Annotated in this window: 48 protein-coding genes and 3 pseudogenes (2 of these 51 only partly in view); 23 read left to right on the top strand and 28 right to left on the bottom strand. The window is 71.2% G+C overall.

Annotated features, from left to right (window positions below; translation table 11 throughout):
- Positions 1-493 carry the 5' portion of an MFS transporter gene (locus ABZ725_RS48190; RefSeq protein ID WP_358808717.1) on the bottom strand. Its footprint begins 683 nt before the window's first position, so only the first 493 of its 1176 coding nucleotides appear in the window; it begins with the start codon at positions 491-493; the stop codon falls past the left edge of the window.
- Between the two features lie 836 nt (positions 494-1329).
- Between ABZ725_RS48190 and ABZ725_RS48185 the strand changes: the two genes are divergently transcribed.
- Genes ABZ725_RS48185 through ABZ725_RS48175 form a run of 3 tightly spaced genes read left to right on the top strand, consistent with a single transcriptional unit; the run spans position 1330 to position 3935 of the window.
- A complete protein-coding gene (locus ABZ725_RS48185) occupies positions 1330-2334 on the top strand; it encodes a C-terminal binding protein (RefSeq protein WP_358808716.1) in 1005 nt (334 codons plus the stop codon).
- A complete protein-coding gene (locus tag ABZ725_RS48180; protein WP_358808715.1) occupies positions 2331-3383 on the top strand; it encodes an aminoglycoside phosphotransferase family protein in 1053 nt (350 codons plus the stop codon). The genes ABZ725_RS48185 and ABZ725_RS48180 overlap by 4 nt, the downstream gene beginning before the upstream one ends.
- A gap of 21 nt (positions 3384-3404) precedes the next feature.
- Positions 3405-3935: a cupin domain-containing protein gene (locus ABZ725_RS48175; protein ID WP_358808714.1), complete on the top strand. Its 531-nt coding sequence runs from the start codon at positions 3405-3407 to the stop codon at positions 3933-3935.
- Here ABZ725_RS48175 and ABZ725_RS48170 read toward each other — a convergent pair.
- The 3 genes from ABZ725_RS48170 to ABZ725_RS48160 all read right to left on the bottom strand — a co-directional run bounded on the left by ABZ725_RS48170 (position 3892) and on the right by ABZ725_RS48160 (position 6778).
- Complete coding sequence (locus ABZ725_RS48170) at positions 3892-4659, bottom strand: CBS domain-containing protein (protein ID WP_358808713.1); 768 nt, start codon at positions 4657-4659, stop codon at positions 3892-3894. The two genes, ABZ725_RS48175 and ABZ725_RS48170, sit on opposite strands and share 44 nt — an antisense overlap.
- A gap of 80 nt (positions 4660-4739) precedes the next feature.
- Complete coding sequence (locus ABZ725_RS48165) at positions 4740-5966, bottom strand: SpoIIE family protein phosphatase (protein ID WP_358808712.1); 1227 nt, start codon at positions 5964-5966, stop codon at positions 4740-4742.
- Between the two features lie 257 nt (positions 5967-6223).
- Positions 6224-6778 (bottom strand): hypothetical protein, encoded by a 555-nt coding sequence (locus tag ABZ725_RS48160; protein ID WP_358808711.1) that lies wholly within the window; start codon positions 6776-6778, stop codon positions 6224-6226.
- A 117-nt stretch (positions 6779-6895) separates the two neighbouring features.
- Here ABZ725_RS48160 and ABZ725_RS48155 point away from each other — a divergent pair, with 117 nt between their 5' ends.
- The 6 genes from ABZ725_RS48155 to ABZ725_RS48130 all read left to right on the top strand — a co-directional run bounded on the left by ABZ725_RS48155 (position 6896) and on the right by ABZ725_RS48130 (position 13395).
- Positions 6896-7168 carry a hypothetical protein gene (locus ABZ725_RS48155; protein ID WP_358808722.1) on the top strand — a complete coding sequence of 91 codons (273 nt, stop codon included), beginning with the start codon at positions 6896-6898 and terminating at the stop codon, positions 7166-7168.
- A gap of 152 nt (positions 7169-7320) precedes the next feature.
- Positions 7321-8265: a universal stress protein gene (locus tag ABZ725_RS48150; RefSeq protein ID WP_358808710.1), complete on the top strand. Its 945-nt coding sequence runs from the start codon at positions 7321-7323 to the stop codon at positions 8263-8265.
- 37 nt (positions 8266-8302) lie between these two features.
- Positions 8303-9325 carry an alcohol dehydrogenase AdhP gene (adhP, locus tag ABZ725_RS48145; RefSeq protein ID WP_358808709.1) on the top strand — a complete coding sequence of 341 codons (1023 nt, stop codon included), beginning with the start codon at positions 8303-8305 and terminating at the stop codon, positions 9323-9325.
- 5 nt (positions 9326-9330) lie between these two features.
- Positions 9331-10203, top strand: coding sequence for a universal stress protein (locus ABZ725_RS48140; RefSeq protein ID WP_358808708.1), 873 nt, complete (start codon positions 9331-9333; stop codon positions 10201-10203).
- A gap of 193 nt (positions 10204-10396) precedes the next feature.
- Positions 10397-12787 (top strand): phosphoketolase family protein, encoded by a 2391-nt coding sequence (locus ABZ725_RS48135; protein WP_358808707.1) that lies wholly within the window; start codon positions 10397-10399, stop codon positions 12785-12787.
- A gap of 308 nt (positions 12788-13095) precedes the next feature.
- Positions 13096-13395, top strand: coding sequence for a metalloregulator ArsR/SmtB family transcription factor (locus ABZ725_RS48130; RefSeq protein ID WP_358808706.1), 300 nt, complete (start codon positions 13096-13098; stop codon positions 13393-13395).
- Positions 13396-13845: 450 nt separating this feature from the next.
- On the opposite strand, the gene ABZ725_RS48125 is transcribed toward ABZ725_RS48130, so the two are convergent.
- The 11 genes and pseudogenes from ABZ725_RS48125 to ABZ725_RS48075 form a co-directional block, all read right to left on the bottom strand.
- A complete protein-coding gene (locus ABZ725_RS48125; protein ID WP_358808705.1) occupies positions 13846-15495 on the bottom strand; it encodes an ATP-binding cassette domain-containing protein in 1650 nt (549 codons plus the stop codon).
- Entirely contained in the window at positions 15492-16337 is an 846-nt protein-coding gene (locus ABZ725_RS48120) for an ABC transporter permease (RefSeq protein ID WP_358808704.1), read from the bottom strand. Before ABZ725_RS48120 ends, ABZ725_RS48125 begins: the two co-directional genes overlap by 4 nt.
- Positions 16334-17287, bottom strand: a complete 954-nt coding sequence (locus ABZ725_RS48115; protein ID WP_358808703.1) for an ABC transporter permease — start codon at positions 17285-17287, stop codon at positions 16334-16336. Before ABZ725_RS48115 ends, ABZ725_RS48120 begins: the two co-directional genes overlap by 4 nt.
- Positions 17284-18867, bottom strand: coding sequence for an ABC transporter substrate-binding protein (locus ABZ725_RS48110; protein WP_358808702.1), 1584 nt, complete (start codon positions 18865-18867; stop codon positions 17284-17286). The genes ABZ725_RS48115 and ABZ725_RS48110 overlap by 4 nt, the downstream gene beginning before the upstream one ends.
- A gap of 32 nt (positions 18868-18899) precedes the next feature.
- Positions 18900-19703: a methyltransferase domain-containing protein gene (locus ABZ725_RS48105; protein WP_358808701.1), complete on the bottom strand. Its 804-nt coding sequence runs from the start codon at positions 19701-19703 to the stop codon at positions 18900-18902.
- A gap of 12 nt (positions 19704-19715) precedes the next feature.
- The gene (locus tag ABZ725_RS48100) at positions 19716-20987 is read right to left on the bottom strand and encodes an MFS transporter (RefSeq protein WP_358808700.1); all 1272 of its coding nucleotides are present in this window, start codon (positions 20985-20987) and stop codon (positions 19716-19718) included.
- Positions 20971-22029 (bottom strand): dipeptide epimerase, encoded by a 1059-nt coding sequence (locus ABZ725_RS48095; protein ID WP_358808699.1) that lies wholly within the window; start codon positions 22027-22029, stop codon positions 20971-20973. The genes ABZ725_RS48100 and ABZ725_RS48095 overlap by 17 nt, the downstream gene beginning before the upstream one ends.
- A 6-nt stretch (positions 22030-22035) precedes the next feature.
- The gene (locus ABZ725_RS48090; protein ID WP_358808698.1) at positions 22036-23154 is read right to left on the bottom strand and encodes a pyridoxal-phosphate dependent enzyme; all 1119 of its coding nucleotides are present in this window, start codon (positions 23152-23154) and stop codon (positions 22036-22038) included.
- On the bottom strand, positions 23151-24002 hold the full coding sequence (locus ABZ725_RS48085; protein WP_358808697.1) for a hypothetical protein: 852 nt from the start codon (positions 24000-24002) through the stop codon (positions 23151-23153). The genes ABZ725_RS48090 and ABZ725_RS48085 overlap by 4 nt, the downstream gene beginning before the upstream one ends.
- Positions 23999-25255 (bottom strand): ATP-grasp domain-containing protein, encoded by a 1257-nt coding sequence (locus tag ABZ725_RS48080; protein ID WP_358808696.1) that lies wholly within the window; start codon positions 25253-25255, stop codon positions 23999-24001. Before ABZ725_RS48080 ends, ABZ725_RS48085 begins: the two co-directional genes overlap by 4 nt.
- A 258-nt stretch (positions 25256-25513) precedes the next feature.
- Positions 25514-26285: pseudogene (locus ABZ725_RS48075) on the bottom strand (MMPL family transporter); the annotation flags it as partial.
- Positions 26286-26977: 692 nt separating this feature from the next.
- Between ABZ725_RS48075 and ABZ725_RS48070 the strand changes: the two are divergent.
- From ABZ725_RS48070 to ABZ725_RS48040, 7 genes are all read left to right on the top strand, one after another.
- Positions 26978-28321 (top strand): aminomethyl transferase family protein, encoded by a 1344-nt coding sequence (locus ABZ725_RS48070; RefSeq protein WP_358808695.1) that lies wholly within the window; start codon positions 26978-26980, stop codon positions 28319-28321.
- A 157-nt stretch (positions 28322-28478) separates the two neighbouring features.
- Positions 28479-29351, top strand: coding sequence for a methylenetetrahydrofolate reductase (locus tag ABZ725_RS48065; protein ID WP_358808694.1), 873 nt, complete (start codon positions 28479-28481; stop codon positions 29349-29351).
- Complete coding sequence (purU, locus tag ABZ725_RS48060; RefSeq protein ID WP_358808693.1) at positions 29348-30256, top strand: formyltetrahydrofolate deformylase; 909 nt, start codon at positions 29348-29350, stop codon at positions 30254-30256. The genes ABZ725_RS48065 and purU overlap by 4 nt, the downstream gene beginning before the upstream one ends.
- Before the next feature lie 99 nt (positions 30257-30355).
- Positions 30356-31210: a bifunctional 5,10-methylenetetrahydrofolate dehydrogenase/5,10-methenyltetrahydrofolate cyclohydrolase gene (locus ABZ725_RS48055; protein ID WP_358808692.1), complete on the top strand. Its 855-nt coding sequence runs from the start codon at positions 30356-30358 to the stop codon at positions 31208-31210.
- Positions 31211-31367: 157 nt separating this feature from the next.
- Positions 31368-32294, top strand: coding sequence for a LacI family DNA-binding transcriptional regulator (locus ABZ725_RS48050; RefSeq protein ID WP_358808691.1), 927 nt, complete (start codon positions 31368-31370; stop codon positions 32292-32294).
- A 206-nt stretch (positions 32295-32500) separates the two neighbouring features.
- Positions 32501-33862, top strand: coding sequence for an aminomethyl transferase family protein (locus tag ABZ725_RS48045; protein ID WP_358808690.1), 1362 nt, complete (start codon positions 32501-32503; stop codon positions 33860-33862).
- A gap of 298 nt (positions 33863-34160) precedes the next feature.
- Positions 34161-35867, top strand: a complete 1707-nt coding sequence (locus tag ABZ725_RS48040; protein ID WP_358808689.1) for a carboxylesterase family protein — start codon at positions 34161-34163, stop codon at positions 35865-35867.
- Between the two features lie 88 nt (positions 35868-35955).
- Here the strand turns inward: ABZ725_RS48040 and ABZ725_RS48035 are convergent, their stop codons facing one another.
- The 4 genes from ABZ725_RS48035 to ABZ725_RS48020 form a co-directional block, all read right to left on the bottom strand.
- Entirely contained in the window at positions 35956-37593 is a 1638-nt protein-coding gene (locus ABZ725_RS48035) for an NAD(P)/FAD-dependent oxidoreductase (protein ID WP_358808721.1), read from the bottom strand.
- 71 nt (positions 37594-37664) lie between these two features.
- Entirely contained in the window at positions 37665-38474 is an 810-nt protein-coding gene (locus ABZ725_RS48030; protein WP_358808688.1) for a nitrilase-related carbon-nitrogen hydrolase, read from the bottom strand.
- The gene (locus ABZ725_RS48025) at positions 38461-39744 is read right to left on the bottom strand and encodes a M20 family metallo-hydrolase (protein ID WP_358808687.1); all 1284 of its coding nucleotides are present in this window, start codon (positions 39742-39744) and stop codon (positions 38461-38463) included. Before ABZ725_RS48025 ends, ABZ725_RS48030 begins: the two co-directional genes overlap by 14 nt.
- A 50-nt stretch (positions 39745-39794) precedes the next feature.
- The gene (locus ABZ725_RS48020; RefSeq protein WP_358808686.1) at positions 39795-41258 is read right to left on the bottom strand and encodes an amino acid permease; all 1464 of its coding nucleotides are present in this window, start codon (positions 41256-41258) and stop codon (positions 39795-39797) included.
- A 204-nt stretch (positions 41259-41462) separates the two neighbouring features.
- Between ABZ725_RS48020 and ABZ725_RS48015 the strand changes: the two genes are divergently transcribed.
- Positions 41463-42611, top strand: a complete 1149-nt coding sequence (locus ABZ725_RS48015) for a helix-turn-helix domain-containing protein (RefSeq protein ID WP_358808685.1) — start codon at positions 41463-41465, stop codon at positions 42609-42611.
- A gap of 48 nt (positions 42612-42659) precedes the next feature.
- Here the strand turns inward: ABZ725_RS48015 and ABZ725_RS48010 are convergent, their stop codons facing one another.
- The 8 genes from ABZ725_RS48010 to ABZ725_RS47975 form a co-directional block, all read right to left on the bottom strand.
- A complete protein-coding gene (locus tag ABZ725_RS48010) occupies positions 42660-43436 on the bottom strand; it encodes an endo alpha-1,4 polygalactosaminidase (RefSeq protein WP_358808684.1) in 777 nt (258 codons plus the stop codon).
- Positions 43433-44095, bottom strand: a complete 663-nt coding sequence (locus ABZ725_RS48005; protein ID WP_358808683.1) for a spherulation-specific family 4 protein — start codon at positions 44093-44095, stop codon at positions 43433-43435. The genes ABZ725_RS48010 and ABZ725_RS48005 overlap by 4 nt, the downstream gene beginning before the upstream one ends.
- Positions 44092-44991 carry an NAD-dependent epimerase/dehydratase family protein gene (locus ABZ725_RS48000; RefSeq protein ID WP_358808682.1) on the bottom strand — a complete coding sequence of 300 codons (900 nt, stop codon included), beginning with the start codon at positions 44989-44991 and terminating at the stop codon, positions 44092-44094. Before ABZ725_RS48000 ends, ABZ725_RS48005 begins: the two co-directional genes overlap by 4 nt.
- A gap of 7 nt (positions 44992-44998) precedes the next feature.
- Positions 44999-45712, bottom strand: a complete 714-nt coding sequence (locus ABZ725_RS47995; protein WP_358808681.1) for a sugar phosphate nucleotidyltransferase — start codon at positions 45710-45712, stop codon at positions 44999-45001.
- Positions 45713-45756: 44 nt separating this feature from the next.
- Positions 45757-46758 carry a GDP-mannose 4,6-dehydratase gene (locus tag ABZ725_RS47990; protein WP_358808680.1) on the bottom strand — a complete coding sequence of 334 codons (1002 nt, stop codon included), beginning with the start codon at positions 46756-46758 and terminating at the stop codon, positions 45757-45759.
- 58 nt (positions 46759-46816) lie between these two features.
- Positions 46817-48235, bottom strand: coding sequence for a hypothetical protein (locus ABZ725_RS47985; protein WP_358808679.1), 1419 nt, complete (start codon positions 48233-48235; stop codon positions 46817-46819).
- The gene (gene pelF, locus ABZ725_RS47980; RefSeq protein WP_358808678.1) at positions 48232-49731 is read right to left on the bottom strand and encodes a GT4 family glycosyltransferase PelF; all 1500 of its coding nucleotides are present in this window, start codon (positions 49729-49731) and stop codon (positions 48232-48234) included. Before pelF ends, ABZ725_RS47985 begins: the two co-directional genes overlap by 4 nt.
- A gap of 98 nt (positions 49732-49829) precedes the next feature.
- Entirely contained in the window at positions 49830-51959 is a 2130-nt protein-coding gene (locus ABZ725_RS47975) for a hypothetical protein (protein WP_358808677.1), read from the bottom strand.
- Between the two features lie 728 nt (positions 51960-52687).
- On the opposite strand from ABZ725_RS47975, the pseudogene ABZ725_RS47970 reads away from it, so the two are divergent.
- The 6 genes and pseudogenes from ABZ725_RS47970 to ABZ725_RS47945 all read left to right on the top strand — a co-directional run.
- Positions 52688-52834 (top strand): annotated as a pseudogene (locus ABZ725_RS47970) (carboxyl transferase domain-containing protein); the annotation flags it as partial.
- 148 nt (positions 52835-52982) lie between these two features.
- Positions 52983-54230, top strand: coding sequence for a helix-turn-helix domain-containing protein (locus ABZ725_RS47965; protein WP_358808676.1), 1248 nt, complete (start codon positions 52983-52985; stop codon positions 54228-54230).
- 25 nt (positions 54231-54255) lie between these two features.
- The gene (locus tag ABZ725_RS47960) at positions 54256-54636 is read left to right on the top strand and encodes a hypothetical protein (RefSeq protein ID WP_358808675.1); all 381 of its coding nucleotides are present in this window, start codon (positions 54256-54258) and stop codon (positions 54634-54636) included.
- A 48-nt stretch (positions 54637-54684) separates the two neighbouring features.
- On the top strand, positions 54685-55086 hold the full coding sequence (locus ABZ725_RS47955; protein WP_358808674.1) for a hypothetical protein: 402 nt from the start codon (positions 54685-54687) through the stop codon (positions 55084-55086).
- Positions 54992-55462, top strand: a pseudogene (locus ABZ725_RS47950) (hypothetical protein); the annotation flags it as partial. The gene ABZ725_RS47955 and the pseudogene ABZ725_RS47950, both read left to right, overlap by 95 nt.
- Positions 55463-55725: 263 nt before the next feature.
- Positions 55726-56487: a GMC family oxidoreductase N-terminal domain-containing protein gene (locus tag ABZ725_RS47945; RefSeq protein WP_358808673.1), complete on the top strand. Its 762-nt coding sequence runs from the start codon at positions 55726-55728 to the stop codon at positions 56485-56487.
- 135 nt (positions 56488-56622) lie between these two features.
- Here the strand turns inward: ABZ725_RS47945 and ABZ725_RS47940 are convergent, their stop codons facing one another.
- Positions 56623-57020 carry the 3' portion of a PaaI family thioesterase gene (locus ABZ725_RS47940; RefSeq protein ID WP_358808672.1) on the bottom strand. It continues 286 nt past the right edge of the window, so the window shows 398 of its 684 coding nt (coding positions 287-684); the start codon falls outside the window, past its right edge — the gene reads right to left on this strand; the stop codon is at positions 56623-56625.

Genomic DNA, 57020 nt, shown 5'->3' with positions numbered 1-57020 from the left:
CGGCCGTGCCGAACAGGTAGAAGGGCGAGTGCCAGGTGCCGTGCGCGCTCATGAGCCGGACGCCGATGAGCGGGGCGATGAACACGCCGACCGAGTAACCCACGCCGATGAAGCCGAAGGCGAGGCCGCGACGGTGGGCGAAGAAGGCGCCGATCGCCGCGAAGATGGCGGCGGACTGCATGCCCTCGCCGAAGCCGGAGACGACCCGGTACAGGGTCATGTCGGCGAAACCCGTCGCCAACGGCGTGGCCATCGTGCCCAGCGAGTAGATCACGATGCTGGTCAGCAGCACGGTCTTGCGGCGGAAGCGGTCCAGCAGGTAGCCCGCGGGCAGGCCGGCCAGGGCCATGCCGAGGGTGAAGTTCGTCGCCAGCAGTCCGCCCTGCTCCAGCGAGAACCCGTACTCCGCACGGATGTTGGGCAGCAGGGGCGGGAAGACCTGCCGGTCCATCGCGTTGACCATGTAGGAGAGGGTGATCAGGAGAAAGCCCATCCCGATCATCGGGCGCGAAATGGGCGGTCGGCTGCTTTCCTGTGTTTCGCCGACGGGCACCGCACGGGTGTCGGTTTGCGCTGTGTGAGTCATAGCGGCTCCTGAGGAGGAATGGGCCACGGCAGGCCGCGGCAATCCGTCGCGGTACGGGGCCGTACGGCGACGACGAGAAGCGGTGAGCTGAACACGGACTCGAGACGGCGACGGCGATGCCGGCGTCGCCGGCGGAATGGGGGCGACGTACTGCCGCGCGGTCGGACACCGCATGCGGAATTCAGCCCTGTATCGCCCGCCGGGGACGTCCGTGGCTATGGCGTCTTCGACAGCCGGACCCCGTGCGGACACTTATCGGTCACACGGTCGGCGCTGGCAGAAACCATGAGGGGGAAGTCTCCGGCACGTCAAGATGTGAACAGGGGATTTCTTCGGCGGTCCTGCATTTCCCTGTGGTGAGGGGGTTCCGACGCTCCGAATGCGCCCCGCCGGCGGGTGTCGAGGATCAGGCGCGCACCGCACTCTTGACGTGTTGAAGGCGATGAATGCTATCGTTAGCACCACGTGGCTGTGACAAAGTGATCAGACGTGCCCCGGCATCTCGTGACCCGTTCCAGGGACGTACGGCGGCGCCTGCCCCGACCACAAGTCGGCGAGCGCCTGCACCACCCGACCCGAGCTCAGCGACCTTCTCTCTCCACCCCCGCCCACGGCGGCCGTCGGCCATCGGACACGCCGACTGCCGCCCTTGCGGGCGGCGATCAGACCCGCTCGCCGGATGCGACCGGGCGTGACGCCCGGCCGTCCGCCGCGGCCGTACGACTCTGCGAGGACGACCTGCCATGAAACCACCGAGCCGCCCCGGCACCGTGCTGCTCACCGACTACGCCTGGCCCGACGACCGCGTCGAGCGATCGGTCATCGAGGAGGCGGGCCACACCCTGGTGACCGGCCCGGCCGATCCCGCCTCCGCCGAGGCGATCGAGGAACTGGTGGCCGAGCACCGGCCCGCCGGGATCCTGACCTGCTGGGCCCCGGTCTCCGCGACCGCGATCGGCGCCTCGCCGGAGCTGCGGATCGTGGCCCGGCTCGGCGTCGGCCTCGACAACATCGCCGTGGACACGGCCACCGAGCGCGGTGTGTGGGTCACCAACGTGCCGGACTACTGCGTCGAAGAGGTCTCCGACCACGCCGTCGGCATGGTGCTGGCCTGGACGCGCGGCCTGGCCGTATCCGACCGGGAGGTCCGCGCGGGCCGCTGGAACCCCGCCGGCGCCCGGCTGCGTCGGCTGTCGACGCTCACCTGCGGCGTCGTCGGATACGGACGCATCGGACGCGCCACCGTCCGCAAGCTCGGCGCGTTCGGCAGCCGGATCCTGGCTCATGACCCATACCCGCCGAAGGACGACCCCGGAGTGGAGATGGTCGGTCTGGAGGAGCTGCTGCGCCGCAGCGACGTGGTGATCCTCCATGTGCCGCTCACTGCGGACACGCACCACATCATCGGCGCCGAGCAGTTGGCGCTGATGAAGCCGGGCGGCCTGCTGGCCAACGTCAGCCGGGGCGGCCTGGTGGACACCGACGCGGTGATCAAGGCGCTGGAGGGCGGGCATCTGGACGGCGCCGCCTTCGACGTACTGGAGAGCGAACCGCACGTCCCCACCGCACTGCTGGACCAGCCGGGCGCACTCCTCACCCCGCACATCGCCTTCTCCTCCGACGCCTCGGTCACGGAACTGCGCCGCCGCGCGGCGGAGGAGGTCGTACGGATCCTGGCGGGCGGAGCACCGGCCCACGCCTGCAACGCTCCCCATGGTGTGCCCGCCGGGTCGGGGGACCGGCGATGAGCCGGCCCCCCGCGCAGGCGACCCCGGAACCCGCGCTGACCGACTTCCTCACCGCCCACGAGCTCGCCGGGCCCGGCGAAGCGGCACGCTGGACCCCGCTGGCCGGCGGCGTCTCGTCCGACCTGTGGCGAGTGGACCTGCCGGGACGTTCCCTCTGCGTCAAACGTGCCCTGGCCAAGCTGAAGGTCGCCGCCGACTGGCAGGCGCCGGTGTCGCGCAACGCCTACGAATGGGCGTGGATGCGGTTCGCGTCCCGGCACCGCCCGGACAGTGTGCCCGAGCTGCTGGCCCACGACCCCGAGGCCGGCGTCTTCGCGATGGCGTTCCTGCCGCCCGAGCGGTACCCGATGTGGAAGGCGCAGCTGCTGGACGGCGAGGTGCGGGTGCCGACCGCGGCCGCCGTCGGAGAACTCCTCGGCGCCCTGCACGCGGCCGGCGCGGGCGACGCCGACCTTGCCGCGGAGTTCGCCACCGACGACAACTTCCACGCGCTGCGCATCGAGCCGTACCTCCTGGCCACCGCCGCCGCGCACCCCGCCCTGCGCGACATCCTCCACGGCCTCGCCGACCGCACGGCCCGCACGCACCTCGCGCTGGTGCACGGCGACGTCAGCCCGAAGAACATCCTCGTCGGACCGTCCGGGCCCGTGCTGCTGGACGCCGAGTGCGCCTGGTACGGAGACCCGGCCTTCGACCTGGCCTTCTGCGTCAACCATCTGCTGCTCAAGGCGCTGGTGGTGCCCGCGCGCCGGGAGGAACTCCTGCAATCCGCCCGGGTGTTGGCCGAGGCATACGGCCGGTGCGTCGACTGGGAGCCCCGGCCGGCCCTCGAAGCACGGGCCGCTTCACTGCTGCCCGCGCTGCTGCTCGCACGGGTGGACGGCAAGTCCCCGGTCGAGTACCTCACGCACGACCGTCACCGCCGGCTCGTCCGCACCGCGGCATCGGCCCTGCTCCGGGCACCCGCCCCCACGGTGGCGGACGTCGTGAACGCCTGGGCGACCGCGCTCCAAGCCCCGACCGGGGCCGGCAGCAGCCGATCCGACTGACCCGACGGAGGAGAGACGGACATGCGCAGAGTCGTCACCGGCCATGACGAGAACGGCAGGTCGGTCGTCGTCAGCGACGGCCCCGTCCCGCGCAGCCGGGAGTTCACCAGCCTGCCGGGCTGGGTGTCCCGCCTGCCGTGGGCCACGGAACCCGGCGAGCCCGCCGGCCGGACTGGGGAGGACCCCACGCCGAAGGTCACCAGCCTGCTCCCGGCGCCCGGCGGCACCCGGTTCATCGTCCTGACCTTCCCGCCGGACACCGCGATGGCCGACCCGACCTTCGACCCCGTCGCGTTCGACCGTGAGCAGCGCGCAGACTCGCCCGGCATCGCCGACCTCATGGAGCCCGACGGCATGCACACGACGCCGACCGTGGACTACGGCATCGTGCTCCAGGGCGAGATCGTCCTCGAACTCGACGACGGCCACCGCACCCGCCTCTCGACCGGGGACATCGTGATCCAGAACGGCACCCGCCACGGCTGGCGCAACCACAGCGACCGACCGGTCACGATGGCCTTCGTCCTCGTCGGCACGGAACGCGACGCCTGACGCGGCGGCGTCGCGGACGACGCGGCAGCCGTGGTCCTTGTCCGGTCCGCGCCGGGACTGTCTGAACAGCACGCCGTCTGCTCCGGGGATGACCAGGATCCACTTCACCAGCCAAAGCCATCGGGACAGCGGCGCGTCGAGCCGCGCGGTGACCGGGGCCGGGTGGTCCGACGGGGCTGCCGGGGACGTCATGGCGGTCGACTCCCGTCCCGCTCACGTCACCAGTCCGGCGCGGCGTGAGGCACCGGGCTCCGGTGTCGCGGAGGTGTCGTCGGTCCGACGGCGCTGTCCCCGCGCAGGAGACGCGCAGCAGATCGGCTCGGCTGATGATGCCGACCAGCCTGTCGGCCTCGTCGACCACCGGCAGCCGTTTGACGCGGTGGCGCTCCATGACCTGGGCGGCCTCCACGGCAGTCCACTGCGGCCGAGCGGTCACGGCGGGGCTGTTCATCAGACCGTCGGCCCTCGCCGCCTCTGCCTTCGCACGGGCGGTGGGCCTGGGGCGCAGGACCGGCAGCAGGCCGACCGGGTCCAGCTGTGCGGCTTCCTTGCGCAGCAGGTCCGCCTCGGAGACGACACCCACGGGGCGCTCGTCGTCGTCCACGACCGGTACGGCGGTGATGCCGTACTCGGCGAGCAGCTTGGCGATCTCCTTGAAACCGGTGTCCCGGCTCACCCGGACGACCGACGTGGTCACGAGATTGCTCACCATCCGGTGCCACATGGTTCCCGCCTCCCGATGCCGCGTGCGTTCTCCTTCCACTCTCCGCCCTTCACGGAGCTGCATGGGCCGTTCGGGCCGGGTCAGAGCCGGATGGCGATCAGCACGGTGTCGTCGGTGTTTCCGGTGGAGGGAAGGAGGTCGGTCAGGAGGGCGTCGGCCAGGGACTCGGGGTCGGCCTGCCGGTGGCGGATGAGGGAGTCGGCGAGGCGGGCGAGGCCGGTGTCGATGTCCTCGGTACGGCGTTCGATCAGACCGTCGGTGTACAGGACGAGCGTTGAGCCCTCGGCGTAGGGCGTGCGGGCCTCGGGGCGGGGGAGGTGTTCGGGGCGGGCCGCGAGCGGAGGGTCGGTGGCCTGGTCGAGGAAGGCGACGGTGCCGCCGGGATGCAGCAGGGCCGGGGGCGGGTGGCCGGCGCTGCTGTAGGTGATGGTGTGGGCGTCCCAGTCGATGAAGGTCGTCACGGCGGTGGTCGATTCGGCGCCGTGGACGGAGCGGGCGTACAGGCCGAGGGCGTCCAGGGCCTGGGCCGGGCCGTCGGCGACTCGGCAGGCCGCGCTCAGCGCGCTGCGCAGCTGCCCCATGACACCGGCGGCGGCGAGGCCGTGTCCGACGACGTCGCCGACGGCGATCGCGAGGTTCCCGCCGGGCAGGTCGGCAAGGTCGTACCAGTCGCCGCACACGTTCAGTGCGCCGATGGCGGGCCGGTAGCGCACGGCCGCGGTGTGCTGCCCGGTCGGGCCCGGCGCGGGCAGCATCGCTGCCTGCAGGGTCAGGGCGATCTCGCGTTCGCGGGCGTGCGCCCGGCGGAGACGTTCGTTGACCTCCTGCAGTTCCCGGGCGCGGGTGTACAGCTCGGCCTCCAGCACCCGGGACCGGCTGTCCCCGCTCCCGCCGAAGGCGCGGATGAGTTCCGTGACCTCCTCCACCCGGTGCACGATCAGCGCCACCCGCCCGTCGGCGCCGAGGACGGGCGCGTTGACCGGGCTCCAGTAGTGCTCCAGCCAGTGGCCGGGCCGCGCGGGATCCTCGATGTCGTAGCGGAGCAATGCCATCGTGTCGCGCTCGCCGGCGGCCACGACACGGAGCATCGACGCCCGGGTCTCCCGCATGCCGGCCGCGGCCGGCTCGCTGGGGTTCTCGGGGAACACATCGAAGATGTAGCGGCCGATCAGCTGCTCGCGGGTGCGCCCGGCCAGCCGTGTGAAGTCGTCGTTGGCGTCGGCGTACACCAGGTCGGGGGTGAGCAGCGCCACCATGCCGGGCAGGGCCCGGAAGACCGCGGCGTAGTCGATCTGCGGTTTCCTCATGTCCTGCCTGCCTGAATCGGGACCGTGCTTCGCTGTTCTGTTCCAAGATTAGGAGCGCAAACGTCCTGAGGCCCTGGTGCTGCTCCGTCCAGGGCCCCGACAGGGCCGTGGCCGAACCACCTCGGCCAGGCGACAGGGCGGCGGTCGCCGTGGCCTGTCCGTGGCCCTGTCGGCCTCGCCGGCATCCGACGGCCCGGCGTTGCGGAGGGCCGCCCCGAAGGACGGTTCCCGCTTCTCAGAGTGCCACCTCTGTCCGCTCAGGGCTGTGTGCCGTCGCGCCCGTGGTCCGCGGCGTAGGCGGCGAACACTGTCGTCGGCGGGCCGCCCGTATGGAGGAAGCGCTGGTCGAGGATGGCGGCGAGGTCTGTCAACGCTCCGGTGAGCAGGGCGCCCGCCAGTTTTGCCTCCGGCCGTCCCGCCGCCTGTCCGCGCTGGGCGAGCACGACGGCGTAACCGACCATGGCCGCGAGCGACGAGTGGTCCTCCCCGTCGTGGAAGTAGTACGCCTCGGCGTACTGGGTGAAGTCGATGCGGACGCGTACGACCTCGGTGGCCAGGCTGTCCAACAGCAGTGCCCCCGATGTGTTGTCCAGCTGCCGCGTCGTCGGATCCGCGTCGCGCAGGAGAGCCAGCCGGACGGCCAGGACCCTCCTGCGGGTCAACGCCGGATAGATCTCCAGCACCCAGGAGACGGTGGCCGTCAGGAGGGCGAATCCGATGAGGGCCTCGATCGGTGAGACGAGACGCAGCCAGCCCTCGTCGGGTGCGATGTCGCCGAGCCCGGCGTGGCCACCGTGACCAGCGACAGGCACACGGAGTCCGGCAGCGCCGGCTCCTGCACCGCCTTGGAGCCGGGGGAGAAGGTGAACGCCCCGGGCGTATGGGGCCAGTAGACGATCGCCCAGCCCAGAACGACGGTCAGCGCCCACATGCCCACCACCGTGACCATGGCGAGCGGCCCGACGAGCCCGACCACGCGCCCGGGCGCACGGAACCGCCGGGCGAGCCGCCGGAGTGCCGTCATCACGAGTCGGCTCAGCCCACCATGGCGGGTGGGGTGCCAGAGCGTGTGGAACGACTACCACCTGATCTACGCCGTCGCCCTGATCGTCCTGGCCGCTGCCGCCGCCGGCGACACCCTGGGCGCGGGCCGGCTCTGGGCCAAGCTGCCCTTCGTCCGCGACCACAGCCGGCTGCGCTGAGTACCGACGGCGCGGTGGGCCCGCCACTCGGCCCACCGCGCCGATCCGTGCAGGGGGTCGGTCGGCCCCGATCCGGGACTACTTGCCCCTGCACGGGGAACCGCCCGAAGACGATTCTGTAATCGGATCCCTCGCCCCAGGAGGTGGAGATCATGCTCCGTACCATCACCGTAGGTCTCGACGGCTCGCTCGAGAGCCGGGCCGCCGCAGAATGGGCGGCTCGCGAAGCGGAACTGCGCGACCTGCCTCTGAAACTCGTCCACGTCTGGGAGCCGGTACCCGAGCCCATGGCTCAGGCCCCGCTCCTGGGAGCCGAGACCCAGCAGCACTGGACCGAGCGAAGCGAGATGGGGGTACCCCCGGCCGAAGGCTGGGGGAGGATTCCCCGGGAAGCCGCTGAGGGCATCAGCCTGCGCCACCCCGGCGTCGAGGTGATCCGCGAGCAGATCGCCGGCCACCCGCGTGACGTCCTCGCGGAGGCGGCGAAGAGCGCCGAACTGCTGGTCCTGGGATCCCGAGGCTTCAGCGGAATCGGCGGGTTCATTGTCGGTTCTGTCGGCCTGGCCGTCGTGGCTCACGCGGACCGCCCGGTGGTGCTGGTCCGCGCGCTGGAGGTCGCCGCCGACGAGCACGAGCCGGACCCGGCCGGCATTCCCTCCGCCGCGACCCCGTTCCGGCCTGTCGTCCTCGCACTGGACGTCGAGCACCCGGACGAGACGCTGATCGAGTTCGCGTTCGACACCGCCAAGCGCCGCGCGACGTCCCTGCGGGCCGTTCACGGCTGGAACCCGCCTCCGTACTACGCGTACGGCACGCCCGCCAACCCCGCACTGCACGAGGCGCTGGCTCTCGGCGACGCCGAGGCGCTGGCCGAGGTGCTGCGGCCCTGGCGGCACAAGTACCCGGACGTCGAGGTCGTCGAGGAGTCCCGCTACGGCAGCGCGGCCGTCCACGTCGTGGACGCCTCCCGCGAGGCCTCCCTCGTCGTCGTGGGCCGGCGTATCCGTCGCAGCCCGTTCGGCGCCCACATCGGCCATGTCACGCACGCCGTCCTGCACCACTCCACCGCCCCCGTCGCCGTCGTCCCCCACGGCTGACCCACCCCCACCCACCGCTTTCGAGGAGAAGAGAACCATGAAGGCAGCGGTCGTACGAGCGTTCGGTGAACCCCTGGTCATCGAGGAGCGCCCCGATCCGGAGCCCGGCCCCGGCCAGGTCCGCGTCCGGGTGGAGGCGTCCGGGCTGTGCCACACCGACATCCACGCCGCCCACGGCGACTGGCCGGTCAAGCCGAACCCGCCGTTCGTCCCCGGACACGAGGGCGTCGGCCTGGTGGATGCGCTCGGCGAGGGCGTCACCCACCTGTCCGTCGGGCAGCGGGTCGCCGTCCCGTGGCTCGGCAAGGCGTGCGGGCGGTGCGAGCACTGCCTGTCCGGCTGGGAGACACTGTGCGAGCAGCAGGTCAACACCGGCTACGGCTGCGACGGCGGGTATGCCGAGAAGATGCTGGCCTGGGCCGACTTCGCGCAGCCGGTGCCCGACGGGATCACCGCCCTGGAGGCCGCCCCGCTGACCTGCGCCGGTGTGACGACGTACAAGGCGCTCAAGGTCGCCGACGTCAAGCCCACGCAGTTCGTCGCGATCTCCGGCGTCGGCGGCCTCGGCCACCTCGCCGTGCAGTACGCGAAGATCGCCGGAGCCACGGTCGCCGCGATCGACGTCACCGACGAGAAGCTCGCACTGGCCGCCGAACTCGGCGCGGACATCGTCATCGACGCCCGCAAGGAGAACGTCGGAGAAGTGCTCAAGCGGCACGGCGGCGCCCACGCGGCCATCGCGCTCGCGGTGAACGACGCGGCCTTCGAAGCCGCGGGCTCCGGTCTGCGGCGCGGCGGCAAGCTGGTCATGGTGGCCCTGCCGGCGCATGGCACGGTCCGGGTGCCCATCTTCGACACCGTCCTGAACGGCACCTCGGTGATCGGCTCGATCGTCGGCACCCGGCAGGACCTCGCCGAGGTCTTCCAGCTGCACGCGGCCGGCCGCACCAAGGTCATCTACGAGGCCCGCCCCCTCGCCTCCGTCAACGACTCCATCGACGAGGTGCTGCGCGGCGAGGTCAAGGCCCGGATCGTCTTCGACCTGGACGCGGGACGGTGAGCGCCGTGGTTCTCCCGATCGTCGTCGGAGTGGACGGCTCCGAGCCGAGCCTGCGGGCCGTCGACTGGGCGGCCGACGAGGCCGCCCTGCGCGGGGCGCCGCTGCGCCTGGTGTACGCCTCTCTCTGGGAGCGATACGAGGGCGGGTCTCTCGCCGAGGACCTCAACAAGCCGTCCGAGCAGGTCACGGCCGAGGACATCGTGCGGACCGCCGCACAGCGGGCTCGCATGCGCCGGCCCGACATCGCGGTCTCCACCGACGTATTGCCGGAGGAGCCCGAGTACGCCCTGGTCCGCGAGGGACGCAATGCCTGCGCGCTGGTGCTCGGCACCCGCGGCCGCAGCGGCTTCGTCGAGATGCTGCTCGGCTCGGTCAGCCTGACCGTCGCCGCCCACGCGGACTGCCCGGTGATCGTGCTGCGCGGCAGCCACGACAACCAGGTCCCGGCAGGCGCGCGCGGCCGGATCGTCGTGGGCGTCGGCGAGCAGGCGACGGACTCCGCCGCCCTGCGCTTCGCCGTCCAGGAGGCGAAGCTGCGCCACGCGACCTTGGACGCCGTACGGGCCTGGCGGTGCCCCGCGCATGAGACCACCGACCACCCCCTGCTCGCCGGGGAACCCGCGCGGCTGCACGAGCAGCATGCCGTCGAGGTCCTGGACAAGGCGCTGAAGGACGCACCGGCGGCTGTGGACCTGCACCGACGTACGGTCGAGGGCCCCGCCCGCAGGGTCCTGTTGGACGCCTCGCACGAGGCGGACCTGCTCGTGGTCGGCGCCCGGCGCAACCCGGGACACCTCGGACTCCAGCTGGGGCGCGTCGCCCATGCTGTGCTGCACCACTCCGCTTGCGCCGTCGCGGTCGTACCCGAGCAGGCGTGAGAGAGGTGGCCGACTGCTCAGAGGCTCGCCGCCTGGTCGTGGACGCCGGTCCGCGGATCACGCGGTGGGTCTACGCGGCCGGTCCCCTGCGCGCCTTCTCCCACGCTCGCTCCGGCTCCGCCGCCTTCTCCCCGGCCATGCCGCCTTCCACCGCCCGATGACCGCCACGCCGACGACTTCCGGAGTGTCACCCATGTCCAAGATCGAACACCAGGACGCCCCCGTGCTTCCCGAACTCTCCGACGAGGAACTGCGCACCCTGGACGCACACTGGCGGGCCGCCAACTACCTGGCCGCCGGACAGATCTACCTGATGTCCAACCCGCTGCTGACCGAGACCCTGAAGCCGGAGCACATCAAACCGCGACTGCTCGGCCACTGGGGCACCTCGCCCGGCCTCAACCTCGTGTACACCCACCTCAACCGGGTGATCAAGGCGCGCGGACTCGACGCCCTCTGCGTCTGGGGACCGGGCCACGGAGGGCCGTCCATCCTGGCCAACGCCTGGCTGGAGGGCAGCTACAGCGAGACGTATCCGGACGTGCCGAGGGACGGCGAGGGCATGGCGCGGCTGTTCCGGCAGTTCTCCTTCCCGGGCGGTGTGCCGAGTCATGTCGCCCCGGAGACGCCCGGTTCCATCCACGAGGGTGGTGAGCTCGGCTACTCCCTCTCCCACGCCTACGGCGCCGCCTTCGACAACCCCGGCCTGCTGGTCGCCTGCGTGATCGGGGACGGCGAGGCCGAGACCGGGCCGCTGGCCGCCGCCTGGCACTCCAACAAGTTCCTCGACCCCGTGCACGACGGCGCGGTCCTGCCGATCCTGCACCTCAACGGCTACAAGATCGCCAACCCGTCGGTGCTCTCCCGGATCCCGGAGGCCGAACTCGACGAACTGCTGCGCGGCTACGGCCACGAGCCTGTCCATGTGACCGGCGACGACCCGGTCCAGGTGCACCGGGCCATGGCGGCCGCGCTGGACGGCGCGCTGGACCGTATCGCCGTGATGCAGCAGACCGCCCGCGAGGACGATGTCACCGAACGCGTGCACTGGCCGATGATCGTGCTGCGCACCCCGAAGGGCTGGACCGGACCGGCCGAGGTGGACGGCGTGCCCGTCGAGGGCACCTGGCGCGCCCACCAGGTTCCGCTGGCCGGCGTCCGTGAGAACCCCGAGCACCTCCACCAATTGGAGGCATGGCTGCGCTCGTACAAGCCCCAGGAGCTCTTCGGCCCGGACGGCCGCCCCGTCGCCGACGTCCTCGCCTGCGTCCCCGACGGCGCCAAGCGGCTCGGCGCCAGCCCGTACGCCAACGGCGGTCTGCTCGTGCGCGATCTGCCCATCGCACCGCTGGACGAGTTCGCCGTGCCCGTCGACAAGCCGGGCACCACCTCGCACGAGCCGACCCGTGTCCTGGGGGACCTCCTGGCCCGGGTGATGAAGGACACCGGCGGACGCCGAGACTTCCGCCTCGTCGGCCCCGACGAGACCGCCTCCAACCGGCTCCAAGCGGTCTTCGACGTCAGCGGAAAGGCCTGGCAGGCCGAACACCTGCCGGTCGACGAACACCTCGAGCATCACGGCCGGGTCATGGAGATCCTGTCGGAGCACACCTGCCAGGGCTGGCTGGAGGGCTACCTTCTCACCGGCCGGCACGGACTGTTCTCCTGCTACGAGGCCTTCGTCCACATCGTCGACTCCATGGTCAACCAGCACATCAAATGGCTGAAGACATCGAGGGAGTTGCCATGGCGCGCACCCATCGCCTCCCTCAACTACCTGCTCACCTCACACGTGTGGCGCCAGGACCACAACGGCTTCTCCCACCAGGACCCCGGCTTCGTCGACCACGTCCTCAACAAGAGCCCGGAAGTCGTGCGGGTCTACCTCCCGCCGGACGCCAACACCCTGCTGTCGGTGGCGGACCACGCGCTGCGCAGCCGCGACTACGTCAACGTCATCGTGGCCGGGAAACAGCCCTGCTTCGACTGGCTGTCGATCGACGTGGCCCGCGCGCACTGCGCCCGGGGCGCCGGTATCTGGGAGTGGGCCGGCACGGAGAACGGCGGCGAGCCGGACGTCGTCCTCGCCTGCGCCGGTGACGTGCCCACCCTGGAAGTGCTGGCCGCCGCCCAGCTGCTGCGCCGACACCTGCCCGACCTCGCCGTCCGCGTCGTCAACGTCGTCGACATGACCCGGCTGCTGCCGCGCGAGGAACACCCGCACGGCATGAGCGACTTCGAGTACGACGGCCTGTTCACCACCGACAAGCCGGTCATCTTCGCCTACCACGGCTACCCGTGGCTGATCCACCGGCTCGCCTACCGCCGTACCGGCCACCGGAACCTGCACGTGCGCGGCTACAAGGAGTCCGGCACCACGACCACGCCCTTCGACATGGTCGTCCGCAACGACCTCGACCGCTACCGCCTCGTCATGGACGTCATCGACCGCGTCCCCGGCCTCGCCGTGCGCGCCGCCGCCGTACGGCAGCAGATGGCCGACGTCCGCACCCGGCACCTGGCCTGGATCCGCGAGCACGGCACCGACCTGCCCGAGGTCGCCGACTGGACCTGGAACGCCTGACCTCGCCCCTCATTCCCGGAAGGAATTCACCGCCATGACCGTACGCGTCGGAATCAACGGCTTCGGCCGCCGGCCGACACGTCCGGTCGACGGACGGCCGACATCCCTCACCGGCCCGCATCCGCCACTACCGTCCGTCCCGCTGCCCTGCCCCTCGAAGGAATCGCCCGGGCGGCCGGCAGCTGGATGCTGAATTGCAAAATTTCGCAATTAGATAGATGCCTTGTTGACTGTGTCCGCAGACTGCCGCGGACACAGTCATCTGTACCTGCCCCATGTGGGGATGTTGTCGGGGAGATCGAGGGGCCGTGTCCGTTCCGCTGTACCAGGCCAAGGCCGAGTTCTTCAAGACGCTCGGGCATCCGGCACGCATCCGGGTCCTGGAGCTGCTGAGCGAGCGCGAGCACGCGGTCGCTGAGATGTTGCCCGAGGTGGGCATCGAGCCCGCGCACCTCTCCCAGCAGCTGGCGGTGCTGCGGCGGGCGAACCTGGTCGTGACGCGCAGGGAAGGCTCCACGGTGTACTACTCGCTGACGAGTCCGCACGTCGCCGAGCTCCTGGGGGTCGCCCGCACCATCCTCTCCGGGGTGCTGACCGGCCAGGCCTGAGCCCGTACTTCGCTGCCGAATGCGAACGTGCGAGGTCCCGGGAGGCTCGCCGGGGCCTCGCACGAGCCTGACTGAGGGCACCGCCCCCGTGCCCTGACAAGCCTTCGGGGCTGATCTTCGAGTCGGTCACCCTCCTCAGGGCCGCCACGATCCCGCCCGGCTCCGGCGGGCACCCGGGCACCGCCAGGTCCACCGACACGACATCGGGGAGCGCGCCCTCGACGCCGTAGCCACGACGTTGGTCTTCGGACGGTCGGTGTAGCTGAACGCGCCGTCCGCGGCGACGGTCGCGGATCCGATCAGCGTGCCCTCACCCGCCGTGGGGTCGTCGAGCCGCCAGATGTCGACGGTGGTCCCTGCGCCGAATCCCACGGGCGCGTCGAGCTTTCCGGTGAGGGCGAGGTCCTGGTTCCGGGGCGACGAGGCGGGTGCCTGCAGTGCCTTGTCGCGTCAAATGCTGGATTCGATCGACGATCCGCTGCTGCCGGAGGCGTCGGCGGAAATGGCGCGGCCCGGGGTCGTCGCTTCCACGAGCGACACGGTGAACGGGTGGCGCGGTGCGGTGAGGACTCGCTGGGCCGGTCCCTGTTCGACGAGTTCGCCGGCGTCCAGGACAGCGATGCGGTGGGCCAGGGCCGCGGTGTTCAGGTCGTGGGTGATCAGGACGAGGGACAGGTCGTCGCGTTCGTGGAGCAGGGCGGTGAGGATGCCGAGGATGCCCCGGCGGGTGATCGGGTCGAGGCCCGAGGTGATCTCGTCGCAGATGAGGACGCGGGGCCGGGCGAGCAGGGCGCGGGCGAGGGCCGCGCGTTGGAGTTCGCCGCCGGAGAGCTGCCCGGGGCGTCTGCGCACCAGGTCCTCGGGGAGGCCGAGGTCGGTCAGAGTGGCCAGGGCCTCCCGTGTCGCGGCGGAGAGCCCGGTGCCGCGCAGTCGTATCGCGGTGCGGGCGATCTGGTGCAGGACGGGGCGGTGTTCGTCGAAGGCGGCGCGCGCGTCCTGGAAGACGTACTGCACGGCCGCCAGTTGTGCGCGGTCGCGGTCGCGCAGGCTGCGCGGCAGCGGTGTGCCGTCGAGGAGGATCTCCGCGTCGTGGTCGCGGTGGAGTCCGGCCAGGCAGCGGGCGAGGGTGGTCTTGCCGCTGCCGGAGCGGCCGACGACGGCCAGGCTCTCACCCGCGTGCAGGTCGAGTGCGGTCAGGCGCAGTACCTCGGCTGTGCCGCGTGCGGTGGTGCGGTGGTGGGCGGTCAGGTCGCGTATCCGTAGGACGGGGCGCCCGGTGCCGGTCGTGTTGTTCGATGGGGTGAACTCCGGTTGCCCGGCAAGCAGTTCACGCGTCCATGCGCGCCGGGGCGCGAGCAACAGGCGTTGTGCCGGGCCCGACTCCACGACCCGGCCCGCCCGCATGACGATCACCTCGTCGGCGAGCGCCCGTATGACGTCCAGGTCGTGGCTGAGCAGGACGACGGCGATGCCGCGTGCCGCGACGGCCGCCAACTGGTCGACGACACGGCTCTTGGTGAGGGCGTCCTGGCCGGTGGTGGGCTCGTCGGCGACGATGACCCGGGCCCCGAGGAGCAGGGCCTGGGCGAGGACGACGCGTTGCTGCTGACCGCCCGAGAGCTGGTGCGGATAGCGGCGCAACAGGCTCTCGGCGTCCGGGAGTTGGGCATGGGCCAGAGCGTGCAGGACGCGTTCGCGGGCCGCCGTCCGGCGTCGGCCGCGGGGCAGGTGGCGTACCTGGGCGCGGGCGATGTCCGTCAGGAGAGCGCAGACACGGCGCGCGGGGTTGAGGACGGCGGCCGGGTGCTGGGGGATGTAGCCGACCCGGCCGTCGGCGGCCAGGCGTATGTCGCCGGTGACGTGGGCGCCCGGCGGATACTCGCCGAGCAGGGCGAGGCCGGTGGTGGTCTTGCCGCTGCCCGAGGGGCCGACAAGGGCGGTGACCTTGCCGGGGCGGGCCTTGACGCTCACTCCGTCGACGATCGCCCTGCCGCCGACCTCGACGCGCAGGTTCCGGAGCTCGGCCACGGGCTCCTCGGCGGTGGCGCCGGGGCCGGCGGGACTGCCGACCTGGTCCGTCCTGTCGTCTGTGTGGCTCATGGACGTGCTTCACTCCCTGCCCGGCTACGGCTACGGCCGCGGTCGCCTCGGCGGTCGTTCGCGAGCGCGGCGTCGAAGAGGAGGTTGGCGCCCGTCGTCAGGGCGACGATCAGCAGGGCGGGGACGACCACGGCCCACGGTTGGACGAACAGGCCGGTGCGGTTGCGGTCGACCATGACCGCCCAGTCGGCGGCGTCCGGGGCGACCCCGACACCGAGGAACGCGGCCGTGGCGACCAGGTACAGCACGCCGGTCAGCCGGGTCCCGGCGTCGGCGGCCAGGGTGCGCAGCATGGAACGGCCGACGTAGCCGACGGCCATGCGCCACCAGGTCTCGCCCTGCATCCGCAGCGCCTCGACCGCGGGCCGGGCGGCCGCCTCGCCCGCCGCCGCGCGGACGATTCGCGCGGCGTCGGGCACGTTCACCAGCGCGACCAGCAGCGCGAGTCCGGCCGAGCCCGGCGAGAACACCGAGGCCACCAGCAGGATCAGCAGCAGCGACGGCACGGCGAGCAGGACGTCCAGGGGCCGCATCAGCAGCTCCTCGAGCCAGCAGCGACGGGTGAGCGCGCTGACGAGTCCGACGGGTACGGCGACCGTATAGGCGAGCGCGGTCGCCGTGAGGGCGCTGACGACGACCGTACGGCCGCCGTGCAGCACCTGCTGCCAGACGTCGCGGCCCACGAAGTCGGTGCCGAGCCAGTGACCGTCGCCGAGGGTGAAGGAGGTGGTGCGGGGGCCGGGTTCGCCGACGAACAGAGGGCCCAGCAGGGCGAGGACGAGGGGAATGCCGATGATCGCGAGGCCGAGGCCGAGGCCGAGGGCGAAGCGGTGACGCGTCATGCCGCCACCACCGCCCTTGGCGTCAGCCGGTGAGCCACCAGGTCGGCGCCCAGATTGAGTACGACGGTCAGCACTCCGAACACCACCGCCAGCCCCTGCACGACCGGCACATCGCGCTCGGCCACGGCGTTGAGCAGAACCGTCCCGAGCCCCGGGACCACGAAGAGCGCCTCCACGACGATGACGCCGCACAGCAGCCAGTCGACGGTGCGGGCGAGGTGCTGGACGGCCGGCGCGAGGGCGTTCGGCAGGGCGTGGGTGTAGCGGATGCGGGCTCCGGAGATGCCGTAGCGGCGGGCCTGGGCCACGTAGGGGGAGGCCAGTGCGTCGATCATGCCTGCCCGTACCAGGCGGGACAGGGAACAGACCGGGCGGGACAGCAGGACCAGCACGGGCAGGACCAGCACAGCCGGATGGACGAGCAGATCCGTGCCGTAGCCCACCGCCGTCGGCGGCAGCCAGGCAAGCTTCAGCGCGAAGACGGTCACCAGCAGGACCCCGAGGGCGAATTCCGGGATCGCGTACACGGCCGACGTCACCGAGCCGACCAGCCGATCCACGATCCGTCCCGCGTGCCGGGCGGCGAGGACGCCCAGCCCGAACCCGATCGGGACGAGCAGCGCGAGGGTGAGCGCGGCCAGCAGCAGGGTCGGTCCGAAGCCGTCGGAGAGGTACTGGCCGACCGGGCGGCCCGAGACGAGCGACGTGCCGAAGTCTCCGTGCAGCAATCTCATGGCCCAGTCGGCCAGCCGCTCGTACGTCGGCCGGTCCAGGTCCATGGCCTGCCGGATCGCGGCGATGCGCGCGGGGTCCGGCTGATCGCCCGCGAGGGCCACCGCGGCGTCGCCCGGCAGCGCCTCGGTGAGCGCGAAGACCAGCAGCACCACGGCCACGGTCTGCAGGGCGCCGAGGAGCAGTCGCCGGGCGACGAAGGAACGCAGTCCGCTCACGCGAGCCAGACCTTGTCGAACCGGGCCCAGTCGAGCGTGTTGGCAGGGGCCTCGGCCGCAACTCCCTTCACAGTGCGGGCGGTTCCGAGGATCCAGTCGGCGAAGCCCCAGATGAGGAAGCCGCCCTCCGTGTACAGGCGGCGCTGCATCCGCTCGTAGACGGCTGCCCGTTCGGTCTTGTCGCGGGTGGACTGGGCCTGCTGGTACAGGGCGTCGAAGTCCTTGTGCTTCCACTTGGTGGCGTTGGTGGTGGAGTCGGTGAGCAGGCGCTGGGAGATGTGGGCCTCGATGGGCAGGGCGCCGGAGCGGTAGCAGCACAGGGTGCCGTTGTCGAGGATGTCGGCCCAGTAGGAGTCCTTGCTGCCCATCTTCACGTCGACGGTGACGCCCGCTTTCTTCGCCTGGTCGCGGAAGATGCCGGCGGCCTCGGTGAACCCGGCGGCGACGGCCGAGGTGTCGAGGGTGACCCTCAGGTTCTCGGCGCCGGCCTGCTTGAGCAGGGCGCGGGCCTTGTCGAGGTCCTGTGCGCGTTGGGGGAGGGCGTCGGCGTAGTACTCGTAGCCCTTGCCGAACAGGTCGTTGCCGATCACACCCGCACCGGACAGGGCGCCGTCGACGAGTTCCTTGCGGTCGGCGATGAGGAAGAACGCCTCACGTACGCGCTTGTCGTCGAAGGGCGCCCGGTCTGTCTTCATGCAGAACGCCTGCATGGCGCTGCCCCGGAGGCGCACGATCTCGATCTGTCCCTTGCCCTCGTGGGCACGGGCGGTGACGGGGTTGAGTTCGTGGGCGTACTCGACCTGTCCGCCGAGGAGTGCGTTGACCCGCGCCGACTCCTCGTTGGCGACGACGAACTCGAGCTCGTCGAGGTGCGGGGCCCCCTCCCAGTAGTCGTCGTAGCGGCGGAAGACGGCGGAGCGGCCGGGTGTGAAGGAGACGAACCGGAAGGGGCCGGAACCGATCGGCTGCTTGTCGAGGTCGCCTGATTCCCCCGCGTTCTCCGGGACGATGTACGCGCCGAACGCGGCCAGGACGTTGGGGAGTTCGGCGGTGGGCCGCTTGAGGACGAACTCGATGCTCCGCTCGCCGGTGGCGCGACTGGCGTCGAGGTCGATCGGATCCAGGGACGCCTTGGCGCGGAACGCCTGCTCGGGGTCGGCGATGCGGCGGTAGCTGTAGAGGACGTCGGCGGCGGTGACCGGTTTTCCGTCGTGGAAGGCGGCCTTGCGCAGGGTCACCTGCCAGCGGTCCAAGGTCTTGTTCGGCTCCCACTTCTCGGCGAGGCGGGGCTGGGCGGAGAGGTCGGCGCCGTAGTCGGCGAGCTTGTCGTACAGCGCCTTGGCACGGGCGGCGTCGGCGAAGAGGTTGGCCCGGTGCGGGTCGAGGGTCTCGCTCGCACCGCCTCCGGCGAACGCGGCGCGCAGCCGCCCGCCTCTCTTCGGAGCGCCGTCGCCCTTGGCGTCGGAGCCCTCGCTGCCGGAGCCGCCGCATCCTGCGAGAGCGAGCGCGGCGAGTGAGGCGGCGCCCGTGGCGGCGAGGAAGCCGCGGCGGCGCAGACCGGGGAAGCGTTCGTCGTACATGACCGTCCTTGGGGCGTGGGTGTCAGTGGGTGTCAGTGGGGGGAGTTCAGGCGGGCGACGACGTGCAGCCGGTCCGCGTCCGTCGTCTCGCCGGGCAGCAGGCCTTCCCGCCATGGCGGCTCGGTGCGCGGACCGGGCCCGTCGTGGAGTTCGAGCACCTCGAAGCCGTGTGCGGCCAGCAGGTGGCGCAGTTCCTGCGGGAACAGCAGCCGCCACGCGGAACGCTGCTCGACCGGCGCCGACCCGTCGTCCGCGGTCCACACCCGCGTACGGCGCAGGAGTTGGGCCGTACGGTCCACGGTGAGCGTGGTGTGCGACCGGTAGGCGGCGCGCTGCCAGGTGAACTCGTTGATCGTGGGCGTGTCCAGCAGGTCGGTACGGCCGAGGAAGTACGCGCCGTTGCGCATCTCCGCGATCAGCAGGCCGCCGGGGGCCAGGGCGTGCCGGCAGGACTTCAAGAACGCGTCGAGCTGGTCGTTGGTGTGGCAGTACAGCAGGGCGCTGTCCAGGCACACGACGGCGTCGAACACACCCCGGCCCAGGTCGAAGCCGCGCAGATCGGCCTGGACGTACTCGGGTCCGCGGTGGTGGACGCGGGCGTGGGCGAGCATCGCCTCGGAGAGGTCGGCGCCGGTCACGCGGCGGCCGGCGCCGTGGAGGTGGGCGGCGTCGCGTCCGGTGCCGCAGCCCAGGTCGAGCACGCGCGGTCCCGCGCCGTGCCGCCGGAGGCAGTCCTGCGTCCAGCGCCCGGCCAGCCGGTCGGGGTCGGGGAAGCGGGCCTCGTACAGCTCGGGGTTGTCGGTGAGCAGGTTCTGCGCAGCGGTCGTGGAAGTCATGCCGGTCCCTCCTCAGGCCGTTGCGGGTACGGCGGGCTTCGACGGCTTCGACGGCTTCGGCAGTGACCCGAGCCGGTGGAGCCAGGCCACGCCCAGCGCGGAGGCGAGCCCGAACAGGGCACAGCACGCCCACGGCAGCCAGTCGGCGTCGCCCCGCTCCCCGGTGTCCATGGCCCAGCCGACGACGGTGTTGCCGACGGCGGCGGCGATGCCGGAGACCACGTAGAAGATGCCGAAGTAGGTGCCGGTCAGCTCCGGCCTGCCGAAGCCGGGGATCAGTTCCATCACGAACGGCTGGGCGATCATCACCCCGAGGTAGAGCAGCAGGGCGCCGACCAGGACGGGCAGCGCACGCAGTGCCGCGTCGGCCGCACCGTCCGGGCCGTCGGAGCCGACCCCCACCACGGCGGGCGGCAGGAACGCCACTGCCATGAGACCCAGGCCCGTCGCGATCCAACGCGCCCGGTCCCCCCGCTCCTTGAGGGCACGGGTGATGCGCAGTTGGAGTGCCAGGTTGGCGAGGGTGCCGACGACGAAGACGAGTCCGGCGGCGCCGTCCCAGCCGGTGGCCCGCCGGGCTCCGTCGGGCAGGAGCAGATACAGCTGGTTCTCCAGGGTGAACATGCCGACCATGGCGAGCGCGAAGGCGAGGAAGGCCCTGTTGCCCAGGACCTCGCGCCAGTCCGCGAGGACCGTGCCCTTGCTCGGCTCGACTTCCCGGGCCGGCAGCACGAGGGCCTGCGCCACGGTGAGGACGGCGAAGATCCCGGCGGCGGTGAGCGCGGACGTGCGGAAGTCCACGAGCAGCAGCGCGCTGCCCAGCAGCGGGCCGATCAGCGCGCCGGTGGTGGCGAACACGTTGAACAGGGCGAACGCCTCGGCCCTGCGCTCGATGGCCTCCTGCGCGATGTAGGCGCGCACGGCGGGGTTGAACAGTGCCCCGGCGAGCCCGCTGAGGACGGACGCGGCGAGCAGCACGGCCAGGTTGTCGGCGAGCGCGAACAGGGCGAACCCGAGGGTGCGCAGGGCACAGCCGGCGATGATGACGCCGCGCGCGCCGAGCCGGTCGGAGGCGGAGCCGCCGATGATGAACAGCCCCTGCTGGCTGAGGTTGCGCACGCCGAGCACGATGCCGACGACGGCCGCCGACATGCCCAGGTGGTCGGTGAGGTGGGTGGCGAGGTAGGGAATGAGGAGGTAGAAGCCGATGTTGACGCCGAGCTGGTTGACCAGCAGAAGCCGGACCGCAAGCGGGAAGCGACGCATCTCACGCCACGCCCTCATCCGCACCCACCTCCTGAACTCCCAGGCCGGGAAGGCCGCTTGCGCGTACGACGCCGTCCTCGCCGCCGATCCCGGTCCACGGGTCGTGGGCGAGCAGCAGGTGTCCGTCGAGGTCGGCCCAGCGGGCCCGGTCGGCGATGTGGACGGCGGGCGCGAGGCCGAGGCTGCTGGCGGTCAGGCAGCCCAGCATCAGTTCCGTGCCACTGCCGTCGATCGCCCCGGCGATGCGCAGGGCCGCGTGCATCCCGCCGCACTTGGCGAGCTTGACGTTGATGCCCTGGACCCGGCCGGCCAGGCGGCGCACGTCCTCCAGATCCACGGCGTCCTCGTCGGCGATGACCGGCAGCGGTGAACGCTCGGCCAGTGCGCCCAGCGCTTCCGGGTCGCCGGGCGCGACGGGCTGTTCGACGGCCTCGACGCCGAGGTCGGCGAACCGGGGCAGCAGCGCCTCGGCCTGTGCCGTCGTCCAGGCGCCGTTGGGGTCGAGCAGGAGCCGGGCCCGGGGCGCCGCGTCGCGGATGACGCGGACGCGTTCCACGTCGTCCTCCGGGTCGGGGGTTCCCGCCTTGACCTTGATGATCTCGAAGCCGCCCGCCGCCAGAGAGCGGGCCTGTGCCGCCGCGTGGGCGGGGGAGGTGATGCCGATGGTGCGGGCGGTGGCGGCGACCGGAGGCACGGCGGCACCGAGCAGCCGGTGGACGGGGCTGCCCGCGCGCTTGCCGACGAGGTCGAGCAGTGCGGCCTCGGCGGCGGCGGTCACGGCCGGGGGCGTGCCCTCGCTGATCGACTCGCCTGTCCGCAGGGCCTGCAGGGCGCTCTCGGGGTCGGGGAAGCGGGCGAGTTCCGCGCCGGCCGCGGCGAGGAGCCGTTGCAGGGTCTCGACGTCGAGCCCGTAGTAGACGCTGGTGACCGCCTCACCGTGACCGGTCACGCCCTCGTGTTCGATGCCCAGCCACACGGCGTCGCGGGTGGTCATGGTGGAGCGGGAGATGCGCAGGGGCTCGGTGAGATCGAGGCGTACGGTACGCAGGCCGGCCTTCACGGGGTCCTACCTTTCAAGGGTGGTCCTTTCCGGATGGGGTACGGCACGCGGGGCGGCCTTCAGCGGGTCGGTGACGCGGGTGCAGCGCACCCAGCCGGTGGCCTCGGCCGCGCCGGGGTGCGGGATCTCGACGGGCCGGGTGGCCGCGGCGCTCGGGTCGAGGCCGTGGGCCGCGGCGAAGTCGTCGTCGTAGACCGTGCCGAGGTAGCGGTGCGGGCCGTCGGGGAAGACGGTGGCGACGACCGCGCCGGGATGGACGCGGGCGGCCCAGGCGGCGACCAGGGCGGCGGCTCCTGTGCTCCAGCCGCCGCTGACGAAGCTGCCGCGGGCCAGGCGGCGGCAGCTGTCCACGGCCTCGGCCGGGCCGACCCAGTGCACCTCGTCGAAGGCGTCGTGGACGACGTTGCGCGGGTGGATGCTGCTGCCCAGGCCGCGCATCAGCCGCGGCCGCGCGGGCTGCCCGAAGATCGTCGAGCCGGTCGAGTCGACACCGATCAGCCGCAGTGCGGGCCAGCGCCGCCGCAGCGGTCCGATGATCCCCGCACTGTGCCCGCCGGTGCCTACGCTGCACACCAGGATGTCCAGATGGTCGAGCCGGTCGACGAGTTCGGCGGCCAAAGAGGCGTAACCGGCGCTGTTGTCGGGGTTGTTGTACTGGTCCGGCCAGTACGCGTCGGGCAGCACGGCGAGCAGCTCCCGCAGCCGGCCCAGCCGCGCCGCCTGCCAGCCGCCCCGGGCCGCCGGGCGGTCCACGATCTCCAGCCGCACCCCGTGGGCGCGCAGCAACTGCCGCATGGACGGCTCCAGTTCACTGTCGCCGACCAGCACGACGGGATGGCCGAGGGCCTGGCCCGCGAAGGCGAGCCCGAGGCCGAGCGTGCCCGAGGTGGACTCCACCACCGGTGCGCCGGGCTGCAGTTCGCCGCGCTCACGGGCGCCCAGCAGCATCGACACGGCCGCCCGCGCCTTCATGCCGCCCGCCGAGAGTCCTTCGAGCTTGGCCCAGAAGCCGGGATGCGGGCCGGACAGGTCGGTCGTGATGCGGACCAGGGGTGTGCGGCCGAGGAGGGTGAGCAGTTCCGGGCGTTCCGGGCCGGCGAGGGGGCGTACGGCCGCCGTGGTCATCGTTCGTCCTCCGGACAGGGGCCGCCGTAGCGGTGCATGGTGCTGGGACCGCCGTCGAGCCAGAAGAAGGGATACGGCTCTGCGCACACCGCGCTCACCCCGTGGCCGAGGAAGCGGGGCAGTACGGCGCTGCCGGTCTGGGCGAACATCACCAGCTGCTTGCCGTGCGCCAGCGCGTGCCGCCGCAGCGGCTCGAAGGTGCCGTTGCCGAGCGTCATCCCGGACACCAGCAGGGCATCGCAGCGCCCGGCCTCGGCGAGCGCGTCGGTCACGACCGCCTCACCCCACTCGGTCAGCCCGCCCTTCAGGTCACCGGGCACATAGCCCAGCCCACGCGAACGCAGCTCCTCCAGGAGGGAGTTGACGACACCCACCACGAGCACGGTCGCGCCCGGCGGCAGCGCGAGCAGCGCGACGACGGCCTTCGCCCGGGCCCGGGACCTCTCCAGCGACGTCCCGGCGGGCAGCGGGACGGACCGCGCCCCGTTCTGCGGAGCGTGCGGAGCGACGTGCATCAGATAGGCGTCCAGCGCGGCCACGCGCACCGGCAGCAGCGGATGCTCCAGCAGGTGCGCCACGTTCGCGCCCACACACTCCTCGACCGCACGGTCGGGCAGAGTCCCGGGCTCGACCGCGCACGAGCCGACGGCTGCGGCGAGCCGCAGGCTGAGGACCTCGTTGCGGTAGCCGGTGCCGCGCCCGTCGTGCCGTACCGCCTGCCGCGTCGTGAAGGCCACCGCGATCCGCTGCGTGGCGGGATCCGGACCCAGCTCACCGGCGCGGACGCCTGCCAGGAGCTCGTCGTACGTGGCGAATGGCGTGCGGGCCATGCCGGTGACGGCGGTCATCGGATCACCAACCCGGAGCGCAGTTCACCGAGCAGGACCTCGACGTGGTCGCGGGCGCCCAGCCCCTCGGCGTCACCTGCCATGACGTGCCCGAGGTACTCGTTGTTGCTGCCCGCCGCCTCCACCTGCTTGCCCGGCGCGGCGAGCTGCACCTCCAACACGCCTGGCACGTCCCGGAGTTCGCCGCCGTCCAGCGACTCGAGCGTGCCCGAGGTCGTCGGTACGAGGAAGCCGATGGCCGCGCTGCGCAGCCCGGTGTCGCTGCGCCGCAGATCGGGCTCGCGGCCGAGGGACACCTCCACGAAGGCCGCGGCCAGGTCGATGCCGGTCACCTGCCGGACCAGCTCGGTGATGCGGTTCCCGGCGGGCCGCGGGTTGACCTCGACCACGCGCGGACCGGCCGAGGTCAGCTTGATCTCGGTGTGCGCCACCACGCCCTCGGTCAGGGCGAGGGCCTTGAGCGCGGCGAGGGCGGTCTGTTCGGCGGCCTCGGCGTCGGCGGCCGACAGGGCGGCCGGGAACATGTGCCCGGTCTCGATGAACGCGGGCGCCCCGCCGATGCTCTTGTCGGTCACGCCCACCACCTGGACCGCGCCCGCGTGCGACACCGTCTCGACGCTCACCTCGGGGCCGTCCAGCAGTTCCTCCAGCAGGACGGCGGGCTCCCGGCGCTGTCCGCGGGCGTTGACCGTGAGGCCGGCCAGCACCCGTACGGCGGCGGCGAGTTGCTCCTCGTCGTCCACACGCCGCACGTGCATGCCCGCGCACAGGTCGACCGGCTTGACGACCAGCGGGTAGCCGATCTCCCGCGCCGCCCGGGCGAGGTCGGCCCACTCCTCGTGCACGGCGAAGCGCGGCCCGGGGACTCCCGCGTCGGCGAGGACACGGCGGGTGGAGTCCTTGCGGCAGGCGTCGCCGACCGCCTCCGGGGTCGGGCCCGGCAGGCCCAGGCGCCCGGCGATCCGCGCCACGGTCGGCAGGTAGTAGTCGCAGGAAGTGATCACGCCGTCGAAGCGCAGCGCCTCGTGCAGCCTCTCGATCTGCGGCAGCAGGGCGGCTGTGTCGTTGGTGTCGGCGGTGATCAGGTTGCGGGCGCCGAGCAGTGGGTGTGCCGCCCCCTCGGGGGCCGAGCGGAGGTAGTGGTGCAGGTCGCGGGTGAGGAACGTGAACTCGTGTCCGCCCTCCCGGATCGCCCTTGGCAGCAGTCTGCTCATCGACCCGACCCAGCTCTCGACCATCAGCAGATGAGCCACAACTCCCCTTTTCGTGCGAGCGGTTCAGACGTCAAGGCAGCCCGGAGAACCCTCGGGTGGGAGGGAGCGGGCTTTGCGCACCGCACACGCTATCGATAATCATTTTCATTTACTAGCCCCTTACTGAACCGCCGGAAGACAGACCAACCCCCGTGCTCCGCGCGGCGACCGCCCGCTCGAGGACCGAACGGGCGGTCGCCGCCGTGGTCGCGGACCTCGACCTCGTACTCCGGGGCCGGCCGGCAGTGCGCGGCCGTCCTATCCCTGCCGCGCCTCCGCCTGCGGACTGTGCGAAGCCGGCGCCGCATCAGGGTGTTGGGGCTCCGGGCGTTCGATGCTCACCTTGGTCAGTTTCCGGGCGAGTGGTGCGGGGAGCCACCAGGCCCATCTGCTGAGCAACTGCATGACGGCCGGGACGATGAGGCAGCGGATGACCGCGGCGTCGAGCAGGATGGCCACCGCCCGGCCGAGCCCGAACCGCTGGAGCATCCGGTCGGAGGCCGAAGGCGATGGCGAAGATCAGCGCGGAGATGAACGCTTCGATCGGGCCAGGCTGCGCTCCGAACCAGCCGTGCTGGAACACCGATGTGATCACTCCCAGTGCGGCAGAGATCGACAGCAGGTTCAACACGGCAGCCTTGACCGGGATCCAGATGGAGCGGAAGACCAACAGCAGCAGGAGCGAGGAGAGCCCGACGACGACGGCGACGAACAGCGGCAGCCGGTCGGCAAGGGTTTCGGAGACGTCCTGGGACGCGGCGGTGGCACCGCCGACCAGGACGTCCGCTCCGGTCTCCTGCTCCAGCCTGGGGGCGACAACGTCGCGCAGGTGATGCACGAGGTCGACCGTGCCCTCGGCCTGCGGCGACGTGGTCGGATAGACGAACACCGTGGACAGGGCGCCGTCCTCGGAGGGCATCGCCGGGCCGGCCTCGGCGACGCCCTCCGTCGCCGACAGTGTGGCCCGGACGGTCTCCCCGGCGGCCCTGTCGCCCTTGACCAGCACGATCAGCGGGCCGTTGAAGCCCGGGCGGCGCTGCACGACTCGGGCCATGGCACGCCGGCCGTTGAACTCGCGGCCGTTCGGGTTCTGCGCGGTGCGCTCGTCACGGCGCAGGCGCACGTCGAGGAGCGCGCCTACGCGACCGGCCTGGCACAAGGAGGCTTCGGCACAGGCTTAGGTTGCGTGTCGTGCGGTGGCCATCCGCCCCGGAGCGTGGTTGTTTATTGCTTCCTATCCGACCTCCTTGCTCACCGCGGCCCGGCCCGCCTGGACGGGGCGCGTTCCGCCGTTCTTCGCCGCCCCTCCCAGCGGCGGCTCGGCGAGGCGCTCCCTGGCATGCCGAGGCTGACGGGGCGAAGCTCATCACCGTCAACTCCCGGCAGGGCGCGGCATCCTCAAGGCGAGGGCCGCGAACATCCCCTCCACAAAAAGGCCCGACTGAGTACTAGAGCGATTAAGTCTTCCGTTGTAACCTCCCTGCTATATCGATTTAGCTTCCAGCTTGCAGGTCGGTCCGCCTGTGAGCGGATCAGGCCATTCGAGACACGGGTGCGTCGCGCACCGAGCCGGCCGTCGGCCGACAAAGGTGCCCCGTGCGTCTCGACCAACCCCAACCCGATCTCCGTTTGTCCATCCCAGGGCGAGTCGGTTGCGTAGCGAGTCGCGCTACTAGATCGATTTAGTAACCTCGGGATGAACGACCCCGACAGGAGCCGCACATGGCAGTCCCCAGTCTTCAGGACGGCATCGACAAGGCCGGTTCGCCCATCGGCCTGTTGTGGAAGCCGAACGCCGAGCCGTGGACCCCCGAGGTGGTCGAGCGGGAGTATGCCGGCTGGCGCCGGGAGCAGGCCGCGTGGCACGAGGGCGTAGCGCTCCTCAACCTCTCGCACCACATGTACGACATGTGGATCGAGGGCCCAGACGCCACCAGGGCGCTGGCCGAGTACGGCGCGAACAACTTCGAGAAGTTCGCGATCGGCCAGGCCAAGCAGTACGTGCCCGTCACCCGGGACGGCCATATCGTCACCGACGGCATCCTCGCCCGCCACGCCGAGAACAAGTACCTCCTCAGCGGGATTCCGGCCGCCCAGCACTGGGTGCAGTACCACGCCGAGAAGGCGGGCTACGACGTCGGCTTCGTCACCGACGCGTCCTCCGCGTTCCGCCCGGGCGGCGCAGACCCGAAGCTGTTCCGCTACCAGATCCAGGGCCCGCTGGCGCTGGAGCTGATCGAGAAGGTGTTCGGCGGCCCGCTGCCGCAGACCAAGTTCTTCCACGCCACCCCGGTCACCCTGGACGGCCGTTCCTTCGAGGCCCTGCGACACGGCATGGCCGGGCAGGCCGGCTACGAGTTCATCGGCCCCTGGGAGCACGCAGCCCACGTCCACGAGGCGTTCCTCGAGGCCGGCGAGCCGCTCGGCCTCGTCCAGGTCGGCGCGCTCGCCTACGCCACCCCGAGCGTGGAGAGCGGCTGGGTCCCCTCCCCGGTCCCCGGCATCTACACCGACCCCGAGCTGGCCGGGTACCGCGCCTGGCTGCCGCTCTTCGGCATCGAGGGCAAGCGCCCGCTCAACGGCAGCTTCTTCTCGGAGAGCATCGAGGACTACTACGTCTCCCCGTACGAACTGGGCTACGGCAAGCTGATCCACTTCGGGCACGACTTCCACGGCCGCGACGCCCTGCTCAAGGCCAGGGACGAACTCCACCGCACCAAGGTCACCCTCGTCTTCGACCCGGACGACGTGCGACGGGTCGTCGGCGGGGGAGAGGACCCCGGCTTCGTCCTCACCTACGCCCGCCACCGCGTCGAGACCTCCGCGGGAATGATCGGCACGACCATGCAGACCGCCTCGATCGACCCGGTCGGCACGGTCCTGGCCCAGTCCCTGGTCGACCCCGCCCACGCCGTGCCCGGCACTGAGGTGAGCGTGGTCTGGGGCGAGCACCCCGGCTTCGGCACCGACCCCGAGGCCGACCTCGGGTTCCCGCGCATTCGCGCCACCGTTCAGCCCAGCCCCTACGACCGGCACGCCCGCACCGAGTACCGCCGCGACGCGTAGTGCGGGCTCCGGCCGGCCGGGGGCAGCGATGCGGGGTCCGGCCGGCGCCGCCCGGACCCCGCCCGGCTCGCCTCGCCCCACCGGGCCGGGAGTCCGCGGACGGCGACCGGGCCTCACGCCTCACATTTCCCTATCGACAAGGAGCACAAGGAGCACGATGAATCCCCTCAGCACAGCCCCGTCGGCGGTGAGTACATCGCTGCTGGACGACTTCTCCCTCGAGATGACGGGCAAGGACGTACCCAAGCTGGAGGAGGCCCGGGACTCGATACCGCAGGGCACCCGCATCAACGTCACCTTCCTCGGCAACGAGAACCTGAACATGCGCCTGGAGGCCTCCCGGGCGGTGAAGCGCCTCGGCTTCGTGCCGGTGCCGCACCTCTCCGCCCGCCGCCTCGGCTCGCAGGCCGAGTTCGAGGAGTTCCTCGCCGCGCTCCGGGCCGACGACGCCTGCGACAACGTCTTCACCGTAGGCGGCGACCCCGCCCGCCCGCAGGGGCCCTACGAGGACTCCCTCGCCCTGATCGAGTCGGGCCTGCTCCAGGAGTACGGCGTCCGCCAGGTCGGCATCAGCGGCTATCCGGAGGGCCACCCGGCCATCTCCGGGGACGCGCTGTGGACGGCTCTGCGGAACAAGAGCGCGGCCCTCGCCGCTCAGGAGCTGGACGGCGCCGTCATCACCCAGTTCGGTTTCGACGTCGACCCGGTACTCGCCTGGATCGAACGGGTCCGCGACCACGGCATCGTGCTCCCGGTACGCATCGGAGTCCCCGGCCCGGCCGGTGTGCGGCGTCTGATGTCGTACGCCGCCCGGTTCGGCGTCGGCACCAGCGCGTCCATCGCCAAGAAGTACGGCCTGTCGATCACCAATCTGATGGGGACCGCAGGCCCCGACAGGTTCCTGCGTGCGCTGGCGGAGGGCTACGACCGGGGTCGTCACGGCGAGATCAAGATCCACTTCTACACCTTCGGCGGTCTGCAGGCCACATCCGAGTGGATCGCCCAGTTCCGGAAGGACAACCTCGTATGACCGTCACGCAGGCCGCTGCCGCCGCCACGTCCAAGAACCGTGGGGGAGTGGGGCACCAGGCGTCGCTGATCGTCCAGGGCGCCGACGCCACGGGCATCGTGGCGGCCGTGACGTCCGTCCTCGGCCGGCACGGCGCCAACATCGTGTCCCTCGACCAGTACTCCGACGACCCGCAGGGCGGCGCCTTCTTCCAGCGCACCGTCTTCGGCCTCGACGGGCTGCAGGCCGCAACTCCCGCCCTGCGCGCCGACTTCGACAAGGGCCTGGTGACGAAGTACGGGCTCACCTACACCCTGCGCGACCTGTCCGTGCCGAAGCGGGTCGCGATCTTCGCCTCGAAGTCCGATCACTGTCTGCTCGACCTGCTCTGGCGACACCGCCAGGGGCAACTCCCGGTCTCCGTCGCCATGGTGATCTCCAACCACCCCGACACCGCGGAGGAGGTGCGCGGTTTCGGCATCCCCTTCTTCCACGTCCCCTCCATGGGAGCGGACAAGTCGGCAGCCGAGGCCGAACACCTGCGCCTGCTCAAGGACAACGTCGACTTCGTCGTCCTCGCCCGCTACATGCAGATCCTGTCCGGCGGGTTCATCGAACAGGTCGGCGTCCCGATCATCAACATCCACCACTCCTTCCTGCCCGCCTTCATCGGCGCCGGCCCCTACGCCAAGGCCAAGGAACGAGGAGTGAAGCTGGTGGGCGCCACCGCCCACTACGTCACCGAGGACCTCGACGAGGGTCCGATCATCGAACAGGACGTCGTGCGGGTCAGCCACGCCGACACCGCCGCCGACCTCACCCGCCGGGGCGCGGACGTGGAACGCGCCGTCCTCTCCCGCGCGGTGCTGTGGCACGCCGAGGACCGGGTCATCCGCAACGGCAAGCACACCATCGTCTTCGCCTGAGCCACGTATCACCCCACTCGCCCCGACAGGGAGACCCGCCCGGGACAGGGACCGGGTGAGTCGTTCACCAGCAGAAGGCGGTCCACCACCATGACAACCATGATCGACGGAGCGCAGCTCGCCCGGAGCATCCGGGCCCGGGTCGCCGAACGGGTCGCCGAGGCCACGGGCACCGGACGTGTGCCCGGCCTGGCGACCATCCTGGTCGGCGACGACCCGGCCGGCGCGGTCTACGTCGCCGCCAAACGGCGCGCCGTCCGCGAAGCCGGCATGCGCGACTTCCACCGCCGCCTCCCGCAGCAGGCCACCCAGAGCGAAGTCGCCGCCGTCATCGACGAGTTGGCGGCCGACCCGGATGTCTCCGGCATCCTCCTCCAACTCCCGCTGCCGGCACAGCTTGACGCCGCATCGCTGATCGACCGGATCCCCGCCGCCAAGGACGTCGACGGGCTGACCACGGCCAGCGCCGGCCGACTCGCCCGCGGCGAGCGCGGATTGCGGCCCTGCACACCGAGCGGCGTCATCGAACTCCTGGACGCCGAAGGCATCGAACTCCGGGGAGCGCGCGTCGCCGTCGTCGGCTGGGGTGAGCTCGTCGGCCGTCCGCTGGCGCAACTGCTGCTGCGGCGCGGCGCGACGGTCACGGTCGCCCACGAGTTCACCGACGACCTCGCCGCGGTCACCCGCCCCGCCGACATCGTCGTGGTCGCCACCGGAGTGCGCGGTCTCATCGGCCCCGAGCACGTCAAGCCCGGCGCCACCGTCATCGACGTCGGCATCCACCGCACCCCCACCGGCCTGACCGGCGACGTCCGCGCAGCCGAACTCGACGGCATCGCCGGCCGCCTCACCCCCGTGCCCGGCGGCGTGGGCCCGATGACCATCGCCATGCTCCTGGTCAACACCCTCCAGGCGGCGGAGTGGAGCGCCACGCCGTACACCGTGCCCGCCTAGAGCACGTCAGCCGATGGCTTGAACGAGCCAGTTCCGTAGACTGGCGCATGGTACGGCTTAATCGTTCTAGAAGTCGTTCCAGAAGTGGGACGGCCGTTTCGGCGAGGCCGACGCGTGAGCGGGTGCGCCTGATCCGATGGAGAGGGAGTGGGTCGGCATGAGCCGTTCGGGCCGGGTGACGTTGAGCGACGTGGCCAAGGCGTCCGGGGTGTCGCGGGCGACGGTGAGCTTCGTGCTGAACGACGACCCACGGCAGACGATCTCCGCCGCCACCCGCGAGCGGGTGATGGAGGCCGCCCAGGACCTGGGGTACGTCCCGCACGGCATCGCCCGCGCCCTGCGCGAGGGTTCCTCGCGCATCGTCGTGCTCAATGTCGACCGGGGCATGGAGGGCAACTTCTCCCGGAGCTACGTCCGGGGCCTGGACGAGGAACTCGCCGAGCACGACCACATTCTCCTCGTCCGGCACGGACATGCGATTCCGGAGGCCACACAGAAGGTCCTGGACACCATCGTGCCGCGGGCGGTGCTGCGGCTCGGCGAGGTCTATCTGGCGGGTCACGCGCCGGACGAGCGGGACTGGGAGAACGGGTTCGCCGCCAACGCCGCGTTGCAGATCGGCTATCTCGCGGAGCAGGGGCACGCCCGTATTGCGATGGCCCTGCCCGACCACGAGTTCCCGCTGACCGCGGCCCGCCTCGGCTTCGCCCAGGAGGCGGCCCGGCGGCTCGGAATCCCGCCCCTGGAGCGGTTCGTCGTGCCGGGGCCCAGGGAGGTCGGCGCGGTCGCCGTCGAGACGTTCCTGACCGCGCACCCCGAGGTCACGGCCCTCGCGGCGTTCGACGACGACATCGCGCTGCGCAGCCTCACGGCCCTGCGTGACCTGGGACGACGGGTGCCCGAGGACATGGCCGTGATCGGCTTCGACGAGATCGAGCACGGCTCCCTGTTCACCCCCGCGCTCACCACCGTCCATATCGACGCCGAGGTCCTCGGACGGATCGCGGCCCGCAACGCCCTCGGCATCGACATCGGGGCTCTCGCGCCTGTGCCTGGGTGGATCGTCGTACGCGCGTCGGCCTGAGCGGCGCAGCCCCGCACGACGGCGGAGCTCGGGCAAGCCGTGCGTTGCGACGGTGCGGTTCCGCATTGCGTGCAGAGTGCGGCGCGAACGGGGGCAGGTGCCCACTCCACGGCGTGGGTATCCTCGGCCACACCCAGGTAAATCGATCTAGTGATCCCTTTGGTGAGCACGTGGGGAACGGGCCGCAGACAGAGCGGGAGCGTGGCATGGATGGCATGGCGCGGCAGCGCAACACGTATGAAGCGGTACTCAGGCTGCGGGAGGCACGGTTCGTGGCGGAGCGTCCGCCGTTGTTCAGTCCCGCGGTCGCGGCCCAGGACGAGGCCAACGAGCGGGGCGCCTTCGGTCACTTCGCGCAGACGCTGCTGCCGCTGGAGTATTCGGGCTGGGTCGACGAAAGCGCCGCCCATGTCCGTTCCTGCTACATCGGAGACTGGACCGCGCTGCACAAGGTGAGCATCCGGGGACGCCAGGCCCTGGAATTCCTCGGCAGGCTGGGTATGAGGGACCTCGCCCGCTTCGAGACGGGGCAGATCAAACACCATGTGCAGCTCGACGAGAACGGCTGGGTCGCCTCCGAGGGCGTGCTGTGCCGAGTCGGCATCGAGGAGTTCGTCTACACGGCCGGAAGCTGCGACTGGCTCCTGTGGCAGCTCGCGGAGGGCGGTTGGGACGCGGAGGCGATCGACATCAGCCCGGATGTGTTCATCTTCGGCGTCCAGGGACCCGCGTCCCTGGACGTGTTGGAGAGGCTCACCGGAGACGGTCTGAGCGACATCGGCTTCAGCCGCAGCAGGATGTCGCGGGTCGGCGGGATCCCGGTGCGTGTGTTGCGGACCGGTATCTCGGGTGAGCTGGGATACGAACTGCACGGACCGGCCGAGCACGCCGAGGAGATCTGGTCCGCGGTCGTGACAAGCGGGCAGGACGTCGGCATTCGTCAACTGGGCCTGCGGTCACAGCCCGTGCAGCACATCGAGGCCGGCATCGCCACCAACGGGCTCGACTATCTCCCCGCTTCGATCCTCACACCGGGCGCGCCCCGGCAGTTCCGCAGGGGCACGCCCGGTGGCAGCTTCGTTCCGCGCAACGGTGTGACCGACTACTTCCGCAAGCCGGGCGAACTCGGCTGGGGGTTCCGCAAGGGCATACCCGAACGTGACTTCCTCGGCCGTGACGCCCTGGCCCGCGATGCCGCGAGCGGAACCCCGGGACGCGTGCTGGTCGGCCTGCGGTGGAACGCGCAGGACGTCGGCGGCGTCCTGACGTCGTTGCTGGGTGACGACGAAGCGCCCGACCAGATGGAACTCCCCCGCGTGGCAGGTCCCAGCTTCGACCAGGTTCTGGCGTCCGGCGATGCGGTGGGAGTGTCCACCGGCCGCACGCTGAGCGTGATCCGGCGAGCGACGATCTCCCTCTGCGTGATCGATCCCGCGTACGCGACCCCCGGCACCGAGGTGACCGTCCTGTGGGGGAGGCCCGGAACACCGCAGCGGGAGATCCGGGCCACCGTGTCCGCTCTGCCCTTCAAGACGGACAACCGCCGAACCGACGTCACCAAGCCCTGACGGATGAGCAGTGACCCGCACGTTCCGCCCACCGTCCCACCCCACTCGACGGCCAGGCCGCCGACCTCCTCTACGTCGGTACAGGTTCGCGCTGGTCCCGGACTACGTCGCGAACCAGGCGCGCTGTCAACCTTGCGGGGCGCAACTTCAGGGTGCGCGGCGGAAGCTGTGAGTCCGGGTGACACCGCTTGTTTCACTTCTTGAAACGGCGACAGCATGAGGCGACTCAACCGAAGGCGGGACGGACGCCGAGCCGTGCACCTGGAGTGTCCGTTCCCCGTTCCGACAGGGAGCCCCTGTGAGCTTGCGAGACGTCCCCCACCCCGACCACGACGACGACCGCGACACCGAGGGCATCGGCCGCCGCCGTTTACTCGGGAGCGCGGTCGGCGCTGCGGCCGGCACCGCGCTGTTGGGCGGTCTGACGGCCGGGCCCGCGTCGGCTGCCTCCCGTGTCGCCGTCGATCGTCCGGTGCGTACGCGGTCCGGCCTGGTGACCGGTGTCCCGGCCGCCCTCGACGGCGTCACCGTCTACAAGGGCATCCCCTTTGCGGCCTCCACCGCGGGTGAGAACCGCTGGCGTGCCCCGCAGCCCGCACCGTCCTGGAAGGGCGTCCGCGCGGCCGACACCTGGGGCGCCGCCTGCCCCCAGCCGGTCACGGGCATAGCCGCCGACAAGGTGCCGCCGCTGAGCGAGGACTGTCTGAACCTCAACATCTGGACGGGCGCGGCCGGTTCGAGCGAGCGCCGCCCGGTGTTCGTGTGGATCTACGGCGGCCGCAACTCCGCGATGTGGGCCTCGCAGCCGGTGTACGACGGCGCCAACCTGGCCGCGAAGGGCGCGGTCGTCGTGACGTACAACCACCGTGTCGGCGCCTTCGGCAACCTCGCCCACCCCGAGCTGAGCGCCGAGGGCGGACACGGCGGCTCGGGGAACTGGGGCGTACTGGACACGGTGGCGGCGCTGCAGTGGATCCGGGACAACATCGCCGCGTTCGGCGGTGACCCGGACCGGGTGACCATCGCCGGCTGGTCGCACGGCTCGTCCTTCGTGAACATCCTGATGATCTCCCGACTGGCCCGGGGCCTGTACCACCGGGCGCTGCTGGCGGCCGGGGTGCAGTACACCAAGGACCCGGCCCTCGGGCGGGTGGCGGGCGGCTACGACACGCTGCCGGTGGCCGAGGCCAACGGCACCGCGTTCGGCGACTACATGGGCGCCTCCTCGCTGGCCGGCCTGCGGGCGCTGACCGCGGACCAGATCGTGTCGAAGGTCTACGCGCCCGGCGCGCCGGCCGTCGGCACCGACTTCGGCAACGTCCTGGACGGTTACGTCCTGCCGACCACCTACACCGCCGCCATGGAGTCCGGCGCCGAGGTCGACGTGCCCGTCCTCACCGGCAACAACAAGGACGAGAACGGCGCTTCGGTGACGCTCGTGATGACGGTCGCCCAGTACCAGGCATACGCCACGACCACCTTCGGCGACCGGGCGGCGGAGTTCCTGGCGCTCTACCCGGCGAGCACCGACACCGAGGCGGCCGCGCAGTACAACAACTTGGCGCGCGACGAAGAACGCGTCTCCACCTTCCTGTGGGGCACCCAGTTCCGCAACACCGCCGGCAACCGCAGCCCCGTCTACAACTACTGGTGGACCCACGCCCCGCCCGGCTCCGACACCACCAACCCGATCGAGCCCGCGAACGGTGCCGGCGCGTACCACGGAGCCGAGAAGTACTACCTCTTCGGCAACCTCTACGGCACCGACCGTCCCTGGACCGCGGCCGACTACGCGATGGCGGACACCACTTCCTCGTACGTCGCGAACTTCGCGGCCACCGGCAACCCCAACGGCCGCTCCCTGCCCGCCTGGCCCGCCCTGCGTACGACGAAGCCGCTCTCCATGGAACTCGGCGACCGCTTCACCCCCCTCCCGGCGGCCGACAGCGACGCCAAGTACGCCTTCCTCAAGGACTATCTGGAGTCCCGGACGACGGCATATTGACCCTGAGGGCACAAGGACGGCGGCGGCCGCGCGCCAGGAGGACATGACCGCTGCCGCTGCCGCCGCCGCGGCGATCTGCCATGGACCTCTAGGGCAGCCTGATCGGCCGGAGTTCCTCGAAGCGGTCGCCCGGTCCGGGATTGCCCGCCGTGGTCTTCCCGCCCAACTGGGTCAGCACACCCCACACCGCGTTCAGGCCCGTCGTGACGGCGCCCTCGGCCCAGCCGCCCGTCCACGACACGTCGTCCCCGGCGAGGTAGATGCCGCGGTGGGCCGGGTCGAAGCCGTCCTGCATGAAGTGGGTGTAGAGGCGCTCCTGGTAGCGGTAGTGACCGGGCAGGTTGTCGCTGAAGGCACCCATGAAGTTCGGGTCGTCCTCCCACGAGATCGTGACGGGATCGCCGATGATGTGCGAGGCGATGTCGACGTTCGGGTAGATCTGCTTGAGGGAGTGCAGCATCAGGCGTACGCGTTCCTCGACGTCCAGCGGCAGCCACTTCAGCGCGTCGTCGTTCCAGGTGTACGACAGGCAGATCAGCGCGGGCTGGTCCGGGCCGTTGTCCAGCAGGTACGTGCCGCGGGTCAGCCGGTCCGTCAGCGTCGTGCTCATCACGTGCTGCCCGGTCTCGGGATCGACGTCCTTCCAGAAGGGGCGGTCGACCACCACGAACGTCTTCGAGGACTGCATGTAGTGGGTGCGCTCGATCGCCGTCCACAACGGGTGGCTGAACAGCGATTCGTCGGTGTCGATGCGGGCCGACAGCAGCCAGGACTGGCAGGTGGCGATGACCGCCGGGTAGGCCGACGTCCGGCCCCACCGGTCGGTGACCTCGATGCGGTCGCCGGGCCCGTCGGCGCGCCGGATCCGCTTGACCGCGCCGCGGGGCGCACCCCCGTGCAGGGAGGCCAGGCTGGTGCCGGCCGGCCAGTGCGCGAGCCCCTCGGGGGCGTGCTGCCACAGGCGTTGGGGCAGGAGCTGCGCGCCGCCGAGGATGCGCTGCTGGTCGTCCTCGGCGTTGACGTACACCACCCGCAGGATCTCGAGCATCGAGTCGGGGAAGTTGGTGTCCCAGCCGCCGGTGCCGAACCCGACGAGCCCGAAGGCCTCCCGGTACTCGAACGGCAGCGACGAGAAGGCCTTCGACGTGGCCAGGTAGTGGGAGAACGACACGTCGTCGAAGAGCGGGACCAGTTCGTTCCAGAGCTTCTTGACCGTGGCGTAGTCGCGGTCCGCGATGGCCTGCTGCATGGCGCCGAAGTGGGCGCGCTCCTCCAGGCAGTCCCGCCACGCGGCGCCCACGTCGTGGAACATCTGCGGCAGGTCGGCGGTGGACTCCGCGTAGTGCCGGCGGCCCGCTGTCTCGATCACGGTGCTGTCGGAGGCCGCGGTGAGCGGGTTGGGGAACGGCTTGGTGTCGAGGCCGAGCAGGTCGACGTAGTGGAAGAACGCCCGCGCCGAGCGGGGGAACCGCATTCCGCCGAGGTCGGCGACGGGGTGGTCGGTGCCGGGCTGGCGGGCGCCGCGCAGTCTGCCGCCGAGCTGGGCGGACTCGTACACGACCGGCTTCAGGCCCAGCTTCATCAGCTCGTACGCGGCGACGAGTCCGGACATGCCGGCGCCGATGACGGCGACTTCCCTGCCGTGCTGCTCGGCCGGGAGCGAGCCCAGGCCGTCGGGGTGGGCCAGGTACTCGTCGTAGGGGAAGGGGAAGTCGGGGATCAGCATGCTGACCCCGTGCGAAGGCGTGTTCACGTGATGTCCTGAAGGGCTCGTGCCGGGGTGTGATCCGGCGCGGGTCATATGAGCGAGGAGAGGGAGGAGGAGAGGTAGTCGGTGTCGCGGCGGGCGTCGAGCAGGGTGCGGCGGTCCATGTCGGCCACCACCAGCTCCTCGTCGCTCTCGCCGGCGGCGACGCGCCGCCCGTAGGGGTCGCTGAGGCAGCTCAGCCCCGCGAAGCCGGGTCTGGCGTGGTTGGCGTACGCGATGAAGAGCTGGCTCTCCAACGCCCGCGTGGGGACCACCATGGCGGGCACGAGACGCGTGTCGAACGGCGCCGGCCGCCCGTCCGCGGGCGGGCGCAGCGGCACGGCGGTGGGCACGCACAGCAGCTCGGCGCCGGATCGCGCCACCGCACGGGTGAACTCGGGGAACTCCACGTCGAAGCAGAGGCCGAGCGCGACGCGCACGCCGTGCAGGGGGACGACCCGGGGCCGCTCCCCGCCGGGCGTGAACACCGCGTGCTCCGCCGGGCCGAACAGATGCGCCTTGTGATACCTGGTCAGTTCCAGTCCGTCGCCGTCGAAGAGCGACGCGCTGACGAAACGTTCGCCGTGCCGGCGGTCGACGGTCGAGGCGACCAGCGCCAGCCCGGCCGCCCGCGCGATGCCCGCGAGCGACCGCCGCTGCTCGTGGCCGTCGTCGTCGGCGACGGCCACGGGGTCGTAGCCGCTGACGAACAGCTCCGGTGTCACCAGGAGTTGCACACCACGCGACCGGGCGGTGTGCGCCGCCTTCTCCAGGGCCGCGAGGTTGTGGTGCGGGTCTCCGACGACCCCGGTGGCCTGCAGGATTCCCACCCGCAGGCGCGCAGGCTCAGCGGGTGTCATCGAGAGCGCCATCGCACAGCCGCCGTACGACCTCGGTGAGCACGTCGACTCCGGCGCACAGGTCGGCGTCGCTGGTGTACTCGCCCTCGTTGTGGCTGACGCCCTCGACGCTCGGCACGAACAGCATCACCGTCGGGACGACGTCGTTCATGTTGACGGAGTCGTGTCCGGCCAGCGTGTGGACGGGCCGGCTGGTGAACCCGAGGCCGTCGGCGCACTCGCGTGCCAGGTCGACACCGGCGGCCGGGTACGGCCGGACGCCCCAGGCGTGCGCACCGCGCACCTCGATACGGACGTCGACCTCGTCCTCGATCAGCTTGATGCCGTTCTCCAGAAGCTGCTTGGCCTCCGCGAGGACCTCCTCGTCCGCCGAGCGCAGGTCCATGGTCAGGTCGACCCTGCGGGCGACGACGACGGGGGAGTTGGGCAGGACCGTGAACTGGCCCACTGAGGTGTGCAGGACGCCGGCGGGGTAACGGTCGGCCAGCTCGCGCAGCAGCACCACCAGACGGGAGGCCCCGAGTACTGCGTCCCGGCGGTCGGCGATGACGGTGGACCCGGTGTGCGCCTGCTCGCCGTGCACGGTGACGGTGAACTTCTCCGCCGCCCAGCAGGAGTGGACGAGCCCGATCGTGGTGCCGGAGTCCTCCAGGGAACGGCCCTGCTCGATGTGGATCTCGGCGCACGCGGCGGGCACCGGACCGCTTCCGGTACCGGTGTGCCCGATGGCGGTGAGCGCCTGCGCGACCGTCACGCCGTCCGGATCCCGGGTGGCCAGAGCGTCCGAGGCCGTCATCTTCCCGGTGTAGACGGAGCTGCCCATCATGGACGGGGCGAACCGCGACCCCTCCTCGTTGAACCAGTCCACCATGGCCAGGTTGTACTTCGGCGGGTGCCCGGGGGCGTGGTCCGAGGCGAGCCGCCGTCCGGCGTGCAGCGCCGCCGCGACGCCGTAGGCCCCGTCGAACTTGCCGGCCAGGGGCTGGCTGTCCAGGTGGGAGCCGACCAGGACGTACGGCGCTCCCGGGTTCCACTCCAGCAGCCCGAAGACGTTGCCGATCGCGTCGACCTCCACCGCGAACCCGTACTGGCTCAGCAGGGCGGTGAACCACGCCCGCGACTGGGCGTCGGCGGTGGTCGCGGCCTGGCGGTCGACACCGCCGCCCGGCGTCTCGCCGATCCGGCTCAGCGAGCGGAAGTCCCGCAGGAACAGATCGGAGTCGGTGGCGCCGTTCACCGTGGCGCGGGCAGTGGTTCGCTCAGTGGCCATGAGGGAGTTCTCCTCGGAAGCAGACGGGACGGGACGCGAGACGTGTGACGTCACGGGGTGGTAGTGCCGGTCTCGGATCCGGCGGGCCGGCGGTCGGCCGCGAGGGCGAGGACCCGGCCGCGCACCCCGAACCAGCCGACGACGAGCGTGGGGACGATGACGAGCAGTGTCCCGACGGTGAACGTCCCCACGGGGTAGTCGAACAGCATCAGGACGAGGACCCCGAACAGGAACAGCAGCGTCAGGTACGAGGTCCAGGGGGCGCCGAAGAGACGGAACGCGGGGCGGCTCACCCTGCCCTGCTGTGACCAGCGGTACAGCCGCAGCTGACACAGCACGACGGTCGCCCAGGTACAGAGGATCGCCAGGGCGGTCGCGTTGATGGCGATCTCGAAAGCCCGCTCCGGGACGAGGGCGTTGAGGCCGACGCCGAGCAGGGCCAGGACGGAGGTGAACAGGACGCCCCCGTAGGGCACCCCCTGACGGCTGAGGTTGCCCATGAACCGGGGAGCGGTCCCGGAGCGGGACATCGAGCGGTAGATGCGGCCGGTCGAGTACAGGCCGGCGTTGAGGCTGGACAGCGCCGCCGTGAGCACCACCAGGTTCATCGCACCGCCCGCGCCGGGCAGGCCGATGCTGTTGAAGAAGGTCACGAACGGCGATTCCCCGGCCCGGTAGGAGTCGTACGGCAGCAGCAGGGCGAGCAGGGTCGTGGAGCCGACGTAGAACACGGCGATGCGCCAGATGACGGCGTTGACCGCGCGCGGCATCACCTTGGCGGGGTTCTCGGCCTCCCCCGCCGCGACGCCGATCAGGTCGATGCCGGCATAGGCGAAGACGACGCCCTGCACGATGATCACCGCGGGCAGGAGCCCGTTCGGCAGGATGCCTCCGTTGTCGGTCACCGTGGAGAGTCCGGCGTCGTGCCCGTCGACCGGGAACCCGGCGGCGAGGATCACGGCCCCGGTCACGAGGAAGACGACGATCGCGGCGACCTTGACGAGGGCGAACCAGAACTCGAGCTCGCCGAAGAAGCGGACGGACACAAGGTTCGCGCAGGTCACGACGAGCAGCGCGGTGAGCGCCAGAAGCCACTGGGGGACGCTGCGCAGCGCCGACCAGTAATGGAAGTACGTGGCGACCGCGGTGATGTCGACGATCGCGGTGAGTGCCCAGGAAATCGAATACACCCACCCGGACACGAAGGCGGCCTTTTCCCCGAAGAACTCACGAGCATACGAGACGAAAGACCCCGAGTTCGGGCGGTGCAGCACCAGTTCGCCGAGTGCACGGAGAATGAAGAAGGCGAAGATTCCGCAGAAAGCATAGACGATCGCCAGCGCCGGACCGGCCGACGCCAGTCGACCTCCGGCACCCAGAAAGAGGCCGGTGCCAATGGCGCCTCCGATGCCGATCATCTGGATCTGCCGGTTGGAAAGCCGCTGCTGGTAGCCCGACGGGTCGCCGCTGGAGCCAGCGGGACGCGTGGGCTGCGTGTCCGTTTCGACAGCCACGAGCTCCTCCTTTTCTCGGCACCGGGCGGTGCGCATCGGAAGAGTGTCAGCGGCCGTTGGCATGGACAATGAAAAATTGCACCGTGCGCGGTGCCAAAAATTTGGCCTCTGCACAAGGGAGGCCGGACGATTTCCGCCGAGGGCCACCGCTACGTAACATCACGGGGCCGAGTGGCATGTCGCACCGGCGGAAAGGAGACGCGCGTGTTCGACCACGACACGGAGCGATGGGACGATGTCGTCGAGCGGACGCGCGGTCGACTGGACGCGATGGTCGAGCAGTTCCTGGCCCGGACCATGGCGGACCCCGCGTACGCCGACTCCGCCCTGACGGCGGAGGATCTGCGCCGGGCAAGCGTCCAGTCCTTCACGGCCATCCTCGACAGCCTGCGCTCGGACGGCACCGCGGATGTGCTGATCTCCATGGCCGACTCGATCGGCACCCGGCGCGCCCGGCAGGCCGTGCCCCTGGACAGCCTGCTGCGTGCCGTCAGGCTGGACTTCACCGTGCTGTGGGACAACCTGGCGGACCCTGCCTGCGGCGCCGATCCGGCCCTGCTGGTGCGCAACGCCGGACGCGTGTGGGCCACGGTGGACGCGTTCGCGGCCCATGTGCAGGAGCACTACCTCGCGGAACAGGTGGCGATCGAACAGGCTGACGCCGACCTCCGACGACAGTATCTGTCCCAGCTGTTCGCACCGACCCGGCCGACCGGGGCCGCGCTGGACCGCATCGCCGGAGCTCTCCGCATTCCCAGGACGGGACATTTCTGTGTGGCGGCCACATCCAGGGACGACGGGGTCACCGTCCGCAGAAGACTGCGGGCCCTCACCCGCCGGGACGACAGCTTCCTCACCTACGACATGGGACACCACACGCTTTTCATCTGGCCGACCGCGCAGACCGCCCTGGCCGGGCTCCCGCCCACGGCGAGGGAGTTGTTCGCCGACATGGCGGTCGCCGTCGCGCCGGTGGCACGAGGACTCGTCCGGGTCCGGGAGGCGGCCGCGGCGGCCCGGGAGATCATGACCGACCTGCCGATGGACAGCACGGGTGTCGCGACGCTGTCCGACCGCTGGAGATCCGTGACGCGACATCTGCTGGCGGACGTCGGCTGTGAACTCGGGCAGATCGTCTTCCCGTATCTGGAGAAATGCACGGAGCTGGAAAGGACGAAGATCCTGGAAACGGTCCGAAAATACCTCGAAACGGGCAGCCTCGGGGACACCGGTCGTGCTCTGAACTGCCACCGCAACACCGTGCTCAACCGGCTGAACGCCTTCGAGAAATACACGGGGCTCGATGTCCAGCGGCCCTACGACGCGGCCGCCGTGATCATTTCCCTGGAATAGAGCCCGGGGCGTGGAGTCTCTTCGCCGGCCGCCGCCGGTGTTCCCGCTTCAGCACGGCTTGCGCCACACCCCGAGCTCCAGTCGCTTCTGCATCGACGACAGTTTCAGCCGCCGCGACTCGGCGCAGAAGCGGCCCGTCGGTACGGCGTACTCGACGTGGAACACCGCCTTGCCGGCCGTGATGAAGGGCGACAGGTGTGCGCACTCGTCGTACTGGGCGCACTCCTCGTTGACCGCGAAGTCGAAGTCGGACACGAGCTGGGGGATCTGCGGCAGGTCGTTCTTCAGACCCACGGACAGCCCGCGTTCGTGCGCGATCGACGCGATCATACGGTTGTAGCGAAGTTGGTCGGCGGCGGTGAGCGGGAAACCGGTGTCGTTGCTGTAGCCCTCCACCAGGTCCGGCTCCACCGCGTCGAAGCCTTTGTCGCGGCACATGTCGAAGCGACGCTCCATGATCGGCCGCAGCACGGAGAGCTTCCGGATGTCCAGCCAGAGTTCGCCCGCCCACCCGTTCTCCTCACCCAATACCGACCGGGGGAAGGCGGCCTTGTCGGGCCGGAAGTCCTCCCACGCGCCGACGTTGACGTAGCAGATGACCTTGCGGCCGTCGCGGTGCAGCCGGGCCACGTCCCCAGCCGTGTTCTCGAAGCCGTCGATGTCGTAGACGGGCACGTCCACCGACGGGTCCACCCTGCTGTCGAGCTGCCACTGCCAGGCCAGCCCGGGGCCGGGCTGCCAGCGGCCCTCTTCCGGCTCCGTGCCGGAACAGCCCGCCAACGCCAGGGCCAGTGCCAACAGGATCGCTCGTGCCGTGTACCTCATCGGTCCGTTCCGGTCAGTGCGGGCGTCAACTCGGCCCACGGATTGGGTAGTTCGCCGGTCACGGGGCCGCTGACGCCGGCGCCCCGCTCGCTCGCGGTGCGTACTGCGAGCGGCACCAGCGCCTCGGGCACGCCGTACACGAGGTGGCACAGCCGCTCGGGCGGAAGGCGCGTGGCCCACGACGGGCGGCTGAACACCGACACATACGTCGACCAGTGGCCCTCGAAAGTGACGGTCAGGTCGGCCAGCCGGGCGTAGCCGGGCGTCGGGTGCATCCCGGGGTTGAGGACCACCGTCCCTGCGCCCAGCTTGCGCAGCGTGTGCACCAGCCTCCGGCAGGCGGGCAGCGCGTGCGGCGTCGCCGTCACCCGGTCGAGGAAGCAGCCGTCGGCCGCGTACCACTCCTGGTGCCGGCGCATGTCCGCCGCGATCTCGGCCCGTTCGCGCACCCCGTAGTCGGTGTCGATGTAGCCGAGGAGCCGCGCGCCCGCCTCCCTGAGGGCCCCGGCCGCCGCGGTGAACGCGGGGTCGGGGTACTCGCCGGGCCCGTTCGCGGGGTTGAGGACCACGCCGTACGTGCGCCCGGCCGCCTGGATCAGTCGGTGCCAGGCCCCCGGATCCTCGGCCGGGTGCACATAGAGCGGAACCAGCAGGCTCACGGTGAGCCGTCGCCTTCCCACAGCGCGGCGAGTGCCTCGTCGAGGGTGTGGAGGGGGCGCCAGCCCAGGGCCTCCTCGGCGGCGCCGATGGCGGAGCACTGCCAGGACACCTCGCCCGAGCGGATCGAGCGTTCGCCCCCCGCGTTCTCTTCCGTACGGCCCCGGAAACCGGCCTTCTCCGCCAAGCCGTGCACCAGTTCGCGGACCTGGACGGCCCGGCCGGAGCCGATGTTCAGCACCGGTGGCAGCGGGCCGGGCGCGGTGACCGCGAGTTCGGTCGCCCGCGCCACATCGCGTACGTCCACGAAGTCGCGGTGGGCGGACAGGTCGCCGAGCCGCAGCACCGCCTCGGGACCGCGGCCGACGTCCCGCAGCAGCGCGGTCAGCCGACCCGGCAGCCCGGCGGGCGGTGCCCCGGGGCCCACCGGATTGCCCACCCGCAGCACCACCGCGTCCAGGCCGGACGAGGCCACCACGGCCGTGCCCGCCAGTTTGGTCGCCCCGTACGGGCCGGCCGGACGGGTTGCCGCGGACTCCGTCACCGGGATCCCCGGCTCGCCCGGCCCGTACTCGGCGGCCGAGCCCAGATGCACCAGCCGGGCCCCCGGGGCCGCCTCCCGCAGCGCGGCGCACAGCACCGCCGGACCGCGGGCGTTGACCTCGGCGAGCGTCAGGGCGTCGCCGCCGGTCGCGCCCGCGCAGTTGACCACCGCGTCGGGGGCGGCCGAGGCCAGGGTCTTCGCCAGTTCCTCCGGACGGACGGAGGCGAGGTCGACGCCGTGGTCCGCATCGGGGGAGCGGCCGGCGCAGAGGACCCGCGCGCCCGGCAGGGCGCGCAGCCGTTCGGCGACATGGGCTCCGAGATAGCCGGTGGAGCCCAGGACGAGAATGCGCATGTGGTACTCAGGCTCCCTTGAGGAGATGGGACTTGCGGGTGGTGAACTCGGCGTTGGCCCGGTCGTAGTCGTCGGGGCGCCCGATGTCGAGCCAGTAGCCTGCGAAGTCGTAGGCGTGCGGCTGGTTCTGATCCCTTATCAGGTCCAGGACCAGCTCGTCGAAGCCCAGGGGCAGCCCGGGGGTGTAGCCGTCCAGGGTGTCGCGGGACACCCCGTAGACGCCCATGGAGACGCGGTAGTCGATGCTCGGCTTCTCGGTGAAGGCGACCACCTTCGTCAGGTCGGTGGTCAGCACCCCGAAGTCGACGTGCACCTTGCGGGCGTACGTGGCGATGGTCAGCGGCGCCCCCGACTCCTCGTGCGTGCGCAGCATGTCCGCGTAGTCGAGGTCGGTCAGGACGTCCCCGTTCATCACCAGGAACGTCTCGGGCAGCTTCTCGCGCAGCGTGAGCAGCGGGCCCATGGTGCCCAACGGGCTGTCCTCGGTGGCGTAGTCGATGTCCATGCCCCACTGGGTGCCGTCGCCGACGTAGGCGCGGATGATCTCGCCGAGGTGACCGATGGCGATGGTGACGTGGGTGAAGCCGGCCGTGGCCAGCTGGCGCAGCACGATCTCCAGGATGGCGTGCTGGTCGCCGATGGGGACGAGCGGCTTGGGCAGCGCCGTGGTGTAGGGCCGCAGCCGGACACCCTTGCCTCCCGCCAGGATCACTGCATGCATGGGACTCCTCCTTCATGAGGTTCGTGAGGGCAGTGCCCGACGGTTCAGATGTTGTAGACGTCGGTCTTGTAGCGGGCCAGGTTGACCGGGTCGCGGAAGAACTCCACGGTGTGCGCGAGCCCTTCCTCCAGGGTGTGGGCGGGCTGCCAGCCGGTGGCGGCGGTGAGTCGGCTCGTGTCGGCGATCAGCCGCATCACCTCGGAGTTGGCGGGCCGGATGCGTGCGGTGTCCTCGCGTATGTCGAGCGCGGTGTCCATCACCTTGCCGATCAGCGCGACCAGGTCGCCGACCGAGATCTCCCCGCCGGTCCCGGCGTTGAAGGTGCGCCCCACCACCTGCCCGGCGGACGCGGTGCCGACGGCCAGGAACGCTTGCGCGGTGTCCTTGACGTAGGTGAAGTCACGGGTGGGGCGCAGGTCGCCGAGGGTGATCGTCCGTTCCCCGGCGGCCACTTGGCCGATGACGGTGGGGATGACGGCCCGCATCGACTGGCGCGGCCCGAAGGTGTTGAAGGGCCGCAGTGTCACCACGGGCGTCTCGAAGCTCGCGTAGTAGCTGTCGGCCAGCCGGTCCCCGCCGGCCTTCGAAGCGGCGTACGGGGACTGGGTGTTGATGGGGTGGTACTCGGTGATCGGCACGCTCTGCGCGGTCCCGTAGGTCTCGCTGGTCGAGGTGTGCACCAGCCGGGGCGTACCCAGCGCGCGCACCGTTTCCAGCACGTTGAGGGTGCCGGTGACATTGGTGTCGACGTAGCTGTGCGGCGCCTGGTACGAGTACGGGATCGCGATGAGCGCGGCCAAGTGGTAGGCGCAGTCGGCGCCTTCGAGAAGACCACGGACCGAGCCGGGATCCCGTACGTCACCGAGGACGATCTCCACCTGGTCGAGGACGTCCGGGTGCAGGGTCTCCAGCCAGCCGTAGGAGGAGAAGGAGTTGTACTGGGCCATGGCCCGGACCCGGTGCCCGGAGGCGACCAGCGCCTCGGTGAGGTGCGAGCCGATGAAGCCCTCGGCTCCGGTGACGGCGGCGAGTGGTGCGGAGGTCAACTCGGGTGTTCCTTCCGATGAGTTGATGGAGGGGGAAAACGCGTGTGGGGCGGGCCGCCTACGCGTGTGGCGCGGGACGGCCGAGCAGCCACAGCGCGCACGCCGACAGATACAGCGCGGCGGCGCCGCAGCACAGGGCGAGCGCGTCGCCCGGGCCCGGCGGCAGGTCGAGGAGCGTCAGCACCCCGGCACCGCCCGCCGCGGTGAGACAGACGACCGCCGACGGCCAGGCCACCCCGAACGCCTGGAGCAGCAGGGCGATCCACAGGGCCGCCCCGAGCGACAGCAGCGCGGCGGGTCCGACGCCGATGAGCAGGGCCGCCGGCCACAGCGGCAGCAGGTAGCCGAGCAGACAGAGCGCGAGGACGCCGGTCGAGCGCAGCAGGAACTCCGTCGGTGTCGCGGTGGCGCGCAGTGCAGCCACCGACAGACCGCGGTACCGGTACAGCAGCCACTCGGCCGGCCCCATGCTGACGGTCAGCACGATCACCGCGTACGGCTCCTCGCGCGCCTCCAGCAGCACCAGCACCCCGGCCGCCAGTCCGAACAGGCCGTAGGGAAGGGACGCCAGTGCGGGCGGCCGGGCCGCGCCGGACACGGCGGGTGTGGCGAGGGGTCCCCTGAGCGCCCGAGCGGTCGCGGCGAGCGTCCCCAGCAGGGCCAGCGCCGGCAGCCCGGCCCTCGCCAGGTCGCCCGGCTCCCACCAGGGCAGTACGACGGCCCCGGCGACCAGCGGGGAGAGCGCGGCCAGCAGCAGCCGCTCGCGGGCCAGCACCAGCAGCACCCCGGCCGCCGCCAGGTACAGCGACTGCGCGGCCGCCGTCAGGAGCACCGGCATGCCGTCGGCGAGCGGCGCGGCCGCCGCGGTGGCCAGTACGGCCCCCATGGGCGCGCCGGCCAGCAGAGTACGGCCCCCTTCCCCTCGTCCGGTCGCCAACCGCAGGTGGGCGCGGTGACCGAGCGCCTGACCCCAGGCCCAGGAGACCAGCCCCGCCACGATCAGCGCGGGGGCGTGCTCCCCGGCGTTCCACAGCGGCGCGGTGAGCAGGTACGCGAGGCCCGGCAGGGCGAACAGCACCCCCCGCAGCAGACAGCGCGCGGTGTCCGGACGCCATGGGTCGGCCGCCGGGGCCGGTTCCGGGAAGGTCCGCGGCACCAGCTCGAACAGCGCGGCGGCCAACGAGAACAGGTTCGGGTGGCCGTACCGCTCCCTGATCGTCGACGCCGACAGGCCCTCCACCTCCAGGATCGCGGCCACCTCGTAGGGGTGGACGGCGGGCCCGATCCGATCGGCGAGTTCGGCGGCGAGCCGGCTCACCGCCTCGTCGTCGGGACCGAGCCAGGGCAACCGGATGGTGAGTGTGGAGTCGTCGGCGGCCCAGCGCGGCCGACGGCGTGGCGGCTGGATGTCGGAAAGCCGCAACATCAGCGTGTCCTGCTCGGAACCGCTGGGCTCGAGGAATATCGGCCCGCTCATCCGGCGACCGCGACGACGGGCTCCGCCAGGACCGGTGTGCACTCGAACTCCCGCTCCAGTGTGGGCAGTTCGAGATAGATCGCGCGGAAGGTGTCGACGGTCTGACGCAGCGTGAACTGCTCGATCACCCGCAGCCGCGCCGCCTCGCCCATTCCCCGGCGCCGCGCCGGGTCGCCCAGCAGTTCCAGCGCCGCCGCGGCCATCGACGCGGGATCGCGCGGTGGCACGACGAATCCGGTGGAGCCGACCGCCTCCCGCACTCCGCCCACGTCGGTGGAGACGGTCGCCCGCCCGCACGACATGGCCTCGATCAGGGTGAACGGGAAGCCCTCGCTGATGCTGGACAGCATCACCACGTTGCCGGCCGCGTAGGCGTCCCGGATGTCGTCGACGCGCCCCTCGAAGGTCACCGCGTCCCCGTGTCCGAGCTCGGCCGCCAGCGCCTCGCAGCGCTCCCGGTAGGCCTCGCCGCCGCGTGGTGTACCGCCGAACAACCGCAGCCGGGTGTGCGGGAGTTGAGCCCGTACCAGCGCGAAGGCGCGGATCAGGGTCTCCAGGTCCTTGATCGGGTCGACCCGGCCCGCCCAGCTGAGAGTGAGCGCCTGCGGCTCGGGTCCGGCGGGGGGAAAGGCCGTCGGGTCCACGCCGTTGTACACCGTGCGGATCGACTCCGGCGCCGCGCCGCCCTGTTCCTCCCACAGCCGGTTGTACCGGTTGCCGGGGGTGATCAGGGCGGCCCGGCGGTAGCTCTCCTGCGCCAGCAGCCGGAAGAAGCCCAGCACGACCGCCTTCACCGGCCAGCGGTAGGGCGCGATGCGGTAGCCCAGGTAGCGCTCGCGCAGATAGACGCCGTGCTCGGTCAACAGCAGGGGCACGCCGTGCTGATCGAGTGCCGCAAGGCCCGGCAGGACGGCGAGACCCCCGCTGACCGCGTGTGCGACACCGGTGCGCGGGAGCGGTACGGCCAGCGGGCGCAGGGCGTGTTCCAGGAGGGCGGTCGCGGTGAGCGCGTCGTGCAGGCTCGGGGCGGCCTCGCGCACGGCCAGTCCCGGCCGGTTCCACACCGAGCAGAGGATCGCGATCGCCTGGTCGCCGCGCAGGAAGGGACTGAGCGTCCTGCCCGCCGCCGCCCGGGCCAGCACGTACAGGGCGTGCGGGAAACGGGCCTCGGTGCGCGGGTCGAGCAGGGCGGTGAGGAACTCCTCGTAGGCGTCGCCCAGTCGGGCGCGGGCGCGGCCCCGGGGCGCTCGGCCCTCGGGCGGGTCGCCCCACATGGGGACGGACCGGACCCGCGAGACATGCGTGGGCAGCCCCCAGACGATCGGTTCGCGTCCGGTGCCGGTGACGGCGATGACGTTGAACTCGAAGTCGGGCATGCCCTGGACGAGCTGGTCGCACCAGACGCTCACGCCGCCGTGACTGTGCGGGTAGGTGCCTTCGGTGAGCAGGGTGACGCGCGCCCGGCTGGGGCGTCGCGCGTCGTGGGGAACGTGCATCAATGGGCTCCACGGCCGAGGTGTGGGGGTGGTTCTCGCCCGGTGCGCCCCCGGTGAGGGGCGCACCGTTCGGTCCTGTGCGTGGGTCGGTGCGCCGTTCAGTCGGACGCGGTGCCCGCAACCTGCTCGATGACGCCCGCGGGGACACGGGTGTCCGGGGCGGGCTCCGTCGCCGTGAGACTCCCGGAGGTCGCGGCGGCCGTGGCCGTGGCGGAGGCCGGGAGAGTGAGCGTGATCGGGAGGCCGACGGAGGGATTCCAGCCGGAGAGCCTGCCCGCGTACGCCGTCCCGAAGGCGGCGCCGCCCATGGTGGTCCCGGTCGGCAGGGAAGTGCTGACGGCCACCCCGAACGGTCCCTGGACGGTGACCGCGTTGCCGATGCGGTAGGCGGTCACCTGGCCGGCCTTGAGGGCGTTCTGCCATGCCGCCCTGCGCTGGAGTTCGATGCCGATGTCCTCCATCCGCAGGTTCACCACGGGGGTGTTGTCCGCGAACAGGGCGCGGTAGCCGTCGAGGACGCCGTTGAGGACCGGGTAGGCGAGGCGGTCCTCGGTGAGGTTCGACTGGTGGATGAAGTGCGGCTTGGGGTCGCCCGAGAGCAGGTGCCCGAGCGCGGCGCGGGTCTCCAGCGGCACGATGCGGTCGGCGTAGCCGGTGGCCGTGTTCAGCGGTGCCGACAGGCAGGTGGTGGTGGCCGGGTTGTCCTCGCAGATGCCGCTGCCGCCCTGGGCGCGCTTGGTGTAGATCCAGTTGTACTCGTCGACCTGCTCGGCCGCGCGGCCCGCGTTGTAGAAGACGTTCACGGGGTAGCGCGGGACGGTGAGGGCGGGGCCGAGCTGACGCTGGGCGGGCTCACGGGAGTTGTCCGAGCCGAGCGAGGTGATGCCGTTCAGGCTGAGGGCCGTGGCCAGGTTGGGGTTGTCGACCGGCTGCTGCGGCAGCACCTTCATGCCGGAGTGCTCGCCGGTGACCAACTCCTTGTTGTTCAGCGGGAGTCCGGCGGTCTGGCCCCAGGTGCGGTTCTGGGCGATCTCGGTGGAGATGTCGGCCAGAGGGACCCACTTGGTGGTGCCGTTGGCGTTGGTGTCGCACTTCCACGGCACCACGGTGATGTTCTGCACACAGCCCAGGAAGGCGTGGGTGTAGGTGTGGTTGATCCAGCGGAACTGGGTCTTCTTGGCGAGGAGCGCGTCGGCCAGCAGGTCCACGCCGTTGTTGTCGGCGCGCTGGTCGACGGTGCCGACCGCGTTGTAGGCCAGGTCCAGGGTGACGCCCTGCCGGGTCTGCCAGTCGGTGGCGAAGGTGACGTCCGCGGCGTTCATACGGATCGGGTCCGGGGTGGCGTTCGGGTCGGTGCAGTCGACGTCGCCGGGCGTGCAGTTGAGGGTGCTGTTCCAGCGGTCGTCGGACGCGAACACGTCGTCCACGTGCACGGCGAAGTAGTTGCGGGTGGCCCCGAGGTGGACCCCGCCGGTCATCCACTCCACGATGCCGCGGGCCAGCAGCCGGAACTGCTGCTGGTTGTGGTTGTAGACGAAGGTGACGACGAGCTCGCGCCGTCCGTCGTGCCGGTACTCGCCCACCAGTGAGCCCCGTGTCGACTTCCCGGGGATCGGGGCGTCCACGTACGACGTGAAGTCGGCGCCCGCTGCGGGTGTCGACAGGTATGCGTAACTCTCGTTCACCGCCGGGTCGTTGTCCTCGAAGGGGACCGGGCCGTCGAGGTAGCCGAAGGGGCCTGCCCGGCCGGCGGTGGTCACCGCGGCCCGTACGCCGTCGAGGCGGCCGGAGTAGCCGCCCTGGGCGGCGTCCTGCAGTCCCGCCTCGGGGCGCGCGTAGGTGTATGCGTCGACCTGCGGGATCCCGTACGTCCGCTCGTAGGCGGCGAGCGCCGCCATCTCCGCCGAACCGGCCACGAACGGGTTGTCGTTGGGCAGCACGACGGCCTGGAACTTGGCGCGCGGCCGGCCGAGCACGGTGTCCGAGAGGAAGGCCGCGTTGATCACCTGTCTGCCGGCCACGCCGAGGTCTATCTCGGTGTACGGCGTGCCTGCGGTGTCGAGTTCCGCCGTGATGGCGTCGGTCGCCGGTCCTCCGTCGCTCACCACGAGGACCCGCAGGTCCACTCGGGGCGGGATGTCGTCGGCGTGTGCCGTACCGGCGGGGAGGCCGAGCGCAGCGATGAGCGCGCCCGCCGTCAGTGCGGCAGTGCGTGTGGTCCGCTTCATGCGGTGAAGTTCCCTCTCCAGGCGGGGGGTGAGTACGGCTCTCTGGGAGCGGACGTACTCCCTCGCGGGACGCCGGCATCCCACTCAGGGGCCAGTCGTCACCGCGTCAGTGGCGTCAACATAGTGGAGAGCCTGTGTGTCTCTCATGGTCATCCTGTGAAAGGTGACGGAAAACCATAGGTGTTCACCAGGTCGGCCAGGCAACCAATTCGACTGTTATCGCGTCAGGGGTGCCGTTGGGGCCGGATAGGCGTGAGGGATTCAACCAATGGTCAGCGCCCTTTTCTATGGGCTGGCGAGCCCGGTGGCCCGCCAGTCGAATGCCTATGGTCCGTACCATAAAAAGAGCGTCTGGAACCGGCTGAATATCAGCCTCGCGCTTTCACGAAGCGGGCCGTCCGGCCGGCGGGGGCCTCTTTCGCCCTGTGTCTTCGCAGGTGGGGAGGGTGTGGATGGTGGCGTCTGAGCCTTGGTGGGCGTGGCTTGAAGCAATCCGGCTTCCCTCTGAGCGAGGGGGTGCCGTCCATTTGTAGTTTTTGTATAAACGCGGACCCCAGACTACTCAACAAATTCACATTGGGGGCCGGAAAGAAGACGACGCCTTGCAGATCTGTCATGCTCGCAAGCCCCGGCGGAGGTGGTGGTGACCTCGATTGCGGAAAGCCTGGGATCGCCTGCGTCCGCTGCGCGTATGACGGCGGAGCGACTCGCGGACCTCGCCGTGCGGCGTCCTCGACGACTCCGGTGGCGCTCGCGTTCAGGAGGGCGTGGCCTCCCTCGCTCTCTACGCCGAGCCGGCCCGCCGTAACCTCCAGGCGTCGGGCGTCATCCCGCAGATCTCCGTGATCATGGGCCCGTGCACGGGCGGCGCCGCCTTGGTCTGAGCTGCACGGATTTGTCACACACGTTTGTCATGTACGGACAACAGTAGAGCTCCGCCTTATAACCCCGGGACAGGTCGGCAGAGACCGGCGGGGGATATCGTCGGAGGACCGCCTTGACCGAGCGGTAGGAGCAGCCCGCATGGATCCATTCGCCTTCGTCCCTCACCGACTGGCAGATTTTCTGCGCCCCCATCTCGACGACATAGCCGTCGAAGTGGCACGCGAGGTGCAGTTTCAGGTGCCCGAGTACGCACGGCCCGCCGACGACGCGTACGTGCGGACCATCAGAGCCGGAGTCAACCAGGCGTTGACCCTCTTCGTGGACCGCATCGCAGGCGTCGGCCGGAGCGGGGAGCGCGTCGTTCACACGTACCAGGAGATCGGGCGAGGTGAAGTCGGCGAAGGACGCGGCCTCGAAGTGCTCCAGGCCGCGCTCAGGCTCGGCGGGCGGGCCGCTTGGCGGCGCATGATGAAGGCCGCCGACGAACTCGAACTGGACTCCGGCGAGGTGGCCGCACTTGCGGACGCGGCCTTCACCCACATGCACGAGATCATGCAGGCGGCCACCGAAGGCCACACCGAGGCCCGGCTGCGCAGCATCGGAGAGTTACAACGCCGCCGCAAGCGCCTGCTGGACCTGCTGTTCGCCGATCCGCCGCCCTCCGCGGAAGCGGTCGAGGAACTCGCCCGCGCCGCGCGCTGGCCCATGCCGCAGCGGGTCGCCGTCATCGCGGTGGGTGGGACCGGGCAGGAGAGCGACGAACTGCTGCTGCCCGCCGGAGTGCTGACCGACCTGACCGCCCGCCCGGCCCGGCTGGTCATCCCGGACCCGGACACGACCGGCCCCTCGCACGGGCGCGCCCTCGCCCCGGCGCTCCAGGGCCGGTCCGCCGCGGTCGGGCCGACGGTTCCGCTCGCCCAGATCACGGACTCACTGCGCTGGGCGGCCCGCGCCCTGTCGCTCATGCGGCGCGGTGTCCTGCCCGGCGAGGGCGTGATCCGGTGCGCCGACCACCTCTCGACGCTGCTCCTGTACGCGGACGAGCCGCTGGTCCGGGCGCTGTCGCACCGGGTTCTCGCCCCGCTGGCCGGCATTCCCGCGCCGCAGCGCGACCGGCTTGCGGAGACGCTGCTGGCGTGGCTGCAGAGCGAGAGCAGTGTCGGGGGCACCGCCCAGCGGCTGCACATCCATCCGCAGACCGTGCGGTACCGGATGCGGCAGCTGGAGAAACTGTTCGGCGAGACCCTGCAGGATTCGGAGACCCGTTTCGAGCTGGAAGTGGCCCTGCGGGCCGGCGCGGCCTCCGGGCCACCTCGCGAACACACCCGGCCGGCACCGGAGTCCGCCCGCCCTTCGGCTTCTCCCTCACGCTCGACCGACGGCTGAACCCAACTCACCCACCCCCCCCCCCGTGTGCAACGCCGTCGATGCCCTGAGGGCTCTTGACGTCCCTGAGGGGACGACGTCGGGACCAAGGACGACCTGCTGCTACGAGGCGATCTGGCAGTCGGTCCTGGAGGCCGGCCGACAGGCCGGGACCTTCACGGTCGGTGACCGGCACCTCACGCGCCTGCATCTGCTGGATCTGTGCACCGGCGTGATGCGGTGGTACCGCCCGGACGGCGAGCACTCGCTCGACAGCATCGTCGATCACGTGGTCGACACGTCCTTGCTCGTGGTCGAGGCCCACCGGGGGAGTCACAGGCTGCGGGCGGCCGACCTCCCACAGACCGCGCCGATGTCGCCCGTGTCTCTCGACGAGGTGGCCGACCGCCGAAGGAGTGCTTCATGATCATCGATGCGCGCGTGCGCCTCCCGCACGACAAGCGCCCACACCAGGATGTCGCCCCCCGAGAGGCTGGTCGCCGGCTACCAGGCGGCCCTCGGAGTCGCCGACACGGCGCTCGCGGGTGTCAGCGAGTTGCTGGCGGAGCTCGAGGTCGCCGATGCGTGCGCGGTGGTGCATGCCGAGTACGAGTGGGGTGCCCCGGCGGACGCCCTCAACGAAGCGGTCGCCGAACTCGTGGCTGATCAACCCGCGCGGCTGACCGGGGTCGGCACGGTCTCCCAACAGCGGCTGGAGGTTCCCCGGGTGTTGCGTCAGCTCGACCGGATCGCCGACCTCGGGCTCGTGGGCGTGGGCGTCCGGCCGGCGTTCTTCGACATGGCGATCGACGACCGACGGCTGTACCCGGTCTATGGCTCTGCAAGACGGGTTCGACGAGCGGATGAGGGTCGGTGAGGACGTAGACCTGTGCTGGCGGCTGATCGAGAGCGGCTGGCGAGTGCGCTACGAACCGGCTGTCGAGGCGGCTCACGAACACCGGGCCCGAGTCCACGACTGGTTCCTGCGCAAGGCGGCGTACGGAACGGGCGCCCACCCGCTGGCCGAGCGCCACCCCCGGTTCATCGCCCCCGCAGTGTTCGCCCCGTGGAGCACCGCGCTGGTGCTCGCGCTGCTCGCCCAGCGCCGGTGGTCACTGCCCGCCGCCGGAGCCGTCTTCGGGATCACGGCCGTCAGGATCGCCCGCAGGCTCTCCGGCACCCAGGACCCGTACCGGATGGCGCTGCGGCTCACGGCACCGTCACGTCCCTGTCCCAAGCCTCCGCCCTGCTGACCCGGCACTGGTGGCCGCTCACCGCGGTCGGCTGCACCGCATCGCGCCGTATCCGCAGAGCGGCGGCGGTCGCCGCCCTGACCGACATCGCACTCGAACACCGTCGCGACCGCGCCTCCCTGGACCTGATCCGCTACGCCATCGCACGATGCCTCGACGACCTCGCCTACGGGGCCGGAGTGTGGCTCCGCCGTCAAGGGCCGCTCCACCGCGGCCCTGCGTCCCCGCGTCGTCCGCACCGACGACCGCGGGAAGCCCGCCCGATGAGCCGGACCGACGTGATCGTGGTCGGGGCAGGTGCCGCCGGTGCGACGCTGGCCGCGCGGCTCAGTGAGGACAGCGACCGCAGGGTGCTGCTACTGGAGGCCGGACCGATTCCGGCCGACCCGTACCGGGTTCCCGCTGAACTGCTGGACGCACGCCTCGTCCCCGGCGCCCAGCCAGGCCACCCGGCGGTTCGGGCCTTCCCCGCCCACTTGACACCCGGACGCCCTCACACCGTGGTCCGCGGCCGGTACCTCGGCGGTTCGACGACCGTCAACGGCGGCTACTTCATCCGTGCCCGGCGCGAGGACTTCGACCGCTGGGCGGCGGCCGGCAATCCCGCTTGGGTCTACGAGCGGATCCTGCCGTCTCTCCGCGCGATGGAGACCGACCTCGACTTCGGAGCCGGCGACCTGCACGGCGCCGACGGCCCGGTGCTCGTCCGCCGCGGAGAACTCGAGCATCCCGCTGCGGCGGCGTTCGCCGTCGCGGCACAGGAGCTGGGGTTCCCCCCACGAGCCGGACAAGAACGCCCAGAGCACGCCGGGCTTCGGTCCGGTGCCGTCGAACGCCGTCGACGGTGTGCGGCTCAACACGGGCGTCAGCTGCCTGCGGGCCGCCCTCGACCGCCCGAACCTGACCGTCGACCATCCCCAGGCGCTGTTGGAGTGGGCCCCGCGGCGGGACCTCGGCGAACCCACCGACTCCTGGCTGGGCGGCTGCCTGCACCTGTCCTCCTCCGACGGCCCCCACCTCGGTGACCTGGAAATTCTTCAGTCATTGGCTCCGATGGCAGCGCTGGTCGGCGGAACCGTGGCTGACAGGCGAACTCGTCGCGCACGCCGTACGCCACGATCTGCGCTGAGCCGATCAGTGGTGTGCGATGTCGACGGCTTTCAACGGACGTTCGGGAACAGGGCGCGAGTGCGGTCGGGGTCAGGCGAGACGAAGACGCCGTCTGCGGTGACCACGACGACCGACGGGTCCTCCTCGGTGCTGATCGACCCGTCCACGAAGATCTTGCGGCCCTCGGTGCCCGTGACCCGCGCGTAGACCCGCAGGGGTGCCTCCAGGGGGACGGGTCGGTGGTAGCGCACCTGTAGGGAGACCGTCATGCCGGGCATTCCGGCGGCGGCGCAGGCCCAGCCCATCAGTTCGTCCAGCAACATGGCGCTCATGCCACCGTGCCCGTAACCGGGCGGTCCTTCGTGGGCGATCCCGAGGGTGCAGCGACCGACGACGCCATCACCGTCCCGAGTCACCTCCATGGGCGGAGCGAGGGGGCTGCCGGCTC

The sequence above is a fragment of the Streptomyces sp. NPDC006872 genome (assembly GCF_040635845.1).
Taxonomy (GTDB): domain Bacteria; phylum Actinomycetota; class Actinomycetes; order Streptomycetales; family Streptomycetaceae; genus Streptomyces.
Note: the sequence above shows the minus strand (reverse complement) of the source record. Positions and strands in the feature narration are given on the sequence as shown.

What these genes read in the sequence shown, in the direction of transcription:
- ABZ725_RS47965 (WP_358808676.1), top strand. Translation starts at nt 52,983, where the DNA reads ATGGATCCATTCGCCTTCGTCCCTCACCGACTGGCAGATTTTCTGCGC.
- ABZ725_RS48110 (WP_358808702.1), bottom strand. Translation starts at nt 18,867, where the DNA reads ATGTACGACGAACGCTTCCCCGGTCTGCGCCGCCGCGGCTTCCTCGCC.
- ABZ725_RS48045 (WP_358808690.1), top strand. Translation starts at nt 32,501, where the DNA reads ATGGATGGCATGGCGCGGCAGCGCAACACGTATGAAGCGGTACTCAGG.
- ABZ725_RS48000 (WP_358808682.1), bottom strand. Translation starts at nt 44,991, where the DNA reads ATGCGCATTCTCGTCCTGGGCTCCACCGGCTATCTCGGAGCCCATGTC.
- ABZ725_RS48175 (WP_358808714.1), top strand. Translation starts at nt 3,405, where the DNA reads ATGCGCAGAGTCGTCACCGGCCATGACGAGAACGGCAGGTCGGTCGTC.
- ABZ725_RS48065 (WP_358808694.1), top strand. Translation starts at nt 28,479, where the DNA reads ATGAATCCCCTCAGCACAGCCCCGTCGGCGGTGAGTACATCGCTGCTG.
- ABZ725_RS48120 (WP_358808704.1), bottom strand. Translation starts at nt 16,337, where the DNA reads ATGACGCGTCACCGCTTCGCCCTCGGCCTCGGCCTCGGCCTCGCGATC.
- ABZ725_RS48165 (WP_358808712.1), bottom strand. Translation starts at nt 5,966, where the DNA reads ATGAGGAAACCGCAGATCGACTACGCCGCGGTCTTCCGGGCCCTGCCC.
- adhP (WP_358808709.1), top strand. Translation starts at nt 8,303, where the DNA reads ATGAAGGCAGCGGTCGTACGAGCGTTCGGTGAACCCCTGGTCATCGAG.
- ABZ725_RS48070 (WP_358808695.1), top strand. Translation starts at nt 26,978, where the DNA reads ATGGCAGTCCCCAGTCTTCAGGACGGCATCGACAAGGCCGGTTCGCCC.
- ABZ725_RS48105 (WP_358808701.1), bottom strand. Translation starts at nt 19,703, where the DNA reads ATGACTTCCACGACCGCTGCGCAGAACCTGCTCACCGACAACCCCGAG.
- ABZ725_RS47985 (WP_358808679.1), bottom strand. Translation starts at nt 48,235, where the DNA reads ATGAGCGGGCCGATATTCCTCGAGCCCAGCGGTTCCGAGCAGGACACG.
- ABZ725_RS48030 (WP_358808688.1), bottom strand. Translation starts at nt 38,474, where the DNA reads ATGACACCCGCTGAGCCTGCGCGCCTGCGGGTGGGAATCCTGCAGGCC.
- ABZ725_RS48185 (WP_358808716.1), top strand. Translation starts at nt 1,330, where the DNA reads ATGAAACCACCGAGCCGCCCCGGCACCGTGCTGCTCACCGACTACGCC.
- ABZ725_RS47975 (WP_358808677.1), bottom strand. Translation starts at nt 51,959, where the DNA reads ATGAAGCGGACCACACGCACTGCCGCACTGACGGCGGGCGCGCTCATC.
- ABZ725_RS48050 (WP_358808691.1), top strand. Translation starts at nt 31,368, where the DNA reads ATGAGCCGTTCGGGCCGGGTGACGTTGAGCGACGTGGCCAAGGCGTCC.
- ABZ725_RS48035 (WP_358808721.1), bottom strand. Translation starts at nt 37,593, where the DNA reads ATGCTGATCCCCGACTTCCCCTTCCCCTACGACGAGTACCTGGCCCAC.
- ABZ725_RS48025 (WP_358808687.1), bottom strand. Translation starts at nt 39,744, where the DNA reads ATGGCCACTGAGCGAACCACTGCCCGCGCCACGGTGAACGGCGCCACC.
- ABZ725_RS48085 (WP_358808697.1), bottom strand. Translation starts at nt 24,002, where the DNA reads ATGACCGCCGTCACCGGCATGGCCCGCACGCCATTCGCCACGTACGAC.
- ABZ725_RS48010 (WP_358808684.1), bottom strand. Translation starts at nt 43,436, where the DNA reads ATGAGGTACACGGCACGAGCGATCCTGTTGGCACTGGCCCTGGCGTTG.
- ABZ725_RS48135 (WP_358808707.1), top strand. Translation starts at nt 10,397, where the DNA reads ATGTCCAAGATCGAACACCAGGACGCCCCCGTGCTTCCCGAACTCTCC.
- ABZ725_RS48150 (WP_358808710.1), top strand. Translation starts at nt 7,321, where the DNA reads ATGCTCCGTACCATCACCGTAGGTCTCGACGGCTCGCTCGAGAGCCGG.
- ABZ725_RS48125 (WP_358808705.1), bottom strand. Translation starts at nt 15,495, where the DNA reads ATGAGCCACACAGACGACAGGACGGACCAGGTCGGCAGTCCCGCCGGC.
- ABZ725_RS47995 (WP_358808681.1), bottom strand. Translation starts at nt 45,712, where the DNA reads ATGCATGCAGTGATCCTGGCGGGAGGCAAGGGTGTCCGGCTGCGGCCC.
- ABZ725_RS48100 (WP_358808700.1), bottom strand. Translation starts at nt 20,987, where the DNA reads ATGAGGGCGTGGCGTGAGATGCGTCGCTTCCCGCTTGCGGTCCGGCTT.
- ABZ725_RS48055 (WP_358808692.1), top strand. Translation starts at nt 30,356, where the DNA reads ATGATCGACGGAGCGCAGCTCGCCCGGAGCATCCGGGCCCGGGTCGCC.
- ABZ725_RS48090 (WP_358808698.1), bottom strand. Translation starts at nt 23,154, where the DNA reads ATGACCACGGCGGCCGTACGCCCCCTCGCCGGCCCGGAACGCCCGGAA.
- ABZ725_RS47955 (WP_358808674.1), top strand. Translation starts at nt 54,685, where the DNA reads ATGTCGCCCCCCGAGAGGCTGGTCGCCGGCTACCAGGCGGCCCTCGGA.
- ABZ725_RS48180 (WP_358808715.1), top strand. Translation starts at nt 2,331, where the DNA reads ATGAGCCGGCCCCCCGCGCAGGCGACCCCGGAACCCGCGCTGACCGAC.
- ABZ725_RS48155 (WP_358808722.1), top strand. Translation starts at nt 6,896, where the DNA reads ATGCCCACCACCGTGACCATGGCGAGCGGCCCGACGAGCCCGACCACG.
- purU (WP_358808693.1), top strand. Translation starts at nt 29,348, where the DNA reads ATGACCGTCACGCAGGCCGCTGCCGCCGCCACGTCCAAGAACCGTGGG.
- ABZ725_RS47945 (WP_358808673.1), top strand. Translation starts at nt 55,726, where the DNA reads ATGAGCCGGACCGACGTGATCGTGGTCGGGGCAGGTGCCGCCGGTGCG.
- pelF (WP_358808678.1), bottom strand. Translation starts at nt 49,731, where the DNA reads ATGCACGTTCCCCACGACGCGCGACGCCCCAGCCGGGCGCGCGTCACC.
- ABZ725_RS48170 (WP_358808713.1), bottom strand. Translation starts at nt 4,659, where the DNA reads ATGTGGCACCGGATGGTGAGCAATCTCGTGACCACGTCGGTCGTCCGG.